This window comes from Caldalkalibacillus thermarum, assembly GCF_014644735.1.
Lineage (GTDB): Bacteria > Bacillota > Bacilli > Caldalkalibacillales > Caldalkalibacillaceae > Caldalkalibacillus > Caldalkalibacillus thermarum.
In genome coordinates this window covers 1-48,662 of sequence record NZ_BMKZ01000023.1, presented here as the reverse complement: position 1 = coordinate 48,662, position 48,662 = coordinate 1, and the positions used below count along the sequence as shown (strand labels likewise).

46 protein-coding genes, 1 tRNA gene and 1 riboswitch are annotated in these 48,662 nt (G+C 50.7%); of the genes, 12 read left to right on the top strand and 35 right to left on the bottom strand.

The features are described 5' to 3' along the window. Both IEW48_RS10315 and IEW48_RS10310 read right to left on the bottom strand, forming a co-directional pair. On the bottom strand, positions 1 to 891 hold an 891-nt coding region (locus IEW48_RS10315), incomplete at its 3' end, for an IS1634 family transposase (RefSeq protein WP_188623682.1). A 317-nt stretch (positions 892 to 1,208) separates the two neighbouring features. Then, a complete protein-coding gene (locus IEW48_RS10310; RefSeq protein WP_188623681.1) occupies positions 1,209 to 1,697 on the bottom strand; it encodes a PH domain-containing protein in 489 nt (162 codons plus the stop codon). 254 nt (positions 1,698 to 1,951) lie between these two features. Between IEW48_RS10310 and IEW48_RS10305 the strand changes: the two genes are divergently transcribed. From IEW48_RS10305 to IEW48_RS10295, 3 genes are read left to right on the top strand one after another with little or no spacing between them, the layout of a single operon-like run. Next, positions 1,952 to 3,040 carry a GerAB/ArcD/ProY family transporter gene (locus IEW48_RS10305; protein ID WP_188623680.1) on the top strand — a complete coding sequence of 363 codons (1,089 nt, stop codon included), beginning with the start codon at positions 1,952 to 1,954 and terminating at the stop codon, positions 3,038 to 3,040. Beyond that, complete coding sequence (locus tag IEW48_RS10300; protein WP_188623679.1) at positions 3,040 to 4,557, top strand: spore germination protein; 1,518 nt, start codon at positions 3,040 to 3,042, stop codon at positions 4,555 to 4,557. Before IEW48_RS10305 ends, IEW48_RS10300 begins: the two co-directional genes overlap by 1 nt. Further along, on the top strand, positions 4,554 to 5,750 hold the full coding sequence (locus IEW48_RS10295; protein ID WP_188623678.1) for a Ger(x)C family spore germination protein: 1,197 nt from the start codon (positions 4,554 to 4,556) through the stop codon (positions 5,748 to 5,750). Before IEW48_RS10300 ends, IEW48_RS10295 begins: the two co-directional genes overlap by 4 nt. A gap of 8 nt (positions 5,751 to 5,758) precedes the next feature. Here IEW48_RS10295 and eno read toward each other — a convergent pair whose 3' ends face one another. The 9 genes from eno to IEW48_RS10250 form a co-directional block, all read right to left on the bottom strand. Continuing rightward, entirely contained in the window at positions 5,759 to 7,045 is a 1,287-nt protein-coding gene (gene eno / locus IEW48_RS10290) for a phosphopyruvate hydratase (protein WP_188623677.1), read from the bottom strand. A gap of 113 nt (positions 7,046 to 7,158) precedes the next feature. Then, positions 7,159 to 8,697, bottom strand: a complete 1,539-nt coding sequence (gpmI, locus tag IEW48_RS10285; protein WP_188623676.1) for a 2,3-bisphosphoglycerate-independent phosphoglycerate mutase — start codon at positions 8,695 to 8,697, stop codon at positions 7,159 to 7,161. Positions 8,698 to 8,701: 4 nt separating this feature from the next. Then, positions 8,702 to 9,451 (bottom strand): triose-phosphate isomerase, encoded by a 750-nt coding sequence (tpiA, locus tag IEW48_RS10280; RefSeq protein WP_188623675.1) that lies wholly within the window; start codon positions 9,449 to 9,451, stop codon positions 8,702 to 8,704. A gap of 26 nt (positions 9,452 to 9,477) precedes the next feature. Next, positions 9,478 to 10,659: a phosphoglycerate kinase gene (locus IEW48_RS10275; protein WP_188623674.1), complete on the bottom strand. Its 1,182-nt coding sequence runs from the start codon at positions 10,657 to 10,659 to the stop codon at positions 9,478 to 9,480. 90 nt (positions 10,660 to 10,749) lie between these two features. Then, the gene (locus tag IEW48_RS10270) at positions 10,750 to 11,757 is read right to left on the bottom strand and encodes an ArsJ-associated glyceraldehyde-3-phosphate dehydrogenase (protein ID WP_188623673.1); all 1,008 of its coding nucleotides are present in this window, start codon (positions 11,755 to 11,757) and stop codon (positions 10,750 to 10,752) included. Between the two features lie 82 nt (positions 11,758 to 11,839). Beyond that, on the bottom strand, positions 11,840 to 12,862 hold the full coding sequence (locus tag IEW48_RS10265; RefSeq protein ID WP_042684321.1) for a sugar-binding transcriptional regulator: 1,023 nt from the start codon (positions 12,860 to 12,862) through the stop codon (positions 11,840 to 11,842). A gap of 236 nt (positions 12,863 to 13,098) precedes the next feature. Beyond that, the gene (locus tag IEW48_RS10260) at positions 13,099 to 13,701 is read right to left on the bottom strand and encodes a hypothetical protein (RefSeq protein ID WP_007503216.1); all 603 of its coding nucleotides are present in this window, start codon (positions 13,699 to 13,701) and stop codon (positions 13,099 to 13,101) included. A 175-nt stretch (positions 13,702 to 13,876) separates the two neighbouring features. Next, a complete protein-coding gene (gene rpoN / locus IEW48_RS10255) occupies positions 13,877 to 15,235 on the bottom strand; it encodes an RNA polymerase factor sigma-54 (RefSeq protein ID WP_188623672.1) in 1,359 nt (452 codons plus the stop codon). A gap of 262 nt (positions 15,236 to 15,497) precedes the next feature. Further along, a tRNA-Arg gene (locus IEW48_RS10250) sits at positions 15,498 to 15,576 on the bottom strand. Between the two features lie 187 nt (positions 15,577 to 15,763). Between IEW48_RS10250 and IEW48_RS10245 the strand changes: the two genes are divergently transcribed. Next, positions 15,764 to 15,913 (top strand): hypothetical protein, encoded by a 150-nt coding sequence (locus tag IEW48_RS10245; protein ID WP_007502097.1) that lies wholly within the window; start codon positions 15,764 to 15,766, stop codon positions 15,911 to 15,913. A gap of 56 nt (positions 15,914 to 15,969) precedes the next feature. On the opposite strand, the gene IEW48_RS10240 is transcribed toward IEW48_RS10245, so the two are convergent. Continuing rightward, positions 15,970 to 17,751 (bottom strand): phospho-sugar mutase, encoded by a 1,782-nt coding sequence (locus IEW48_RS10240; RefSeq protein ID WP_188623671.1) that lies wholly within the window; start codon positions 17,749 to 17,751, stop codon positions 15,970 to 15,972. 208 nt (positions 17,752 to 17,959) lie between these two features. Here IEW48_RS10240 and clpP point away from each other — a divergent pair, with 208 nt between their 5' ends. Further along, positions 17,960 to 18,550: an ATP-dependent Clp endopeptidase proteolytic subunit ClpP gene (gene clpP, locus IEW48_RS10235; RefSeq protein WP_007502498.1), complete on the top strand. Its 591-nt coding sequence runs from the start codon at positions 17,960 to 17,962 to the stop codon at positions 18,548 to 18,550. Positions 18,551 to 18,760: 210 nt separating this feature from the next. Here clpP and IEW48_RS10230 read toward each other — a convergent pair whose 3' ends face one another. The 7 genes from IEW48_RS10230 to IEW48_RS10200 form a co-directional block, all read right to left on the bottom strand. Continuing rightward, positions 18,761 to 19,018 carry an HPr family phosphocarrier protein gene (locus IEW48_RS10230; protein WP_007502500.1) on the bottom strand — a complete coding sequence of 86 codons (258 nt, stop codon included), beginning with the start codon at positions 19,016 to 19,018 and terminating at the stop codon, positions 18,761 to 18,763. Positions 19,019 to 19,067: 49 nt separating this feature from the next. Then, positions 19,068 to 20,006: a DNA-binding protein WhiA gene (gene whiA / locus IEW48_RS10225; RefSeq protein WP_007502502.1), complete on the bottom strand. Its 939-nt coding sequence runs from the start codon at positions 20,004 to 20,006 to the stop codon at positions 19,068 to 19,070. A gap of 6 nt (positions 20,007 to 20,012) precedes the next feature. Further along, positions 20,013 to 20,990 carry a gluconeogenesis morphogenetic factor MgfK gene (gene mgfK, locus IEW48_RS10220; protein ID WP_188623670.1) on the bottom strand — a complete coding sequence of 326 codons (978 nt, stop codon included), beginning with the start codon at positions 20,988 to 20,990 and terminating at the stop codon, positions 20,013 to 20,015. Positions 20,991 to 21,002: 12 nt separating this feature from the next. Continuing rightward, positions 21,003 to 21,869: an RNase adapter RapZ gene (gene rapZ, locus IEW48_RS10215; RefSeq protein ID WP_188623669.1), complete on the bottom strand. Its 867-nt coding sequence runs from the start codon at positions 21,867 to 21,869 to the stop codon at positions 21,003 to 21,005. A 12-nt stretch (positions 21,870 to 21,881) separates the two neighbouring features. Continuing rightward, complete coding sequence (locus IEW48_RS10210) at positions 21,882 to 22,340, bottom strand: NUDIX domain-containing protein (RefSeq protein WP_188623668.1); 459 nt, start codon at positions 22,338 to 22,340, stop codon at positions 21,882 to 21,884. A gap of 257 nt (positions 22,341 to 22,597) precedes the next feature. Continuing rightward, positions 22,598 to 23,551: a thioredoxin-disulfide reductase gene (gene trxB, locus IEW48_RS10205; protein WP_188623667.1), complete on the bottom strand. Its 954-nt coding sequence runs from the start codon at positions 23,549 to 23,551 to the stop codon at positions 22,598 to 22,600. Between the two features lie 71 nt (positions 23,552 to 23,622). Further along, positions 23,623 to 25,284 carry a tetratricopeptide repeat protein gene (locus IEW48_RS10200; protein WP_188623666.1) on the bottom strand — a complete coding sequence of 554 codons (1,662 nt, stop codon included), beginning with the start codon at positions 25,282 to 25,284 and terminating at the stop codon, positions 23,623 to 23,625. A 106-nt stretch (positions 25,285 to 25,390) separates the two neighbouring features. Between IEW48_RS10200 and IEW48_RS10195 the strand changes: the two genes are divergently transcribed. The 4 genes from IEW48_RS10195 (at position 25,391) to IEW48_RS10180 (ending at position 28,086) form a co-directional block, all read left to right on the top strand. Further along, a complete protein-coding gene (locus IEW48_RS10195; RefSeq protein ID WP_188623665.1) occupies positions 25,391 to 25,900 on the top strand; it encodes a CHASE3 domain-containing protein in 510 nt (169 codons plus the stop codon). Positions 25,901 to 25,941: 41 nt separating this feature from the next. Beyond that, the gene (locus tag IEW48_RS10190) at positions 25,942 to 26,217 is read left to right on the top strand and encodes a hypothetical protein (RefSeq protein WP_188623664.1); all 276 of its coding nucleotides are present in this window, start codon (positions 25,942 to 25,944) and stop codon (positions 26,215 to 26,217) included. A 70-nt stretch (positions 26,218 to 26,287) separates the two neighbouring features. Further along, a complete protein-coding gene (locus IEW48_RS10185; protein WP_188623663.1) occupies positions 26,288 to 26,929 on the top strand; it encodes a copper resistance CopC family protein in 642 nt (213 codons plus the stop codon). Then, complete coding sequence (locus IEW48_RS10180; protein ID WP_188623662.1) at positions 26,926 to 28,086, top strand: CopD family protein; 1,161 nt, start codon at positions 26,926 to 26,928, stop codon at positions 28,084 to 28,086. Before IEW48_RS10185 ends, IEW48_RS10180 begins: the two co-directional genes overlap by 4 nt. A gap of 118 nt (positions 28,087 to 28,204) precedes the next feature. Here the strand turns inward: IEW48_RS10180 and hisIE are convergent, their stop codons facing one another. From hisIE to IEW48_RS10115, 13 genes are all read right to left on the bottom strand, one after another. Next, entirely contained in the window at positions 28,205 to 28,894 is a 690-nt protein-coding gene (hisIE, locus tag IEW48_RS10175) for a bifunctional phosphoribosyl-AMP cyclohydrolase/phosphoribosyl-ATP diphosphatase HisIE (RefSeq protein WP_188623661.1), read from the bottom strand. Further along, positions 28,879 to 29,649 (bottom strand): imidazole glycerol phosphate synthase subunit HisF, encoded by a 771-nt coding sequence (gene hisF / locus IEW48_RS10170; RefSeq protein WP_042685158.1) that lies wholly within the window; start codon positions 29,647 to 29,649, stop codon positions 28,879 to 28,881. The genes hisIE and hisF overlap by 16 nt, the downstream gene beginning before the upstream one ends. A gap of 57 nt (positions 29,650 to 29,706) precedes the next feature. After that, positions 29,707 to 30,492 (bottom strand): 1-(5-phosphoribosyl)-5-[(5-phosphoribosylamino)methylideneamino]imidazole-4-carboxamide isomerase, encoded by a 786-nt coding sequence (gene hisA, locus IEW48_RS10165; protein ID WP_188623660.1) that lies wholly within the window; start codon positions 30,490 to 30,492, stop codon positions 29,707 to 29,709. Continuing rightward, positions 30,489 to 31,127 (bottom strand): imidazole glycerol phosphate synthase subunit HisH, encoded by a 639-nt coding sequence (hisH, locus tag IEW48_RS10160; protein WP_007504539.1) that lies wholly within the window; start codon positions 31,125 to 31,127, stop codon positions 30,489 to 30,491. Before hisH ends, hisA begins: the two co-directional genes overlap by 4 nt. Before the next feature lies 1 nt (position 31,128). Continuing rightward, complete coding sequence (gene hisB, locus IEW48_RS10155; protein WP_188623659.1) at positions 31,129 to 31,731, bottom strand: imidazoleglycerol-phosphate dehydratase HisB; 603 nt, start codon at positions 31,729 to 31,731, stop codon at positions 31,129 to 31,131. Then, the gene (gene hisD / locus IEW48_RS10150) at positions 31,728 to 33,008 is read right to left on the bottom strand and encodes a histidinol dehydrogenase (protein ID WP_188623658.1); all 1,281 of its coding nucleotides are present in this window, start codon (positions 33,006 to 33,008) and stop codon (positions 31,728 to 31,730) included. The genes hisB and hisD overlap by 4 nt, the downstream gene beginning before the upstream one ends. Beyond that, positions 33,005 to 33,643 (bottom strand): ATP phosphoribosyltransferase, encoded by a 639-nt coding sequence (hisG, locus tag IEW48_RS10145; RefSeq protein WP_188623657.1) that lies wholly within the window; start codon positions 33,641 to 33,643, stop codon positions 33,005 to 33,007. Before hisG ends, hisD begins: the two co-directional genes overlap by 4 nt. Beyond that, a complete protein-coding gene (locus IEW48_RS10140; RefSeq protein WP_188623656.1) occupies positions 33,640 to 34,818 on the bottom strand; it encodes an ATP phosphoribosyltransferase regulatory subunit in 1,179 nt (392 codons plus the stop codon). Before IEW48_RS10140 ends, hisG begins: the two co-directional genes overlap by 4 nt. Before the next feature lie 176 nt (positions 34,819 to 34,994). After that, the gene (locus tag IEW48_RS10135) at positions 34,995 to 35,510 is read right to left on the bottom strand and encodes an acyltransferase (RefSeq protein ID WP_188623655.1); all 516 of its coding nucleotides are present in this window, start codon (positions 35,508 to 35,510) and stop codon (positions 34,995 to 34,997) included. 44 nt (positions 35,511 to 35,554) lie between these two features. Continuing rightward, positions 35,555 to 36,526 (bottom strand): nucleoside recognition domain-containing protein, encoded by a 972-nt coding sequence (locus IEW48_RS10130; RefSeq protein WP_188623654.1) that lies wholly within the window; start codon positions 36,524 to 36,526, stop codon positions 35,555 to 35,557. 63 nt (positions 36,527 to 36,589) lie between these two features. Next, positions 36,590 to 37,513 (bottom strand): prolipoprotein diacylglyceryl transferase, encoded by a 924-nt coding sequence (gene lgt, locus IEW48_RS10125; protein WP_188623653.1) that lies wholly within the window; start codon positions 37,511 to 37,513, stop codon positions 36,590 to 36,592. Positions 37,514 to 37,542: 29 nt separating this feature from the next. Beyond that, positions 37,543 to 38,484, bottom strand: a complete 942-nt coding sequence (hprK, locus tag IEW48_RS10120) for an HPr(Ser) kinase/phosphatase (protein WP_188623652.1) — start codon at positions 38,482 to 38,484, stop codon at positions 37,543 to 37,545. A gap of 237 nt (positions 38,485 to 38,721) precedes the next feature. Further along, positions 38,722 to 39,078: a phage holin family protein gene (locus IEW48_RS10115; RefSeq protein ID WP_229704012.1), complete on the bottom strand. Its 357-nt coding sequence runs from the start codon at positions 39,076 to 39,078 to the stop codon at positions 38,722 to 38,724. A gap of 185 nt (positions 39,079 to 39,263) precedes the next feature. On the opposite strand from IEW48_RS10115, the gene motA reads away from it, so the two are divergent. From motA to IEW48_RS10100, 3 genes are all read left to right on the top strand, one after another. Next, the gene (gene motA / locus IEW48_RS10110) at positions 39,264 to 40,064 is read left to right on the top strand and encodes a flagellar motor stator protein MotA (protein ID WP_188623651.1); all 801 of its coding nucleotides are present in this window, start codon (positions 39,264 to 39,266) and stop codon (positions 40,062 to 40,064) included. Then, a complete protein-coding gene (motB, locus tag IEW48_RS10105) occupies positions 40,057 to 40,815 on the top strand; it encodes a flagellar motor protein MotB (protein WP_188623650.1) in 759 nt (252 codons plus the stop codon). The genes motA and motB overlap by 8 nt, the downstream gene beginning before the upstream one ends. 120 nt (positions 40,816 to 40,935) lie before the next feature. Next, complete coding sequence (locus tag IEW48_RS10100; RefSeq protein ID WP_188623649.1) at positions 40,936 to 41,151, top strand: hypothetical protein; 216 nt, start codon at positions 40,936 to 40,938, stop codon at positions 41,149 to 41,151. A gap of 24 nt (positions 41,152 to 41,175) precedes the next feature. On the opposite strand, the gene thiC is transcribed toward IEW48_RS10100, so the two are convergent. The 3 genes from thiC to uvrB form a co-directional block, all read right to left on the bottom strand. Further along, a complete protein-coding gene (thiC, locus tag IEW48_RS10095) occupies positions 41,176 to 42,948 on the bottom strand; it encodes a phosphomethylpyrimidine synthase ThiC (RefSeq protein ID WP_188623648.1) in 1,773 nt (590 codons plus the stop codon). Positions 42,949 to 43,139: 191 nt separating this feature from the next. After that, a riboswitch (TPP riboswitch) is annotated at positions 43,140 to 43,253 on the bottom strand. A 123-nt stretch (positions 43,254 to 43,376) separates the two neighbouring features. Then, entirely contained in the window at positions 43,377 to 46,238 is a 2,862-nt protein-coding gene (uvrA, locus tag IEW48_RS10090; RefSeq protein ID WP_188623647.1) for an excinuclease ABC subunit UvrA, read from the bottom strand. A 5-nt stretch (positions 46,239 to 46,243) separates the two neighbouring features. Further along, a complete protein-coding gene (uvrB, locus tag IEW48_RS10085; protein WP_007504554.1) occupies positions 46,244 to 48,229 on the bottom strand; it encodes an excinuclease ABC subunit UvrB in 1,986 nt (661 codons plus the stop codon). Positions 48,230 to 48,662 lie beyond the last annotated feature (433 nt).

Genomic DNA, 48,662 nt, shown 5'->3' with positions numbered 1-48,662 from the left:
CTCCCGAACCTGTTGGTACCTGCCTCTCGTGCTCATCGCTTCTGAGGTGGCCGCTTTACCGGAACGCATCTTCTCTCCAACGATATAGTGCCCGCCCGCGCGTTGCAACATACGCAAGTTCTCCTCGTACGAGAAACCGCGGTCCATGACACTGATGACACGGCCCAGTTTCCATCCGATCAGGTCCTTTTTCACCTGCTCAATCACGGTCATGTCCATCGTGTTCCCTGGCCAAACCCAACAGCGGATGGGGATCCCTGTCCGCGTCACGGCAAGGCCGATGACCACCTGCAACAGATCCGGCCGTTTATCTTTTGAAAACCCTTGTTTCCGAAACGTATCTTCTTCCGGGGCTTCGGACGGATCCACTTCAAAGTAAGAGGAAGTGGTATCAAAGTACAGCAGATCGACCTCCAGATTCAACAGGTCGGAAACAGCCCCATAGACTTGATACTCCAACTCAGACTGAACAGCCAACAGTTCGTCCATCGCTCGATAGAGCTGATGGCTCGCCACTTGGGACAGCCCGGGAATGTAGACGTCTTCCCGAACCCAATCTTCCATGGCTAATTTGCTGGAGGGGGCCAGGGCGCGATTGGCCACCATGGCAAAGATCAGCCGTTCGATATCCAGCTGGTGATGGCGAGAAGCAAACAGTTGCTGAAGAATCCGATCCATCCCTAATTTGCGCCAGAGCTGATCCAGCATCCAAACGCCGCCCAAGCGCTTGCAGGACTGGAACAAAAATTCGGCTGCTTCTCCAATCGCTTCACGGGCTTCAAACGCTTGTTCGGGAGAAAGGAATCGCGAAATGCTTNCATTGTGAGCAAGTTGGAGATAAGCAGTGACTGATCCATCTTTGTTTTTCCGAGTGACTCGACGTATGTACATGCCTATATTGTATATTATAAATAGCTAATTGTAAAGTAAAAATTTAACAAACGTGTGCCTATGAAAATCTCGCCGTTTTTCTGGATAGTCACCCGAATCTGCCGTGATTTAAAAGCATTTTGTAAATTTTGTTTGCCCAAAATAGGCTCTAAACTGTCGAACTTGGGTCGAAAGTAACGGTACAATTTCTGAGTCCTTTAAGGTCTTTGTCTCCCCAGGTTATCCTCATTTCCAGGTCATATTCCGGGAGCTTTATACGTTTATATTCCTGTACGCTATACCCGTTTTCGGCGGGACCTGTAATTTTTCCTCTCCTCTTAGCCAACTTGCAGTTGGGCACGCAAGGTCTTGTACCACTCATCCAGCTGTTCTTCATCTCCATTAAGCATGATCCGCCGCTTTTCCGTTTCAATATATAACACCGGAGACGGTTCACCACGGACAATCAAACGCACCGCACCATACCCTTCAATCAGGAAATCTCCCTTCAACAACCCGCGCGCGGCAACGCCATTGGTCTTCATTTGAACGGGCGGCAGACGATCTAAGCGTTCCACTTGTTCAACTTCTTCCAAAGGTATGGTGACACCATATATCCCTGAAATGTGCAGTTCTTTTTGGTCAATACTAATCGTATGGGGCTGAAATGACCAGACCAGCAACCCAATCATCCCGATCAATATTACAGCGCTGATGCTCCCTGTCAGCCAATAACCTCTCTTCTTCTTATGCTCCACCTCATAGCGCTGAATATAAACCATGCCGCCTAAGGCATGTAAAGTGAGAACCGAAAATCCTGCTTCCATCACCCACGGGATCCTGAACAGACTTAAGACAAAAGTTATCACTTCCACCTGATTCCTGTGAGACAAATGATACCAACGTCCGTGGGGCAAACTCAACTTTTATCAATGACGAAAAAAAATACATAATCAATAGCCGAGCGGATATGCTATAACAAAGACGCAGTGTATATCATTGCCAATGCAGCTTGCAGCCTTCAACTCTGCCAGCTCTGCCCAAAACCGGTGCTCAAACACCAGAGTAAAGGATGATCAACATGGTGCAACGGGATGAAAAAATTAATGTGTTTCATATTGTGCTGCTGTTTGTCACCTCAATCGGACTGTTTAATCACGTGATGATCATTCCATCGCTCTTAAGTGCCGCCGGACGGGATGCCTGGATGTCTGTGCTGTTTAGCTTTGCTTGTTTTAGTCTGTGGCTGTTTGTCATTTTGGCGATTAACCGTCACACCGGCCAACAGCATCTCCACGAGTGGCTGCGCCAACAAGCGGGCGCCGTCCCGGCCGCCATCATCATCTTCATCATTGGCCTGATGCTGTTTACCATGGCCGCCGTGACGATCAAGGACATGATCAACTGGTCCAACATCACCTACCTGACCAACACGCCGCCACTTGTGCTGACGGTGCTGTACATCGGACTGTGTGTACTGTTGGCGTCCACCGGGCTTACGACCATTGTCTTGGTCAACAACATTCTGCTGCCCGTTGTGGTTTTGCTCGGTTTTTTCGTCATGTCAGGCAATTTTCCCAACAAAGATTACAGCCTGTTGTTTCCTGTGTTTGAACACGGCTACCGTCCCGTTTTAAACGGCATGATCTACTCCGGAGCCGGACTGGCAGAAGTGTTTTTACTCGTTCTGTTGCAACACCGGATCAAAGGTCGGATCCGCTACTGGCCCTTTCTGGTGCTGGGCCTGATTTTAACCGGTCTCTGTCTGGGACCCTTAATGGGCAGTCTGGCCGCTTTTGGTCCCCTTGAGTCTCAATCATTGCGTTTTCCCGCCTTTGAACAATGGGCGCTGCTCTCCCTGGGCCGTATTGTGGAGCATGTTGATTTCTTTGCCATTTATCAATGGTTCAGCGGCGTATTGATCCGCGTCTCTTTGCTCTTTTATCTGATCATTGACCTGACCCAGCTGTCAGACAGAAAAAAAAGGAGATGGGTGTTGTTGACCCTGGCTGGAGTGATGGCCGTTGTCAATCATTGGCCGGTCAGCGACATGCAGTATGTCCAACTGCTGCAGAGGACCTATCTCCCTGTGAGCTTATTGGCCATGCTCGGTTTGTCCGTATTTCTGACTGCACTGGCCCTGCTGAAACGAAGGAGGGTGTTAACCTGATGAATATCCGCCGCTGGTGGCGCAGCAAACCAATATCCCAGCCTAGACAAAAGCCCCGGCCAACCGGAGCAGAACAAGCCATAGCACGGGAGACCTTGCTGTCCGCTTTTCAACACTGTCACGATGTGCACAGAGAAACGTTCCGGCTGGGCGGGGATCCCCCGGTGGAAGGGCTGTTGCTCTATGCCCGCGGCATGGTGGATCTGAAACGGCTGAACGATGAGGTTTGGCCCCAATTGAACCGTCTTGTGTCGGCATCAGCCAGAAACCGTTTTGATCCTGCACTTTTGTTGCGCCATTGGCCCTACACCACGTTGACCCCGCTTTCAAACATGGAGGAGGTGGTGGACAAGCTGTTTATGGGCCAGCTTATTCTTCATTTTGATGCAACCCGGTTCACCTTGGCCGTTGACATTGCCCAGCGGCCCCAGCGGCAGCCCGAAGATACAACAACGGAAATTTCAATCCGCGGTCCGCGCGACGGCCTGATTGAAGATTTGGATGTCAATGTGGCCCTGATCCGCAAGCGCCTGCGCACGGCCATTCTTCATCATGAACAGTATGTCCTGGGCCAGCGCAGCAAGACACGGGTAGCGCTGTTATATATGGCGGACATTGTGCCTCCTGCGGTCATTCAGCAAATCAAAGCACGGCTGGAGCAGATTCAGGTGGATGGCCTGTTTTCTTCCAATCAACTGGAAGAGTTGTTGACGGACAGCCCCTATCGGCTGTTCCCCCTGTTTCACTATTCAGGACGTCCTGATTTTGTGGCGGACGCCTTGGTCCGCGGGCGCTTTGCCCTGCTGATGGACGGGGTGCCCACCGCGCTGATTGCCCCGGCCCAGCTCTTGTTGATTATGAAGAATGCCGAAGATGCGGAATATGCCTGGGCTTACAATTCCATGGAACGATTGTTGCGCCTGGCGGCCATGTCCATCGCCGTCTTTTTGCCCGGCTTTTGGGTCGCCCTGACCACTTACCATCAGGATCAGTTGCCCTTAATTCTGCTGGGCAATATCGCCCAGGCCAGGGAAGGGGTACCACTTCCCTCCCCTTTGGAGGCACTGGTGCTGACCTTTTTGTTTGAACTGTTCCGGGAAGCGGGTTTACGCCTGCCCTTAGCCATTGGCCAGGTACTGGCCGTAGTTGGTGGCATTATTATCGGGGATGCCGCCATTCGCGCCGGCCTGACAAATCCTTCACTGGTGGTGATTATCGCCAGCTCTGCCGTGGCCACGTTCACCCTGTCCAATCAGTCACTGGCCGGTACGGTCAGTATTTTGCGCTACTTCAACCTCATCTTCTCAGCACTCTTGGGCATGTTCGGCTTTTTGGGATCAGCCTTCCTGATCCTGATCTATGTTTGCCACCTGCGCTCCTTTGGCATTCCATATATGGCACCCTTGGCTCCTGTCCGCTGGCCAGATTTCATTCAAGCGGCGATCCATCCCTCCCCCCAAAAACTGAAGCACCGGCCGGATCTGCTTGATCCTGGGGACCCGGACCGAAAGCGGTGAATGCTGTGTCGCATCCGGCAGGTGCTGCCCGTATCAGGGCATTGTCCGTCCTGCTCGCGCTGGTGCTGCTGGGGGGATGCTGGGATGCCAAGGAGATGGAGTACATGCAGTATGCACTGGTGATGGGCATCGATGTGGATGAACAAGACGGCCGGACAGTGGTCTATGTGGAGAATATCAACTTTGCCTCCATGCCCATTCCGGAAGGGGGGCAACGCACAGCCAAAGAAGCGGAGCAAAAAGTGATCATGGGCAAAGGCAGCACGGTGACCAGCGCCTTTCATGATTTGTATACCTATGCCCAACGGCGGATCTACTGGGGTCATTTGTCGGCCATTATTTTCAGCGAACGGGCTTTGCAACAAAACCTGTACGCCGATGTGCTCGAAGTATTGGGGCGTTATAACGAGGTGCGGCGCACGGTATATGTTTATGTGACTAAAGAACCGCTGGGGGAGATCATGACCACGCCGCCGGCTTTGCCTTTCAGCACCATTTTTGGACTGTTGTCTGATCCGGATGCCATCTATGAACAAAGCGCCCGGGTGAGTCCCATCCGGCTGCACCGCTTTATCTCCCATTTTAATGAGCCCGGCAAGGCCGTCATCATCCCTTATATCGGCACGGTCAAAAACCGCTGGACCGATGATCAGGGCACATTTACCACCCTGCTCCTAAATGGCATCGGCATCCTGCAGGACAAGCAGTTTAAGGGATTTCTGCTGGAGGAAGACATTGTGGGCATCCGCTGGCTGCAGCCTTCCACCGTGCGCGCTCCCCTCAACATCCGCAAGGGGGACACCATTGTGGCCACCCTGATCATTATGCGGCCAAAAGTCCGGGTCCAGCCAGAGGTGAAGGGAGAGCAAATCCGCTTCAAGGTCAAAGTGACCGCACAGGGACAAGTGTTGGAAATGAAGCAAGACCTGGGCCTGGAGGAAGTGAACCGTTTGGCTGCCCAGGCCATAGAGAGCCAGATCGAAACCACTTATGCCAAGGGCCTCGAACTGGACGCCGATCTCTTGGATCTTGCTTATCATGTGTACCGCCAGGATCCCCAACTGTGGAAACGTCTGGCCAAAGAAGGCCGGTTAACCGTCAACCCAAACTCGGTTCAGGTGCAAGCGGAAGTGAACATTAAACAGAGCGGGGCCAACCGTTTTCACAAAATCCTGCATCCCCGACCGGACTGAGGAGCCGCTTAACGCTGCAAATTGTAAAAGGCAGCTTTACCGGCATAATGGCCGGTGATATCCAGCTCATCGGCAATGCGCAAGAGCTGGTTGTATTTGGCCACACGGTCAGTGCGGGACGGAGCCCCGGTTTTGATTTGGCCGGCATTGGTAGCTACAGCAATGTCAGCGATGGTGGTGTCTTCCGTTTCACCAGAGCGGTGGGAAATGACAGCTGTATAACCGGCCCGCTTGGCCATTTCAACTGCCTCAAAAGTTTCCGTCAGCGTGCCGATCTGGTTCACTTTAACCAGAATGGAGTTGCCTGTATTGTTGTCAATGCCGCGCTTCAAGCGCTCGGTGTTAGTGACAAACAGGTCGTCTCCCACCAACTGTACTTTGTCGCCAATCGCAGCCGTCAGCTTGGCCCAGGATTCCCAATCATCTTCGGCCAGTCCGTCCTCAATGGAGATGATGGGATACTTGTCCACTAACTCCTTGTAGAAGCTGATCATTTCATCGGCGGTGTAGGAGACCCCTTCCCCGGCCAGCTCATATTTGCCGTCTTTGTAGATCTCTGTAGAGGCCACATCAAGAGCCAGGTACACATCTTCACCGGGGCGGTAACCGGCTTTTTCAATGGCGGCAATAATGGTTTGGATGGCTTCTTCGTTGGACTTCAGGTTAGGCGCAAAGCCGCCCTCGTCGCCCACAGCAGTGTTTAAGCCTTTATCCTGCAACACTTTCTTCAGATTGTGGAAAATCTCCGTGCCCATGCGCAGGGCTTCAGCAAAGTTTTCAGCGCCAACGGGCATAATCATGAACTCCTGGAAGTCCACGTTGTTGTCAGCATGTTTACCGCCGTTTAGAATGTTCATCATCGGCACCGGCAAGGTTTTGGCATTGAAGCCGCCCAAGTACTGGTACAAGGGCAGGCCAACCTCATTGGCAGCAGCATGGGCCACAGCCATGGATACACCCAGAATGGCATTCGCGCCCAGCTTGCCTTTGTTGGGGGTGCCGTCCAGTTCAATCATCAAGCGGTCAATGGCCACTTGGTTGGTGGCATCCATGCCGATCAGTTTAGGGGCGATCACTTCATTCACATTTTCAACGGCTTTTAAGACACCTTTGCCCAGGTAACGGCCTTTGTCATTGTCGCGCAGCTCGACGGCTTCATGGGCACCGGTGGAAGCACCGGAAGGCACAATGGCCCGTCCGAAAGCACCAGACTCAAGATACACTTCCACTTCAACCGTTGGATTGCCGCGGGAATCCAACACTTGACGGGCGTATATTTCACTGATCAGGGACATGTTGGTCATCTCCTTCATATGTTTTTTCTAGACAGAAAGCATCTCATGTTTGGTCAGGATACTTAACAGATAAATCAGTTTACTTTTCTAGCACACCGTTTGTCCAACGGTTTTTATTTTTTTATTAAGGTCCGGCCAGTCATTTCCTTGGGCTGGTCCAAGTTCAACAGATCCAGCACGGTGGGGGCAATATCGGCTAAAATGCCGTCATCCCTCAACTGCAATCCTGCTTTGGTGATAATAAACGGCACCGGGTTGGTGGTATGAGCCGTATGAGGGTTATCATTTGCATCCAGGATCATGTCTGCGTTACCATGGTCTGCTGTGATTACGGCAATACCGCCTTTGGCCAGCACAGCATCCACCACTTTGCCCAAACATTCATCCACCGCTTCGACGGCTTTAATGGTCGGCTCCAGTTTGCCGGAATGGCCCACCATATCCGGGTTGGCAAAGTTGAGGATGATCACGTCATGTTCATCGGAGTTGATCTCAGCTAAAACGGCATCGGTCACTTCATAGGCGCTCATTTCCGGCTTGAGGTCATAGGTGGCCACTTTGGGTGAGTCAATCAACACCCGTTTTTCTCCGTCAAATTTCTGTTCCCGGCCGCCGCTGAAGAAGAAGGTGACGTGCGGATATTTTTCCGTTTCGGCGATGCGCAGTTGTTTCAAACCGTTTTGGGTGAGCACTTCACCCAAAGTGTTATCCAAATTAACCGGGCGGTAAGCCACATAACCGTCCACCGTTTCACTGAAATGGGTTAAGCAGACATAGAACAAATCCTTGGGAAACTTCTCCCCCCGGTCAAAGCCGCGGAAGTCCTTGTTGGTAAACGCCTGGGAAATCTGAATGGCCCGGTCAGGTCTGAAGTTGAAGAAAATCACGGCGTCTTCCGAGCGGATCTGGCCCACCGGCTGATCCTGGTCATCCACGATCACAGTTGGCTCCACAAACTCATCATAGATACTTTTTTCATAGGATTCCACAATGGCTTGAATGGGATCCCGGTAGCGGGGCCCTTCCCCGTATACCATGGCCCGGTACGCTTTCTCCGTCCGGTCCCAGCGCCGGTCGCGGTCCATGGCATAATAACGGCCCTGAATGGTGGCCAGCTGGCCAACCCCCAGCTCATCCATCTTGGCCAGCAGCTGTTCAATGTACCCCTTGGCACTGTCAGGAGCCACGTCCCGGCCATCCAAAAAGGCATGGACATACACCTTGTCCACTTGTTCTTTCTTGGCCAGTTCCAACAGGGCAAACAGGTGCTCAATATGGCTGTGCACGCCCCCGTCAGACACCAAGCCGTACAAATGCAGGGCCGTTCCCTTCTCTTTCACATGGCGCATCGCTTGCAGGAAAACGTCATTTTCAAAAAAGTCGCCTTCCTTGATGGCCTTGTTCACCCGGGTTAAATCCTGATACACAATCCGCCCGGCTCCAATGTTTAAATGCCCCACTTCTGAATTGCCCATCTGCCCTTCAGGCAACCCCACGGCTTCACCCGAAGCTTTCAGTGTGGTGTGGGGATAGCTCTCCCAGTAGCGGTCAAAATTGGGCGTGTGAGCCTGGGCAATGGCATTGCCGTGAGTCTCTTCCCTGAGGGCAAAACCGTCCAGAATGATTAAGGCGACTGGTTTGGGTCTTGTCATGTTGCTATCCCTCCAATAAAGCTAAGAAGGCATCGGGTTTCAAACTGGCGCCGCCAACCAATGCCCCGTCAATATCAGCTTGTTGCATAAATTGGCCGATGTTGTCCGGCTTGACGCTTCCGCCGTATTGGATGCGAATCGCATCGGCGACGTCCGGGGAGAATTGTTCAGCCACGACCTGGCGGATATAGGCGATCACATCGCCTGCTTCTTCAGCCGTCGGGGTTTGGCCCGTACCAATGGCCCATACAGGTTCATAAGCAATGACCGAACGTTTGACCTGTTCAGCTGTCAAATTGTTGAGCGCTTTGATCACCTGGCTGCGAACCACTTCTTTCGTTTGTCCCTCTTCCCGCTCTTCATAGGTTTCACCCACACAAATGATGGGAATCAGACCGTGCTTGTGGGCTGCGTGGGTTTTCAGATTGACGCTTTCGCACGTTTCGTTAAAGTACTGGCGGCGTTCTGAATGCCCCAGAATCACATACTGAACGCCCAGCTCCTTTAACATCACCGGGCTGATTTCTCCGGTAAAGGCGCCCTGTTCTTCAAAATGCATGTTTTGGGCGCCAATACCCACCGGTTTGCCTTTGGCCCATTCGACCAGTGCAGGCAAAGTGACAAACGGCGCGCAAATAACAGCTTCCACCTGTTCAGGATCAGGAAGCTTGTCTTCGATGGCCCGGGCAAAGGCCAGAGCTTCAGCGACTGTTTTATGCATTTTCCAGTTGCCGGCAATAATCGGCTTGCGCATGGTTTCCCTCCTTGCTCATCTCGTCCTTAACGGTCCTCCAAAGCAGCGACACCCGGCAATATTTTACCTTCCATAAACTCCAGAGAGGCCCCTCCTCCAGTGGAGATATGGGTCATCGCCTCAGCCATTCCGGCTTGTTCAATGGCCGCTGCAGAATCTCCTCCGCCAATGATGGTGGTCCCTTGGCAATCGGCCAGTGCAGTGGCAATAGCGTTGGTTCCATGGGCAAAGGGTTCCATTTCAAACACGCCCATCGGCCCGTTCCAGATCACCAGGTTGGACTCCAAAATGATGTTGCGGTAACGTTCTCTGGTTTGCGGTCCGATATCCAACGCTTCCCAGTCGTCCGGAATGCTGTCAATCGCCACCACTTGGGTGTTGGCATCTTCGGCAAAACGGTCAGCCACCACGCAATCGACGGGCATCAGGAAGTTGACGTTGTTGGCTTTCGCTTTTTCAATCAGTGATTTGGCCAGTTCAATTTTATCTTCTTCCAGCAGGGATTTCCCGACTGAATAGCCCTGTGCTCTGATAAACGTATATGCCAGGCCCCCGCCAATCAAGAGATTGTCCACTTTGGTCAGCAGGTTTTCGATGACGCCTATTTTATCTTTCACCTTGGCCCCGCCGATAATAGCCGTAAACGGACGCTCCGGTTTTTCCAAAGCACTGCCTAAGATATCCAGCTCTTTTTCCAGCAGAAAACCGGCTACGGCTGGCAGGTGGTGAGCCACGCCTTCCGTGGAAGCATGGGCGCGGTGAGCAGCCCCAAAGGCATCATTGACGTAGACATCGGCTAATTTAGCCAGCTGCTTGGCAAACTCGGGATCGTTCTTTTCCTCGCCCGGGTAAAAGCGCACATTTTCCAGAAGCAGCACTTCGCCCGGCTCGAGTTTGGCAATTTGCTGTTCGACCTCTGGTCCGATGGCCTCGTCTGCTTTATAAACCTCTTTGCCTAACAGATCGGCCAAACGTTTGGCCACAGGGTCCAGACGCAGTTCCTCTTTCACTTGCCCTTTGGGCCGTCCCAGATGGGAAGCCAGAATAACAATGGCCCCCTGCTCAAGCAGGTACTTGATGGTGGGCAAGGCAGCCCTGATGCGGGTATCATCGGTGATCCTCTCCCCGTCCAAGGGCACGTTAAAGTCAACGCGGCAGAGAACGCGCTTGCCTTTCACCTCAATATCTCGCACACTTTTTTTGGCCATGATGTACCCTCCTTACACCGCACAGCATTATGTATGCGAAAGAGGAGAACGGTCATTCTCCTCTTTGCTGTTCAAGACACACTATCCAAATTATAGACCTTTACCAGCAATGTATTCAACTAAATCCACCACACGGTTGGAGTAGCCCCATTCATTGTCGTACCAGGCCACCACTTTGACCATGTTGTCTTCAATCACCATGGTAGACAAGGCATCGATTGTGGAGGAATGGGGATCCCCGTTATAGTCGGAAGACACCAGCGGCTCTTCAGAATAAGCCATAATGCCTTTTAACGGCCCCTCAGCCGCCTGCTTCAAGGTGGCGTTTACCTCTTCAGCAGTCACGTTCTTCTCCAGTTCTGCTACCAGATCAACTACGGACACGTTAGCCGTGGGCACGCGCATGGCAAAGCCGTTCAGCTTGCCTTTCAATTCAGGCAAGACCAGGGCTACAGCTTTAGCTGCACCGGTGGTCGTGGGGATAATATTTTGGGCAGCAGCGCGGGCACGCCGGTAGTCCTTATGCGGCAAGTCCAGGATTTGCTGGTCATTGGTGTAGGCGTGCACGGTGGTCATCATGCCGCGGCGCACGCCATAGGTTTCATGCAGAACCTTGATCACCGGAGCCAGACAGTTGGTAGTGCAGGAAGCGTTGGAAATCACGTGATGCTTGGCGGGATCATACTTCTCTTCGTTAACGCCCATCACCACATCAAAATCAGCGTCCTTGGACGGCGCAGAGATAATCACTTTTTTGGCTCCTGCTTGCAGGTGCTTGGAAGCGTCCGCTTTGGCCGTAAAACGTCCTGTACTTTCCACAACCACTTCTACGCCGAGCTCGTCCCAGGGAAGATTGGCCGGATCGCGTTCAGACAAGACTTTAATGGTTTTTCCGTTGACAATCAACGCATCTTCAGTATGCTCCACTTCCGCATTTAAACGCCCGTGTACGCTGTCATACTTCAACAGGTGAGCCAGCATTTTGGCGTCTGTCAGATCATTGACAGCCACCACTTCCACATTGGGATTGTTCAGTGCCGCGCGGAAAACATTGCGGCCGATACGCCCAAAACCGTTAATACCTACTTTTGTTGCCATGATGATTCCTCCTCTAACCAAATTATTTTCATTTGTGGTTTGTGAAATTTATATAAAAATGCCCATTTAACTAAAGTGGTGATTAGATATACTGAAGCATTTGCCGTGCTGCCCCCTCATCGGTAATAAGGCAATCATGCACGCCATGCTTAAGGAAGGCCAGAATGGCCTCTGCTTTATCTTCCCCGCCGGCAACGGCAATAATATGGTCAGCCTGTTTGATATCTTCCAGCCTTAAGCCGACGGTTTGAATCTTATAAACGATGTTGCCGTCCCGGTCAAAATAATAACCAAACGCTTCGGCTACAGCCTGGCGTTCTTTCAGTTTGGCCAACATTTGAGGGCTTGCTTTGCGCCTGGTAGCCATAGTGTTAGCCTCTCCAATACCGTGAACAACGATGCGGGCTGAGCGGATAATTCTGATGAGCTCCTTAATCTGCTCGTCTTCCAAAAGAGAGGCATAAGCTTCTTTGCTTAGCTGATCAGGCACATGCAAGAGACGGTACTGCCCGCCTGAGCGGGAGGCCATTTCTGAGCAAATGGTGTTAGCCTGATACTCCACTTTTTCACCCAGTCCCCCTCTGGCAGGCACGTACAACAACGTGCGCAACACCGGATGAGGGGTCATCGCTTGGGCCACAGCCTCCATGGTCGTGCCTCCGGCAACAGAAACAACAGAGTTAGGCTCAGCCCACTGTTTCAATTGCTGCACCGCTGACCGGCCCAAATCATTTTTCACCCACGGCTGGGTCAAACTATTACCAGCCACAACGATAACCTTGTTCAAACCAAGTTGTTTTTCCAGCTGGTGCTCAAGCTGATTAAGGCCAAACCATTCCCGGATCACGTCTTCCATCTCTCGGACGACATAGCTGCCCTCTTCTGTCATGTTCATGCCTACCGAAGAAAAAGTAAGCAGCCCCTGTTCCTTAAGAAAGTCCGTTTCCCGCCGCACGACCCGCTCGGTTAAACCGACCATTTGGGATAAGGTGCGACGGCCAATCGGCTGCAGGGAATGGATCACTTTAAGGATGCGATGGCGCCTTTTGAGTACTTCCAATAGATCAGGCACCAGCTTTTGTTGCAACTCTAACCATTTTTTCAGGGTTGAATCACCCCTCATACATCCGGGACATTTTATGCCCCTGTGTGACATATTTTGTCCCAATCAAGGCAAAAAAATTTATTCTAAGTTCATTATAGCAAGATATGGATTAATTGCAAGCCTATTGTGCCATATAAAAAAGATTAAAATGGACGATTAAAACCCAGCTGGCCAATGGGTTCAGGCTGCTGGGTTATATAATGAATCCCATTTCTTATTCTTGTCAGCCACTGTGATTACTTGTATCCTGATTCATACCACACGAGTTCATCCAATATGATCTCCATCCGGGTTTCAAAACCATCTCCATACTCAGGCGGATAATGATAAATCAAAGCAAACACGCGCTGGTTGTACTCAAAGATGGATACCTTGCCCGTCAGATTATCTTTGGAAAGCCTAAACTCCTGTGCTGAGAATCCAAACCGCCTTGCCTGTGAAGGCTCTACTGTAAACCCCTTCTCCGCCAGCTGGCCTTGGATAAATTCTGCCATTTCCTCCACCGATTCAATCTCATCCCGTGTCAATATCTCCAGTTTGGCCTTGTACATCTTGTGCCCGCCCGGCTTAAAATAGGCTAGCATGGCCTTCCATTTGTTTTCAGCGGCCATATCCTGCGGAAGATAGGTGTAAAAACCCAGCTGTTTGGCTTCATGGAGATAAAGGGTCATCTCCTCTTTTATGCCTTCGATCTCTATCGTGACCGTTTTAGATGGGGGTAAGCCTTGCTGGGCGGCAGCCAGCTGACCTTTCAGTACAACCCCAGTGGGAGAAGCCATCCCCAAACAAACAAGGCTTAACAAGCCTATCACCAGTCTCTTGATTTTTAAATGTCTCATTGGTCTGTCCTCCTGTTAAAAACTCTGGTTTGATTCGCTTACACGATTTAAATTTATTATGGGCAAGTCTAAACTGAATATGTATATCCCGCTTCCGTTTACGGCCACAGCTCTTAATAAACTCCCAACCATTAATAAAAACTGACATCCCGTCAAGGGGACATCAGTTTTGATGCTACACTTCTTTACGCCGGCTGGAAGAGAGAATACCCAGTTCATCCCGGTATTTGGCCACGGTCCGCCGGGCAATGGAAATTCCTTTGGCTTGCAGATGCTGGGCGATTTTTTGATCAGATAATGGCTTGCGTTTATTCTCAGCCGCAATGAGTTGTTTGATCATCTCCTTAATTTGGGCATCCGAGGTTAATTCCCCATTCTGCTTGGCAACCCCTTGGGTAAAAAAGAACTTCAATTCATATAACCCCCGCGGGGTTTGCATATACTTTTGATTCGTTGCCCTGGAAATAGTTGATTCATGCATCCCCAGTTCCTGAGCCACTTCCTTGAGCGTCAAGGGTTTTAACCCTGCCTCCCCTTGGTCAAAAAACGCTTTTTGCCGTTCGACAATGACCTGGGTGACATGCAGTATGGTTTTCTTTCGCTGCTCGATGCCCCGTTTCAGCCATTCATATTCCTTTACTTTTTGTTCCAAAAACTTTTTGGCTTGCCTGTTTTCAGCTAACATCAAGGCATACTCCCGGTTAAAATGGATGCGGGGCAACACGCTGTCATTCACCTGAAACACAAATCGTCCGTCAGGCAAACACTCCACAAAAACATCAGGCACGATATATTTGGGTTTCTGGGATAAAAAGACGCTGCCCGGCTTGGGGGAGAACGATTTAATCCACTCTACCCGCTGCTTAATCTCCTCCACGGTGGTGTTGAACTTCCTGGCCAACCGGGAATACCGTTTGGCGGCTATATCGGCCAAATGATTTTTGATCAGCGCCTGGCACAACTGATCTCCGTGATACGGGCTGTGACGGAGCTGAATGAGCAGGCACTCTTCCAAGTTACGGGCACCGACACCATAAGGTTCCAGCTGTTGCAACAAAACCAAACAGTTGTCCCATGTTTCCCGGGAGCAGTTGGCAACGGAAGCTATTCGTTCATAGTCCGCATCAAGGTAGCCATTTTCATCAAGATTCCCCACCATGAAGATGAGCACTTGCTTCTCTTCTTCTGATAATTGCAAATAATGAATCTGTTCTAGGACGTACTGCTGTAAAGTGATTTCTTTTTCAGCATAGTAATCGATGGGGTTCACATATTCATCGTTAGCGGCCGCGTATTCTGTAGAGTAATCTCCCTCTTCCTCCTCCCACTTGCGCGGGGGTTTATCAGGCCGAATCAAACTTTTGACGAGATCAGGCTCTTCAATTTCAAGCAAAGGGTTTTTTTGGGCTTGCTCCTGCAAATAAGGAATCAGGTCCAACGCAGGATACTGAAGGAGCGTGATTGCCTGCCTCAATTCAGGTGTCATGGCTAGTTTCAATTGTTGTTCCTGAACCAAGCGAAAGCCCACGTCCATGGTCTGATCCCCCCATACGATTCTCTTCCTAAATCCTATTGTACTATAAATCAAATAAAACGCTTACACCTATTTTAAGGCAATCCACTCCTGTCTTATGCCTGTTTTTTCATATTATTCGGATTTTACTGTATAAAAATACAGAAAAAAATAACCTCCTGTCCGCCCAGTGGCTGCAGGAGGTGGATGATCTTAAATAAATACTATGTAAGAGACTTGGAATGGATGCCGTTCAGATAAGTGAACATGGTGTAAGTGAACATGGTGCACCCGGAGGGACTCGAACCCCCGCAAGACGTGGCTCCGGAGGCCACCGCTCTATCCAGCTGAGCTACGGGTGCACGATTTCAAGATAAGCATGCTCTAGCGCTTCGTTTGACAGGCAACACTAATTATACGCTAGATTTGATGGTTTGGCAAGTGTCTATTTTTGGGACTTTTTAACCGAAGATAAAGAACGGTGATAAAAACAAGTTTAGGAATACACACTAAAAGTGTGCCGGCTACAGGGAAAGGAAGTGAAGTTTGATGGAACACCGTCAGTATCCTCCTGCTGACCTGCCGCCCCAGCTTTTAGAGAAATTGAAGGCCTTTGAAGAAGAGATGCGGCAACAAACTGGGGAAAACATCGTCCTCATTGCTTATGAGGAGCAAGTGCAAACGGAAGAGGTGAAGTAAACCGCCCGGGCTAAGACGGGCGGTTTTGAGCGCCGTTCACCCCATCAGACGAGCAATTAAAGGGATACCAGTTCCTTCAGCGCCTTTTTTACAGCTTGCAGTTTGCTTTCCGCTTCGTCAAGGGATTCTCCTTTAACCCCGATGTACAGCTTTAACTTTGGCTCCGTTCCTGATGGGCGGACACACACCCATGTCTCATCCTGCAGGATAAATTTAAGCACGTTGGAAGCGGGAAGATGAAGCGGTTCCTGTTTGTCCTGAACCAGGTCATGGCGCACTTGGGTCTGATAATCCTCAAACACTGCCACCGGCTGGCCGGCCAATGTATGGGGAGGATGTTCACGGAGCATGGCCATTGTTTGTTTGATCTGCTGCAGTCCTTCCCGTCCTTTTAATGTTACCGAGATCAGATCTTCACGATAATAGCCGTATTGTTCATACAGGTCAAGCAACGCCTCATACAAAGTCAAGCCTCTGGCTTTATAGTACGCTCCCATCTCTGCGGCCAAGAGCACAGCCTGAACCGCATCTTTGTCCCGCACTTCATCCCCGATCAGATAGCCGTAGCTTTCTTCATAGCCAAACAGAAACTGCCGGTCACCAGCTGCTTTAAACTGTTTGATTTTTTCACCAATAAATTTAAAGCCTGTCAGCGTGTCAATGGTCTCCAAGCCAAAGTCACGGCCAATGACCCGCCCCAGCTCGGAGGTGACGATGGTTTTGCAGATGGTATGATTGGGCGCCAGCGTGCCCTGGGCCTGTTTTTGGGTCAAAATATAGTACAACAAGAGGGCGCCGGTCTGGTTGCCGGTCAACACGCGGTAGACCCCCTGGTCATCGCGGACTACGAGGCCCATGCGGTCGGCATCAGGATCGGTGCCCATAATCAGATCGGCATCCACCGCCCGGGCTTTCTCAATGGCCAGTGTAAAAGCTTCATGCTCCTCCGGATTGGGCGAAGCCACGGTGGAGAAGTCAGGATCAGGCGTCACTTGCTCTTCCACCATATACACCTGTCTAAAGCCGGCTTCCCTCAACACAGCCTGCACCGGTTTGGTTGCCGCGCCGTGCAGTGGCGTAAACACAATCTTAAATTGGTCGCCCATCTGTTTAATGATCTCCGGCCGAAGAGAAAGGGAAGTCACATAGCGTACATACTCCCTGTCAATTTGTTCGTCCAGATAGACCAAGAGTCCCTGGTCTATCGCCTCCTCTTGCCTCAGGACCTCAATGGACAGTTCATCCTCCACCCGGCCGATCTCACGCATAAGCTGTTCTGCATCCTGCACATTCAGCTGGGCCCCGTCCGGCCCGTAAACCTTATAGCCATTATATTCAGGAGGATTATGGCTGGCTGTGATCATAATCCCCGCATCAGCCTGCAAACGGCGTACAGCAAAGGACAGCTGGGGAGTGGGGGCCAAGGCAGGAAAAAGGTAGGCTTTGATCCCTTGGCGGGCCAGTGTCAAGGCCGCTTCTAAGGCAAAGCGGTCCGACTGATGGCGGCAATCGTAGGCGATCACCACCTGCAGATCATCTTTGTTCTGTTTGGACGGCGACATGTTATTGCTCTGTTCTGGATTTAAATCCCCTCGTTTTCGGTTATGTAAATAGTGTGCCAATCCTAAAGTGGCCTTACGAATGGTATAGATGTTCATGCGGTTGGTTCCGGCGCCAATTTCACCGCGCATCCCTCCTGTGCCGAAGGACAAGTGGGTATAAAAACGCTCGGTGATTTCAGCAGGCTGGTCCTTGATGGCTTCGAGTTCCTTCCGCAGGGCGGGATCTAGACCAGGAGCATTGATCCAGCGCTGATAGCGTTCCTGTTCCAGGTTCATTGGGCTGTCATCCTTTCTATGGGTGATATCCACCTTCTATGGGTGCTATCCACTAAGCAAATTTTTTTAGTGATGAATTACGCCTTTTGCTTGATTTGGTCACAGCCAAAACCTAAAAGATGAGTTTTTTATTTGACCTTTTTTGACCTTTTATAGTATGATAATAGCGTAACACATGATCAACAGACTGAAAAGGAGGCTTTCATCCATGCCACTCATCCCCACAGTGATTGAACAAACCAATCGCGGTGAACGCGCCTACGATATTTATTCGCGCTTGTTAAAGGACCGGATTATTTTCTTGGGGACACCTATCGATGACCAGGTGGCCAATGCTGTTGTCGCCCAGTTGTTGTTTCTGGCTGCGGAAGATCCAGAAAAAGACATTTCCCTGTACATTAACAGCCCGGGAGGTTCCATCACAGCCGGAATGGCCATTTACGATACCATGCAATACATTAAGCCAAAAGTGAGCACCATCTGTATCGGATTGGCTGCTTCCATGGGAGCATTCCTCCTGGCGGCCGGTGAAAAAGGCAAGCGTTTTGCCCTGCCCAACTCAGAAGTGATGATTCACCAGCCATTGGGAGGCACACAGGGGCAAGCCTCAGATATTGAGATTCATGCTAAACGCATTTTAAAAATGCGGGATAGACTGAACAAAATCTTGGCCGAGCGGACCGGGCAACCTCTGGAGCGCATTGAACGGGATACAGACCGTGATCACTTCATGTCTGCTGAAGAAGCGAAAGCCTATGGTCTGATCGACGAAGTGATTACCCGCACCCCAGAAAAATAGGTCCAGCAGCGAAGACGGCCAAGCGCCAGTGCCATCCATCTATTATAAAATAGTAATCTGTTCTCCATCATATTCTGTTTCACTTATGTTACATCATAAAAATGTTGTACACAAAAAGAGTGATGGCTTTAAACAGCTATCACTCTTTTTATTTATTGCGCTGGCTCAAGCTGTGGGGCACCACCGGGGTTCTTACTTGTTTGCTTTTAGTTACTCTTCCTTGGAAACAAAGCGGGTCAGGGCCGCAATCGCTTCCTCTGCGTCATGTCCTTCAGCTGAAAGGGTAATGTTGGTGCCTTTGGCAACGGCTAAGCTCATAATGCCCATAATGCTTTTGGCATTCACTTTCTTGTTGTCTTTTTCTACATAAATGTCAGCAGCATAACGATTCGCCTCTTGCACAAACAGTGCGGCCGGGCGGGCTTGCAATCCCGTTTTTAATTTCACCTCTACCGTTTGGTGAATCATGAACCTTCCTCCCTCATTTGTCATTCTATACCATGCATATTTTTAATTATTATACCCTGCCTGATCTTAATTTTGAAGCGATTTCTTCCAGCTTGCGCAGGCGGTGATTGATCCCGGACTTGGATACCTTGCCGCTGGGCAGAAGCTCGCCCAGTTCCTTCAGGTTGACATCGGGGTGTTCTAGGCGAACCAGGGCGATTTCTTTCAGCTTGTCAGGTAAGTTATCCAAGCCAATCTTTTCATCAATCAGCTGAATGTTCTCAATCTGGCGCATGGCTGCCGCCACGGTTTTATTCAGATTGGCCGTCTCACAGTTGACCAACCGGTTAACGGAATTGCGCATATCCTTAACAATACGGGCATCCTCAAACTGGAACAAAGCTTGATGGGCACCGATAATGTTAAGAAATTCGGTGATCTTTTCCCCCTCTTTTAAATACATCACAAATCCCTTTTTCCGCTCGATCAGTTTGGGATATAGCTTAAAGTGGCGGCACAAGTCGACTAAGGCCTGGCCGTGTTCCTCATAACTTGTAAAGATCTCCAGATGATAGGAGGAGGATTCAGGATGATTGACAGAGCCCCCAGCCATAAACGCCCCCCTTAGGTAGGAGCGTTTGCAGCACGTTTTTTGCACCAAGGCAGGGGAGATGGTGCGCTTCATTTCAAAACTGGGGGAAATAATCTCTAATGCTTCCAAGATGTCTCTGGCCCCGGCGGTTAAGCGGACAATATAAACGTTGTTCTTTTTCAAACGCATCTTTTTGCGCACCAACAGCTCAGGTGAAACTTGGAACAGTTTTTTCAAAGCGCTGTAAATGCGCCGGGCAATGGCTGCGTTTTCAGTGCTCACATCCACCAGCACCCGTCCGGCGGAGAGGGAAAGGGAGCCGTTCATCCGGATCAGCGCGGCCAGTTCCGCCTTTAGGCAACAGTCTTTTACTTCTAAACTGGTTAATTCCTTTTTGGTTAACGACGCAAAAGACATGACGGTTCACCTCTTTCGGGAGCTCCCATGTAAGCAACGGAGAACGATCTCTGTAACTTTCTGGGCATCATGCCTTAAATAATCATTGACCATAAACAGGCAATCTTCAATAACCTCAATGTTGAACGCATCCAGGCTTCCCGGCTGGTACACAACGGGGTAAGCTTGTTCTTGCTCATACTTTTTGAGAACAGCAGGCGGTATATGGCCGACATTGACCACCACTTTATGAAAAATGGGCTGACCGATATGTTCATAAATAGCGCTGATGTGATCTTCCACTGTGTATCCGTCTGTTTCCCCAGGCTGGGTCATCACATTGCAAATATAGATCACTTGGGCTTGGCTGTTTTTAATGCCCTCCTGGATACCGGGCACCAAGAGATTGGGTAAGACACTGGTATACAAACTCCCTGGCCCAATTACAATCAGGTCGGCCTGTTCCACCGCTTCAACTGCTTCCGGCAGCGCTTCAATATCCTCGGGAATCAGTGACAGGCGGGCAATTTTTTTCTTTGCTTTCGGTATATTGGACTCTCCAATCACCACGGTTCCATCCGCCATTTCTGCCCGCAGGCGGATGCTTTGGTTGGCCGCCGGCAGCACGGTTCCCCTGACAGCAAAAACGCGGCTTAAGGTTTTAACGGCGGTGACAAAATCACCCGTAATCTCCTGCATGGCGGCAATAATCAGATTACCCAAGCTATGTCCGGCCAGGTGGTTGCCGTTTTTAAACCGGTGTTGAAAAATTTGCTGTAAGAGCGGCTCCCGCTCGGCGAGAGCCACCAGCACATTGCGTATGTCCCCGGGAGGCGGCATCTTCATTTCTTCCCGCAAAATCCCCGAGCTTCCCCCGTCATCAGCGACGGTGACGATCGCGGTTAAATCAATATCCGCTTTCTTTAACCCGCGCAAGATTGTAGACAGCCCGGTTCCTCCTCCGATGGCCACCACCCTTTTCTTTTGTCCCTTTGCTCGATTCATGGCACACCTCGTTTAAGATTTGTCAATATCCCGGTGGGTCACCTGGATGTGGTAATCACCGGCAAAATGGTCACGAATATGCTCAGCCAGTGCGACTGAACGGTGCTTCCCTCCGGTGCAGCCGATGGCGATGACCAGCTGGCTTTTCCCTTCCCGCTGGTAGTGGGGGAGCAAAAAAGAAAGTAACTCTATTAATTTATGCATAAATTCTTGTGTTTCGTTCCATTTCAGAACGTAATGAGACACTTCCTCGTCCAGCCCGGTCTTGGCGCGCATCTCCTCAATGTAATGGGGATTGGGCAGGAAGCGGACATCAAAAACCAAGTCGGCATCGATCGGAATGCCGTATTTGAAACCAAAGGACATCACATTCACCGTGAAGGCATGGCTGCCCTTGGAGAAGCGCTGCACAATTTTTTTACGCAATTGAGCCGGTTTTAAAGCGGAAGTATCTATAATTTGCTGGGCACGCCCTTTCAGTTCCTTCAACAGCTCCCGCTCCTGCTTGATCCCTTCCAGCGGCAACCCGTCAGGGGCAAGGGGGTGCCGGCGCCGCGTCTCCTTGTAGCGTTTGACCAGCACCTCATCACTGGCATCCAGGAACAAAATTTGATATTTAAAATGATCGTTAATCTCCATCTGGTCCAGAGCCTGAAGCAAATCATCAAAAAATTCGCGCCCCCTGAGGTCCATGACCAGTGCCACGTGATTCATCGTGGAAGCTGACTGTCCAATCAGTTCCAGAAACTTAGGCAGCAACACCGGCGGCAAGTTATCGACACAAAAGTAGCCTAGGTCTTCCAAGGCCTGAACCGCTACCGTTTTTCCTGCCCCGGACATCCCTGTAATAATAATTAATTCGATTGTTTTGGGCTGCATTTTGCCTGCCTCCTACTCATAGGAAATCAACGTATAGTCAGGGGTGTAACGAAACTTCAGAATCAGCAGTCCGCTCTCTCGTTGTTCTAAAATGTGCTCAAAATAAACTTGATCCCCCTTCGCTTTAGGCAAACGGGCTACTTCATGACGAGGCTGCCAAGCGAGCCGGCCCTCGGGAGAGTGTTTAAGCGCTTCGCCCTTATACTGATCACAGACAAAGGTAAACATCATCCATTCATCTACACGCTGTCCGTCCTCTTCAATGAGAATGGTAAACACACCTTTTAAAACAGGATCGATCAAGGTAATCCCTGTTTCTTCTTTAAACTCGCGAATAACTGCTTCGCGGATGGTTTCTCCGCTTTCCATTTTCCCGCCTGGCGCAACCCACCATCCGCGGCGGGGTTTTTGCAACAGAAGGACTTCGTCTCTCTCTCGGTCAATTAAGATACAATTGGTCACGCGTTGCACCCATGTGTCACTCCTATGTATAGTGTACCATATTAAAGCATATCACCAATGGCCCCAAAAGCCAACGATAGAGGCAAAATGTCGAGACAAAAAAAGATGGCACAGGGTGGACCTGTGCCTGGAAAGGAGAATCTATATTAAAAGGGGGTCATTACGTTACTTAGTATATCCCCCTTTTATTACATCTATATTACAAACAGGTAAAAAATCTGTTACAGTTTTAGTCAGGTTTTCCCCGCCCTTTTTCCTGCCTGGCTTCAGGCCCGGTTAGCCGCTTTCAAGCGCTCATTCAGCTCTTCCACATAATGCTGGGCACTCATAGCGGCAATGGAACCGTCGCCGGTGGCAGTGACAATTTGGCGCAGCGTCTTTTCTCTCACATCACCGGCGGCAAATATGCCGTCTACCTTGGTTCTCATCTGTTCATCCGTCACAATATAGCCGTCTTCATTAAGAATGCCTAAATCTTTGACCACATCGGTAATGGGATCCATGCCGATATAAATGAACACCCCGTCACAAGGAAACTCCCGCTCTTCCCCAGTCTGGGTATGTTTCAGGCGCACAGCGGACACTTTATCTTCGCCCAGGATTTCTTCCACTGTATGGTTCCAGATAAAATCAATTTTATCATTATCAAAAGCGCGTTGCTGCAAAATAGGCTGGGCTCTCAGTTTATCCCGCCGGTGTACGATCGTGACTTTACGGGCGAATTTAGTCAGAAAATGCCCTTCCTCAACAGCAGAATCACCGCCGCCTACAACCACCAGCTCCTTGTCTTTAAAAAAGGCTCCGTCACACACGGCACACCAGGAAACGCCGCGGCCAGTCAGGCGGTCTTCACCAGGAACCCCCAGTTTGCGGTACTGGGTTCCCGTCGCCACAATCACTGCTTTGGCCTGGTAGGTTTTGTCCCCTACAATCACTTTCTTGTACGGATCCCCGTCTTCTATGCGCGTCACATGGCCATATTCATATTTAGCCCCAAACTTCTGCGCATGTTCAAACATTTTCATGGACAATTCCGGCCCCAAAATATGATCGTATCCCGGATAATTTTCTATATCCTCCGTATTGGCCATCTGGCCTCCTGGCTGGCCCCGCTCTAAAAGCAGGGTGCTCATGTTAGCACGGGACGTGTAGACAGCAGCGGTCATACCTGCTGGTCCGGCTCCGACGATAATCACATCATAAAGCTGTTCCTCACTCATAGCATCAACACTCCTCTGTCTGGTTGTTGGCGTTTGCCGCTAGCTGAGCGCTTCGTAACCCTAATATTAGCTTAATCTTTTTTGCTGACTATGTCTAAAGAAATGCTCTCTTGCAACACTTCCACATTGCGGGACAGGGCGGAAACCGAAACTCCGTATTTATGTGCCATCTCTTTTTTCAAACAGCGATGATTGTTCATGGACATAACCACATACTCCACCGCCGCCGCCCAGGCTTCCGGCTTCCTGATCACTGGCAGGCGGGGATAGCTGAGCCGCAAAAAGTGCATCCAGACCAAATAAGCCTCTTGTAAATACCGCTCATTGCCCAGGCAGGCCATATGCTCATCGAGACAGTCGATCACTTTACACCAGTGGCCTATCCAGTGTATGGCTTCTGTTTCCTCCTCTTCAATGGCCACGCCCATTTGGCGCAACACAAACAAAGCCAGCGCTTTAAGGTATTCGGTCTCTTGAGGATCTTGCAGCAAAGCTTTTAGCGCTTTTTCCACTTCCTGGTCAGCGAACAAAGGAAGCGATTGGATGACCTGAATTTTTGTTTTCACATCCCCATGTTTCAAAGCCCAAAAAATAGACGAGCGAATCACGGGGTCGTTCATGACTGATTGGGGCAGACGGCCGTTAGCAAACCATTTATTTTTCCGCCACTGCTCAGCATAAGGCAACTGGTAATGATAAGGCAGCCTCCGCCCGTTGTGTTTTACTTCAGGACGTTTCAGCAACTCCAAATAATAGTCGGCCACTTCCCCCTGGGGATCCAATTTTTGAACCTTTTTCCAAGCCGCCTCGGCCGTCTCCCAGCGCTTGGTGTTGAAAGCAGCCACAGCCAGATAGTGATATAAAATCACCTCATCCTGCAAGCCCCGGCGGGAAAGAATGGTAAACAGCTCATAAGCCCGCTCATCTTCACCTAGAATCCCTAACGTTGTGGCCAGCTTGTAATGGTGGTCAGGATGAATGGGCAGCACCTTTTTTAGGCCGTTAATGATGGTTTGAGCCCGTTCATGTTCATCCTGATGGGTTAAAAAAACGGCTAAATTGCAGAGGGCATGCAGATTGCAAGGTTCCTCTTCTAAAATGTTGTCAATCACAGCCAGTGCTTTGTCCCATTTGCCCAGATAATAGTAGGACAGGGCCAGATTATTGCGGGCGGCAAGAAAAGAGGGGTAAGTCTCCACCATCTCTTCCAAAATTTTTGCCGCTTCCACAAACCTTCCCTGCTCCAAACAGAGGCGTGCCTGTTCATGCTGCTCAATCATCCGGTATTCTTCATCCAACTCTTTTGGTGCCCTTTCCAGCTCAAAGCAAATGTAGTCCAACAATTCTTCCGCTTCCTCGCTGTAGACACCATCCGGATCCTGTTTAAGATACTTGAGCACATAATGCTCCGCCTGTTCCATCTCCCCCATATGGGCAAAATTGTTGGCCAAGTAATAGTAGCACTCATGTATGTCTTTATCCACTTCATTAATCACTTTGAACAGCCAGTGGTTGCTTTGTTCATACTGTTCCAGTTCCGCATAAACTGCCGCAAGGTGAATCATGTACTTGGGTTGATGGGGATCACATTGGACACAACGTTGAAAATACTTTAACGCGCGCTGAAAATTGGAACGATTCATGTGACGCAAGCCGCGTTCAAAGAAGAAATCAGCGTCAAACGGTACAGCAATGATGTTGTTCTGCTTGTGAGTCTGATTGGTTTTTGACATAGTATCCCCCAAATACAAAACTGTTTGCTAAAAGTATAGCATAAATGATTTCCTTTTAATAGTTCAAGAGGCCCTTATCCCGATATAAGCCTCGTAAAAAAGGGGTTTGTTTCAATCCATTAAAGCAAAATTGTACTTTTCGTTCAGCATCGCAATTGTGGTCATGATACTGTTAGCCGTGAGCGCCTTTTATTTTTTAAACCGAACCCAGGCAGAAATCGAACAGATCCTGGACCATGATTTTCACTTGATCACCAACGCCCTCACGCTGGAAAAACTGTTGGTAGACATCGAAACAGGGGAACGGGGTTACCTTCTGACTGGCAACGAAAGCTATTTAGAACCTTACGAAAACGCTGCACAGACCATCGATCACATCTTCGAGCGGCTCCAGGCTGATGTCAGTGACCATCCGGAACAGATGAAACAACTGGAACAGATCAATCATCTTGTTCAAGTCTGGCTGGAGTGGGCTGTTCGTCCTCATATTGAAGCAAGGCAAGGACGCAGTCTGGAACAGGCCTTAAACCGCATCAACCTGGACAGCGGCCGCCAGTACATGGACCAGATCCGCCAGGAATTAGCCGCCTTTATACAGACCAAGGTGGCGATCTGACCAAACGCATTGAAGTGAACACAAATGACGAAATCGGAATTTTGGCTCAACATACCAACCAGCTTTTGGAAGGGATCGGCAACATGGTGCGTGATGTGGCTTCCGCCGCAGAAACGGTTTCGGCCAGCAGCCAGCAATTGTTGGCCTCAACCGAGGAAACAACAAAAACGATCCAGTCCATTGCCCGAACCAACGGTGAGATCGCTGAGGGAGCCGAAAAAACCACAGCCCAAATGGAAAATTCACTTAACCAGATGCGTGCTCTCAATCAGTCCAGCCAGAACGCCAGTGCCAATGCAGACCAGGTTAAAAGTTAACAAATTGATTTGTTTAGTCGGATTTGCTACAGTTAAGGTATACTGATTCACTTATGAAGGAGTGCACATGATGTTTAAAGATGTTCCCAGTAAACGATGCAGCCTGAACAGCTGCTTACGGTTGGCCCTGATGCTGACCCTGTGCGGATGTTTACTCAGCTTTGGATTTTCTGTCAACGCTCATACCCTTTTAAAAAGTTCGGCTCCCGCCGATGGAGAAACAGTGAGAGAAAGCATAGAATCCATTGTCTTAACTTTTGACTCCCAGGTTCAAGACGTCATTAAGCTGGAGCTGATGACGGAAGCTAATCACACGATCCATATAGACGAGCTACAGCATGAAGGCAGAGAAGTGACGGCCTTCTTGTCTTCCCCCTTGGATAACGGCCGCTACACGGTTAACTGGGAAATTGTCAGTGAGGACGGCCACATCACTAACGGTTCTTTTAGCTTTTCGGTCGAGGCTGAGCTGGCAGGGGCCCCTGAAGACGGGACTGCTCTAGACGAGCCTGACACAACTGAGACAAATGAAGCAATCGAAGCACCTGGAGCAGATGAACCCGTTGCTCCGGATGAGGAAGCCCCTCAGGAAAATCAAGCGTTACCCACGGAAACAGCTGAAGAAGACACGCTTCTTCCCTGGCTGGGACTGATACTGGTGGTCATTGTCATCGCCGGACTGGCCTATGTGCTGTGGAGGAAACGCTCATGACGGTCATCATCAGCAAAGGGGTCTTTTACCTTTGCTTAGCCACTTTAATGGGATATACACTACTTAGCCTGATTCCCTCAGCACGGAAGCCGGCCATCCACGTTCCGCGCTGGGTTATAGGCACATCCATCCCTTTGCTGGCCTTAACCTTATTAATTCCCATTGTTTCCTTAGCCCGCTATGTGGCTCAAGAAACGGGCGGACCGTTCTGGCCCATTTTGCACAACATCCTGTTTTCCTTTGAAATGGGCAAGGCCTGGCTGGTAATTCTGCTGCTTTTAGGCGGGCTGGCTTCACTTTATTTTTCAAGGTTGATGGAGCAGCACAAGCTCCTGCGCTACATGGCTTTCTTGCTGATGCTTGGCGTGGTTTTTGTCCAGGGCTGGGCCAGTCATCCTTCGTCAGTCGAGGGCATGCTGGGCTTTCTGGCCCAATCCTTTCATGTTCTGGCAATCAGCCTGTGGATCGGAACCCTGTTTATAGTGGTCTGGTTTACGCCCAGAGACACTCAGTGGCTTCCGTTTCTCGCTTGGTTTACACCGCTGGCGGTCAGCTGTGTGCTGATCATCATCATCACCGGTGTCACCATGATGTCCTTTATTACACCCTATTTCACTCAATCCCTTATCCTGCCCTATGGCCAGATGCTCTTGATCAAACATGTTCTTATTGTTCCTGTGTTGTTGTTTGGCCTAATCAACGGCTTTCTCTTGCGCCGCCGGCTGAATACCACTCCCTCCCTTGGGCCGCAGCGCTGGCTAAGGGCTGAAAGCGGGCTGGCCCTCGGTGTTTTTGCCGTGACGGCTTACCTGACCGAGCAAGCGCCACCACACGAAGAGGTTGCCCGGACATTTCAGTTTACCGGTGCGTCTCCCTTATTCGGTTGGTTTCACCAAGATGCCATAGATCCTGGTCAAATCTCAGTGATGTTTAGCTGGTGGTCCCTCTTCTTTGTAACCGTTGCCCTGATTTTTGCAGTGAGTACGGTGTTGGGACTGCGTCTGAAATCTGTGGCCATGTCTCTGGCCAGCGGATTGTTGGTTGCCCTTAGTTTATATTTGGCTGTAATGATGACTGTCCACATCGAACCGTCTGCTGATTTTGAAACTAATACGCCGAATGAATACATTGAATTTGGCGGATCGTTTTGCCACTGACAGTGGTTTAATCATATGCGCTTGGAAAGCAATGGTTCTGCCCTCGTTATTTCCTCCCTGAATACTGTTTTAAGTGACAAAAAAAGCGCTGGTGGTTTCCACCAACGCCAGGTTGCTTTTACTTTCCATGCCGTGCTTTTAAAACCTCCAGCACCCGGTCCAAGCCAAGCTGCTGTTCCCGTAACAGGACCAACAGATGATAGAATAAATCTGCCATTTCGTTGCGCAGCTCTTCCGAATTCCTGTTTTTGGCAGCGATGATCACTTCACTGGCCTCTTCCCCTACTTTTTTCAGGATTTTATCCAGCCCTTTTTCAAACAGATACGTAGTATAAGCACCCTCTGGACGCTCGGCATCCCGCTGGGCAATCGTTTCAATCAGCCGGGTCAGAATGGTATAATCCAGCTTGTCCGGTTGCTGGTCACCCTGCACCTTGTTGGATGACAGGGAGGTTTCGGGCTGCCCTGATAGGAAACCATCCCCTTCCAGCCCAACCTGGTCAAAACAGGAATAGGTTCCCCGGTGGCAGGCAGGGCCTGCCGGTTCCACCATAATTAGGAGCGTATCCTGATCACAGTCAACATACAGCTCTTTCACTTTTTGTTTGTGGCCTGATGTCGCTCCCTTATGCCACAGTTCCTGCCGGGAACGGCTCCAAAACCATGTTTCCCCGGTGGCGATGGTTCGCTCCAAGGCTTCCCGGTTCATATAGGCCATCATCAAAACCGTTTTGCTCTGGGCATCTTGCACGATGGCCGGAATAAGGCCCTGCTCATTAAATCTAAGCTCATCTAGATTAACGGCCATCTCACCTCAACCCCTTTTTGCTGTAATGCTTCTTTCACCTCGGCGATCGTCGTCTCCTTAAAGTGAAAAATAGACGCTGCAAGGGCCGCATCTGCTTTTCCTTCACGGAACACCGGGTAAAAATGATCCTTGGAACCGGCTCCACCTGAAGCAATGACAGGAATGCCCACTTGCTCGGAAATATGTCTGGTCAGGGCGATGTTAAACCCCGTTTTTTCACCGTCAGCATCCATGCTGGTCAACAGAATCTCTCCGGCGCCAAGCTGTTCCGCTTCCTTGGCCCAGTCCAAGGCCGTTTTGTCCACCCGGTTACGGCCGCCGTGGGTATACACATACCAATCGCCGGCCTCTTCATCCCACTTGGCATCAATCGCCACCACAATGCATTGCGAACCAAAAAAATCGGCCCCTTGCTTAATCAAGGACGGGTTGTTCAAAGCAGCCGTATTGACAGAAACCTTATCCGCCCCCGCCCGGAGAATGCGTTTCATATCTTCCAGGCTGTTGATGCCGCCACCCACAGTAAAAGGAATAGAGATCGTAGCTGCCGTTTTCTCTACCACATCCACCATGGTTTGGCGTCCTTCATGGGAAGCGGAAATATCCAGAAAAACCAGTTCATCGGCCCCTTCCTGATCGTAAAAACGGGCCAGCTCCACAGGATCCCCCGCATCCCGCAATCCTTTAAACTGCACCCCTTTCACCACCCGGCCGTCCTTAACGTCCAAACAAGGGATGATCCGCTTCGTTAACATGTACCCTCCCCCTTTGCCTTCCAGCATCTTCTCCTGCTCCATCTGTCAGCCAAATGTTTATGCTCCTCTGACGGCTTGCAACGCTTCTTGAAGCGTGAAAACCCCCTGATACAAGGCCTTGCCAATAATCGCGCCAGCCACACCATGTTCAGCTTGCGCCTCTAGAGTGCGCAAATCATCGAGGCTAGAGATGCCTCCGGAGGCAATCACTTCTGCCCCGGACGTCCGGGCTAAACGGACAGTCGCTTCCACATTGGGGCCGGATAAGGTGCCGTCCTTGCTGATATCGGTAAAAATAAAGGTTTGAGCGCCTTGGTCAACCAGGCGCAGGGCCACTTCTTCTGCTTTAGTGGCGGACGATTCCAGCCATCCTTCGGTGGCCACATATCCATCCCGGGCATCAAGGCCAATGACAATCCGTTTGCCAAAAGCAGCCAGAGCTTCATACACAAACTGGGGGTTTTTAATGGCCGACGTGCCCAGAATCACGCGCTGGATGCCGCCCTTTAAGTACATCTCCACCTGGGCCATGGAACGGATTCCGCCACCCACTTGCACCGTCACATTGTGGGAGCGGGCGATATCCAAAATGAGGTCCTGGTTGCGTGGCTCACCAGCCTTCGCCCCGTCCAAATCGACCACATGCAGCCACTCGGCCCCCTGTTCCACCCACTTGGCGGCCATCTCCAGGGGAGAACCGTACACCGTCTCCTGATGATAATCCCCTTTTAAGAGGCGCACACATTGACCACCGCGGATATCAATGGCCGGGTATAAGGTAAACTTCTGTGGAACCGGTGAGTGGATGGGCTGTAAGGTGTCTGCTGAGAGATTATTGTTCATCCTGCTTTCACCCCTGTGCACAAGCGGCAAAAATTGACGAGGAGCGCCATCCCTGTCGGCCCGCTTTTTTCTGGATGAAACTGCGTGCCCAGCACATTGGCCCGGCCCACAATGGCCGGCACCCGCTCAAAGTAGAGCGCCGAAGCGATGAGATCCTCTTCCGCCAGCTCCGTCACATAATAGGAGTGGACAAAATAGGTATAACCGCCCTTCACACCCTCCAAGACCGGATGATCCGGCTGATGCAGCTTTAAGCGGTTCCAGCCCATATGCGGCACCTTATACCGTTCGCCTTGTGCCGTTTTTCCTGGAAAGCGGCAGACACGCCCCTTCAACAAAGACAGGCCCTTATGGATGCCGCCTTCTTCACTCTCTTCAAACAACAGCTGCATCCCTAAACAGATGCCCAGCAAGGGCTTCCCTTCCTGTACCAGATGACAAATGGCAGAGTCCAATCCCAACCGCTGAAGTTCTTTCATGGCATCAGGAAAAGCCCCCACACCCGGTAAGATCAGGCCGTCCGCTTGCTGGAGATCTTCCTTGTCACTGGTCACCTTATAGTCATAGCCGATCCGTTCCAAAGCTTTCGACACACTGTGCAAATTGCCCATTCCATAGTCGATAACGGCCAGCATGTTACAGCATTCCTTTCGTCGAAGGGATTCCTTTGACCCGCGGATCCAGGCGGGTCGCCTCGTCCAAAGCCCGTCCCAGCGCTTTGAAAATGGCTTCGATCATATGATGGGTATTAGAACCGTAGTGCAAGATGACATGGAGATTCATGCGCGCTTCCAGAGCCAGTTTCCACAAAAACTCATGCACCAGTTCGGTATCAAAGCGGCCCACCTGGGCCTGGGGAAACTGGGCCCTGAATTCCAGATGGGGACGGTTGCTTAAATCAATGGCCACTTGGGCCAGGGACTCATCCATGGGCACAAGCGCCTGGCCATAGCGTTTGATGCCCTGCTTGTCTCCTAATGCTTCCTTCAGCGCCTGCCCCAGGCAAATGCCCACGTCCTCCACCGTATGATGGGCGTCTATTTCAATGTCTCCCTTAGCCTTCACCTCCAGGTCAAACAAACCATGCTTGGCAAACAGGTCCAGCATGTGATCCATGAAAGGGACACCGGTCTGGATGTTGCTCATCCCTTCCCCATCAATGGTGAAGGAGAGGGTAATATCCGTCTCAGTAGTGGTGCGTCTGAGTGAAGCTTGCCGTTGTTGGGATCCTGAACTCATTTACCTTCCTCTCCTTCCCGGCGATAGTCAATGGCCCTGGCATGGGCATCCAGCCCCTCATACTGAGCCAGGCGGATCACATGGTCTTGATCGCGCCTGAAGGCGTGTTCGCTATAGTGAATCAGGCTGCTTTTCTTCACAAAATCATCCACGCTGAGCGGGGAAGAAAAGCGGGCCGTGCCGTTGGTGGGCAAAACGTGGTTGGGGCCGGCAAAATAATCCCCAACCGGTTCGGAACTGTAAGTCCCCAGAAAAATGGCACCGGCATGCTTAATCTTGCCCAAGAGCGCATAAGGCTCCTTCACCATCAACTGCAAATGCTCTGGAGCCAGGGCATTGACCACGTCAACAGCCTCATCCAAATCCTTTGTAACGTAGATGGCCCCCTGTCCTTCCATTGCCGCACGGGCGATCTCAGCCCGGGGCAGCGTTTCCAGCTGTCTGTTTACCTCATCCTGCACCGCCTGGGCCAAACGGCGGGACGGAGTCACGCAGATGGCACAGGCCAGGGGATCATGCTCCGCTTGGGATAAAAGATCGGCCGCCACATAGACGGGATTCTGTTCTTCGTCAGCCAACACCAGAATATCGCTGGGGCCGGCCAGCATATCAATGCCGGTGATGCCAAACACTTCCCGTTTGGCCAGGGCCACATAGATATTGCCCGGCCCGACGATCTTATCTACAGGCGCAATGGATTCCGTGCCATAAGCAAGGGCGGCAATGGCCTGAGCTCCTCCCACTTTGTACACCTTCTCAATTCCCAACAGGTCAGCTGCTACCAGCACACCTGAAGATACTTTTCCCTCACTGGAGGGCGGGGTGGTGATCACAATCTCTTTCACACCAGCCACTTGGGCGGGAATGACGGTCATCAACACGGAAGAGGGGTAGGCAGCTGTTCCTCCAGGGACATAAGCCCCCACACGTTCCAAGGGGCGGATCAATTGCCCGAGTACAGTGCCATCTTCCTGTGTCAACATCCAGGAAGAACGCCTTTGTTGTTCATGGAAACGGCGGATGTTGGCGATCGCTGCCTCAAGGGAGGCGATGACATCCTTCTCCACTTCCCGGTAGGCCTCTTCAAATTCTTGCCGGGTCACTTCCAGCTGATCGAGGCGGGCACCGTCAAATCTTTCCGTGAGGCGGAATAAAGCTTCATCTCCCTCTTGTTTCACCTGCCTGATAATGTCCACTACCGCCTGCCGCTGTTGTTCGGTGCCCGTGTCAATGCTGCGGCGCAGTCTGTTCACATCAAAGCGGTCGATGATTTTCATCGCACTCCTTCTCCCTTCACAACCCGTTCCAGACGTCTGATCAATTCTTCAATCTGGGCATTCTTCATCCGGTAGCTAACCCGGTTGGCAATCAACCGGGAAGTGATATCCATCATTTTTTCCAGCTCCACCAGCCCATTCTCTCTGAGTGTCCGCCCTGTTGAGACAATATCCACAATCCGGTCAGCCAGGCCGACAATGGGAGCCAGCTCAATGGAACCATTCAATTTAATCACTTCTACTTGCTGCCCCTTCTCCCGAAAGTACTGGCTGGCCAGACGGGGATACTTGGTGGCCACCTTAGGATACATCACCGGCTGCCAATCAGGCAGGGCGGCAATAGCCAGATGGCAATGACTAATGTTTAAATCCAGCAGTTCATACACATCCCGCTCTTCTTCCAAAAGCACATCTTTGCCCACAACCCCCACATCGGCCGTTCCGTACTCCACATAAGTGGGGACATCGGACGGTTTGGCCAGAATAAAGGACATGTTGGCCTCTTTAGCCTCCACGATCAATTTGCGGGAATCGTCTAAGTCCCGGGGTAAGGGATATCCCGCCTGGCGAAATAATTCTACCGCCTCTTCCAAGATCCGTCCTTTGGGCATGGCAATACGCAGCATCCCGGTCATACCGCCCCACCTCCCTGTTCCAGGCGGACCCACTCATCAAAGCGTCTGGCAGCCTCCTTAAGCTCTCCACTGTCCTCCGCCAAACGGTGCAGGGTAACCTGTTCCCCTTTTTGCCGGCGCTCACGGGCCAGGTGCACCGCTTGCTCCCGCTCGCGGGAAGTATAGGTGATCAGCACCCGCCGGGGTTGTGCCGGAAGAGAAAGACGGCTCGTCTCGATGATCCGGTCCACCTTTAGGGTAAAACCGGTTGCCGGTGCGGGACGGCCAAACTGGCCCACCAGGTGGTCATAGCGGCCGCCGCTGCCCAACGGAAAACCGAGCCCGCTGGCATAGATTTCAAAGAACACACCTGTATAGTAGGCCCTGTGGCTCAGCAGGCTTAAGTCAAACAGAAGATGACTGGTGACGCCGTATAGTTCCAGGCAAGTCCACAGCTCCTCCAGTTCATGGAAGGCCTGTTTCACCTTTGTTCCGCTGACCGCTTCTTTCGCCTGCTGGAGTTGTATCATATCTCCCCGCCAGTACAGCAGAGAAAGGAGCAAGGCTTTTTCCCCATCCGTAAACGGCCCCTTCTCCACCTGTGTGCGGTAACCCACATAATCTTTTTGATGGAGACAGGCCCTGAGCGTTTTGGCCCGTGCTTCGTCCATCACTTCGGCAAATAAAGCATTCAACAAACCAATATGGCCGATAGCCAGTTTAAAGGAGGGGATCTCCACCGCTTGTACCGCTTCAATGGCCAAGGCGATGACCTCCGCATCAGCATCCGGCGCCTCTTCCCCGATCAGTTCAATGCCCACCTCGGGAAATTCGGCATTCCGCCCTGCTTCCTTCTCCTGCGCCCGATAGACATGCCCCTGGTAAGACAGGCGGATAGGAAAAGGTTCTTCTTTTAAAATAGAGGACACGACCCGGGCAATAGGCGCCGTGAAATCAGGGCGCAGGACTAAGGTTCGCCCCGAGCGGTCCAGGAGTTTAAACATCTTTTTCTCAATCGTGGGACTGACCCCACCCACTGTATCAAAGTATTCTAACGTCGGGGTTTCAATTTGGGCATATCCCCAACGTTCAAAGACGCGCTGAATGGTTTGGACCACTTGCTGTTTTTGCTTGACCAGATCAGGCAATACATCGCGCATACCCAGCGGTTTCTCAAAGACAAAAGGTTTCGACACCTTGATCACTCCAACTTAACAAGTTCCGCTTTCGAAGCACTTTAACTTGGTAGCAAACTAAAGTATTGGGGTATATGTGTTTGAGTCTATCACGCCTTTGCCGTCCGGTCAATAGGTTAATTCTTTCCTCGACAATCTTGGCGTTCATCTTGTCAACAGCGGGGCGGACCGAACATTTAACCCTGCTGGCCAGAGTCAGCCTGCCTCTGTTGCGCAGGCTCTGTGATCTGTAAAGGATTGCCCCTGGCAAACGCACCCGGCGGGACGTCTTTATGTACCACGCTTCCTGCTGCCACCACCGCCCCGTCTCCGATCGTGACACCGGGCAGAATGGTGGTGTTGGCTCCAATCATCACATTGGAACCGATGCGCACCTCGCCCAAACGATACTCGTTGATTAAATATTCATGGGTCAGGATCGTGGTGTTGTAGCCAATAATGGTATTGTTGCCCACCCTGATTTTTTCCGGAAACATGACATCCACCATCACCATTAAAGCAAAGGCTGTCTGTTTTCCCACCTTCATGTTTAAAAAAGTGCGGTACAACCAGTTTTTGACCGGAATCAACGGACAGTAGCGGGCCAGCTGAATAATGATAAAGTTTTTGACCACTTTCCAGAAAGAGACCGTTTTATACAGTTGCCACAACGAATTGGGCCCCTTAACCGGGTAGCGTTCTGTTTGACGCATAATGTGTCCCTCCGAAGGTTCCATCCAGATCAAAAAGAATCGTTTTATACGTCATGTTGCACCTCGTTTTCAGTACGGTATGCCAGTTGTTTATTCCGCTCCAGGCGGTTCCAGATGAAAGCAATGAGCATGGTCAGCAGGATAGCAATCACCAGCCGGGCCACCAACAGCGGCCAGACGGGAATCCCCAGGGGAACAAAGATCAGGGTGTCCTCAATCACGGCGTGACAGGCAACTAAAAAGATAAACAAGAGATACATATCCTTTTTAGAAATATTTTCTTCCTTAAATTGCTGAATAATCACGCCGGCACCAAAAGCCAGACCAAAAACTAAACCGGCGCCCAATGTGACGGATGTGTTGGGGGACAACCCTAACAACTTGGTTAACGGGCGCATCCACACATTGAACCGCTCTAGCACATTGACCGCTTTCAGCCACTCGATCATGATCATCAGCGGAATCACCACTGCCGCCAGTTGCAGCACGCCGATGCCGGCTGTCTGCAAACCCGCCCAGACCACCGCCCCCCAGCCGGTTAATTCAGCTTCTGCTTGGGCAGGTATAAAGCCATACCGCGCGGGCTGGTCCCCTCCCTGCCAGATCAGGTGAATCAGAAAGGCGGAGACAAAAGCCAGGCCCAGGCGGACCGCAACAGCCACTGTCATGCTGACGCCCACTTTCTTGGCCACCGCTGATTCAATGAGCAAATTGTGGGAAAACGACATCATCACAGCCAAAATGAACACTTCTTTGACCGTTAAATCAAGGGTTAAAATGGCCCCAATCCCGGCATACAAATTGAGCAAATTGGCCAGAACAAAGGGAATGGACGCTTCGCCGGGCAAACCGATCCAGCTCATCACCGGCGTGCACCAGCGGACCACCCAGTCGATCACCGGGGTATAGGATAAAACCGTCACGATCAGCGTGACGGGAAAAATCACTTTGCCCAAAATCCATGTTGTCTCTAAACCCACTCGCAAACCTTGCTTCAGGGTGTGTAGCCTGTTCATCCCATCACCTGCGTTCTAGATTCACTTTCACTTCTCTTCGCCAACCTGCTCCGTTTAGGTTGTTTATCTTTTTTTTCTTTTCCCTTTGCGCTTGGAACCCTTCTTTTCCTGCACCGTTTGCGCTGCCACCGGTGTCCAATATGAATTTTTAGCCCAGCCCAGCTGCCGGCGCAAAATCATCACCGCCACAGCCACAATAATCAAGGTGATGCTCATCACCTGGGCCGCCCGCAAAAATTCAGTGAGCATTAAACTGTCCGTCCGCAGCCCTTCAATAAAGAACCGGCCTGTTGAGTACCAGATCAAATAGCTGAGAAACAGTTCGCCCTGGCGGATATTCAGGCGGCGAATGCCGATCAGCACCACAAAGCCGAGCAAATTCCAGAGAGACTCATATAAAAACGTGGGATGATGGTAATAAAAACCGGGGTCCAGCCCTCCGCCGGGCGCAGGGTTGTAGATGTACATTTGATTGATAATAAACTCGGGTAAATATAAACTTTCCAGGAACTCACGGGAAACGACCCCGCCGTGGGCTTCCTGGTTCATAAAGTTCCCCCAGCGGCCGATCGCTTGCCCCAAAATAAAGCTGGGAGCCACAATATCCATCAATTTCCAAAAAGAGATGTTGCGCTTGCGGGAAAACCAGATAGCGACCAGCACGGCGCCGATCAGGGCGCCATGGATGGCCAGCCCGCCCTTCCAAATGGCAATAATATCAGCCGGGTTTTCCCGGTAGTAATCCCATTGGAAAATAACATAGTAAGTTCTGGCCCCAATCACGGCCACAGGAAGACCATAAACCATTAAATCCAGGAATGTATCAGGAACAATGCCGTGCCGCTTGCCCTCTTTGATGGCCCACAGCAGGCCCAATAAGGCTCCGAAGCCAATGATCACGCCATACCAGTGCACCGAGAGCGGCCCCAACTGAAAGGCGACAGGGTCCAACGGCTGAATCGCTTCTGCTGCAAAATGCTCACTCACGTTTAATCCAACTCCTTTACTTGCACTCCCTACAGATCATCATGTTTGTCGTCATGCTCTTCAATGGCGGCCGTCAAACGGTGGGCAAAATGTTCAGCGGCGTTAAAGCCCATACGTTTCAAGCGGAAGTTCATGGCCGCCACCTCCACAATGACAGCCAGGTTTCGCCCCGGACGCACCGGGATAGTAATCTGGGGAACATATGTGTCAATAATTTTGATTTTCTGCTCATCCAGCCCCAAACGGTCATAGGGTTTGGTGTTATCCCAGTTTTCCAAGTGGCAGACCATGGAGATTTTTTTATAATTACGCACAGCCCCCGCCCCAAATAACGTCATGACATTAATAATGCCCACACCTCGGATTTCCAGAAGATGGCGGATGAGTTTGGGTGCCGTACCAACCAGCTCATTTTCCTCCGGCTGGCGGATTTCCACCACATCATCAGCCACCAGGCGGTGTCCCCGTTTCACAAGTTCCAGAGCTGTTTCACTTTTACCGATGCCGCTTTGACCGGTAATCAGCACCCCTACGCCGTAAACATCAACCAAAACCCCATGCATGGCCGTTTGGGGTGCAAGCTCAGTCTCCAGAAAATGGGTTAATTTGCTCATCAGCTGTGTGGTGGTCATCTGACTGCGCAATACGGGCATCTTTTTTTCCTTTGAAGCTTTTAACAGTTCCGGAGGGGCATCCATCCCCCTGGAGATGCACACGCAAGGCGTCTTTTCATGACAAAGTTTCAGCATGCGCACTTCTTTTTCCTGGGGATGCAACCGTTCAAAGAATGATAATTCCGTTCTGCCCAAAATTTGAATCCGGTCAGCTGGATAATAGGTAAAGTACCCTGCCATCTCCAGTCCGGGCCGGGACAAGTCACTGGTTGTAATCAACCGGTCCAGGTATTCCTTGCCCGAAAGAACTTCCAACTGGAACTTATCCACAATTTTTTTGACTTTTAACTGGCCCATCTTCTAAACCCCTTTGCTTGCAACCTGTAACCGTACACTTTTTTATTTTACCATAATCTGTTCACAAGAGAGAAAGCAGAAAGAAGATGCCAATGACCGGTCACATATGTGTTGGGAAAAGCTGATGGATATAGAGCATGGGCCATCCATCTAAACTAAAAGATAAATAAAAGAGCGTGTCCCCCACGGGTCACACGCTTTCTTCCAGCCGATGTCTGCCACGGCTCTTGCCCCGCCTTACTTCCAACGCTTAAGAATTAAGGTATGAATCAAGTAATTTAAGATGCTGATCAAGATTCCGATGAAAAAGGCGGCCCAAAATCCGCTGATAGTAAATCCATCCACCAGATACGCGGTCAAGAGCAGGGTTAAAGCATTGATCACCAACAAAAACAAACCGAGACTTAAGATCGTGATCGGCAGAGTCAAAAAAACAAGAACAGGCCGGATCACGGCATTGATAATAGAGAGAATGAGAGCGGCTAACAACGCCACTTTCATATCACGGATAAAAAAATAGTCACTAAAGTAGCCTGAAATCACCATGAGCACGACCCATGTGCTCAGCACACTCATTATCCAGCGCGTCAACATCACTTATACACCTGCATTTCACTGATATTTCATTCATTAGCTATCATTGTAACATGTTAACGGTTCAAGCGGAATGACAAAAAGGCCATCATGCCAGGAAAGTTAAAGTAACATTAAACTCTCTACTCTGGTTTGCCGATATAATGATTAGGAACAATTTTTAAAGACAAAGGGATGACGAGGCAATGGATAAAACATCATTTCTAGGCATTATCATTGGTATTGCTGCAGTCCTATTAGGGATGATGGCCAAAGGAACGAACCTTGGGGTTCTAATCAACTCGGCTGCTATTATTATTATTTTCGTAGGCACGGTTGCTTCAATTACCATCGCTTTCCCTTCCAGCGAATTGAAGCGGATCCCTGCCCTGTTTCGCATTATTTTTAGCCAGCAGAAACTGCCCACTGTTCAGGAGCTGATTCCCCAGTTTAAGGATTGGGCCAATATTGCCCGGCGCGAAGGCCTGCTGGCCCTCGAAGACCATGTGGAAACAGTAGAGGATCCCTTCCTAAAATACGGCATGAAAATGGTGATCGACGGTCAATCACCCGAATTTATCCGCCAAATGATGGAAGAAGATTTGGAGGCCATGGCGGAGCGCCATGCGGCAGGTGCCCAAATTTTTTCCCAAGCCGGCACTTATGCCCCAACACTTGGGGTCCTTGGTGCGGTTATAGGCTTAATTGCCGCCCTGGGTGATTTAAATGATATTGAACGTTTAGGGCCTGCCATAGCAGCTGCCTTCGTGGCCACACTACTAGGTATTTTTACCGGTTATGTGCTCTGGCATCCCATGGCTAACAAGCTGAAGCGTAAGTCCCAACAGGAGCTGCAAATTAAACAGGTCATGATTGAAGGCATTTTGGCTATTCAAGAGGGAGTTTCGCCCCGTGTGATCGAAGACAAACTGCTGGCCTATGTTCCAACTAAACAGCGCCTGGTGAATGACACCGCCGTGCAAGAAGGGGAAGAGCTGGATGCGTAGATATAAAAAGCGCACTGATGAGGAGCATATAAACGAAACATGGTTAATCCCCTATGCGGATATGCTGACCTTGCTGTTAGCCCTGTTTATTATCCTCTATGCTTCCAGCACGCTGGATGCACAAAAACTGGAGCGCATTATTCAAACCTTTACCACAGCGTTTCAAGGGGGACAACCCGTGCTGCAATCTCCAGCCGTAACACCTGATGAAACAACGGAAGGAACAAACGATGAACAAGATGAAGAGGAAAGCCCTCAAGAAGAGCCAGGATCAGGCTTTAGAGAGAGGGAAATGGAGGAGTTGCGCCGTCTTCAGGAACGGATCAACACCTATATCAAGCAGCGTAACCTGCAACTGAGTCTTAAAACGGAGCTGACCGAAGCAGGGCTGATCATCACGATCCTGGACCATGCCCTTTTTGATTCGGGCAGCGCCGTCGTCAAACCGGATGCGGTCAAGCTGGCCCGGGAAATTTCTAATTTGCTGGTCTCAGATCCTCCCCGGCATATCGAGGTTTCCGGACACACCGATAATGTGCCCATTCACAACAGCCACTTCCGCTCCAACTGGGACCTCAGTGCCATGCGGGCCATTAATTTTCTAAAGATTATCCTGGAAAATGAGAACTTATCCCCTGAATACTTCAGTGTGCGCGGGTACGGCGAGTACAAACCAGTGGCCACGAACGACACAGCGGAAGGGCGCCAGCAAAACAGGCGGGTGGAAGTGCTGATTTTACCTAACTACTAGGCCTGCTGAGATAAAATGTTCATTTAGTTTTTCTTGGATAATTTGTCCCCACTCGTCATAGATATGGAACAAGCACTGATGACTTACCCAAATTCAACGATGGCGAAAGAGGGACTTTTTATGGAGTTGTTTGCATGGCTGCCCTCCCTTATTTTGTTCGGGGGATGCATCTACGTCATTTATCTGTTGTTGATGAAGGTGGTGCTTGTCCGCCGAATGGATTGCCAGGTTTGCTTATATTCTTTTAACTCTCCCTTGGGCAAGGTGAAGGTGGTTTGCCCTCATTGCGGTGCCCAATATATTATCCGCAAAGACAAAACTGTAAAGGGGCCTTAAGCGGCCCCTTCATTTGCCACACGGTTATTTGTAAAGCTGGCTGCCCTCCTTCTTAAATTCCTCCGCTTTTTCTTTTAAGCCTTTTTGAACGGCTGCTTCTATCTCCAAACCTTTTGTTTGGGCATATTCTCGGAGTTCGTGAGTGATTTTCATACTGCAAAACTTGGGGCCGCACATGGAACAGAAATGGGCGGTCTTGGCCCCTTCGGCGGGAAGGGTTTCATCATGATAGGCCCTGGCCCGTTCCGGATCAAGAGACAAGTTAAACTGGTCATTCCACCGAAATTCAAAACGTGCCTTCGACAGTGCATCATCCCTTTTGCGGGCATTGGGATGGCCTTTGGCCAAGTCAGCGGCATGAGCTGCAATTTTATAAGCGATGACCCCTTCACGCACATCATGCTTATTAGGCAAACCAAGGTGCTCTTTAGGGGTGACATAACACAGCATTGACGTTCCATGCCAGCCGATGACGGCTGCACCGATCGCAGAGGTAATATGATCGTAACCGGGAGCAATGTCGGTGGTCAGCGGACCTAAAGTATAGAATGGTGCTTCATGGCAGATCTCCATCTGTTTGTCCACATTTTCTTTCAGCAAATGCAGGGGCACATGGCCCGGACCTTCCACCATCACCTGGACATCATATTCCCAGGCTATTTTGGTTAACTCACCCAACGTTTCCAATTCGGCAAACTGGGCTTCATCGTTGGCATCCGCAATAGATCCGGGACGCAGTCCATCACCTAAAGAAACGGCGATATCATACTGATTCAGGATCTGACAGATCTCTTCAAAATGGGTATACAAAAAGTTTTCTTCGTGATGGGCCAGACACCACGCAGCCATAATGGAACCGCCCCGGGAAACGATGCCGGTCACTCTGCCCGCTGTTAATGGAATATATCTTAACAATACACCGGCATGGATCGTAAAATAATCTACCCCCTGTTCAGCCTGTTCAATCAGCGTATCCCGGTATATCTCCCATGTCAGATCTTCTGGCTTGCCGTTTACTTTTTCCAACGCTTGATAGATGGGTACTGTACCCACAGGAACAGGTGAATTGCGGATAATCCACTCCCGGGTCGTATGTATGTCTTTCCCGGTAGATAAATCCATAATCGTGTCTGCTCCCCAACGGATCGCCCAGGTCATTTTTTCCACTTCTTCAGCGACAGAGGAGGTGACGGACGAGTTGCCAATATTGGCGTTTACTTTAACATGAAAATGGCGGCCAATGATCATGGGTTCACTCTCAGGATGATTAATATTGACTGGAATAATCGCCCGGCCACGGGCAACTTCATCCCGGACAAATTCTGGAGAAACCCCTTCACGCAAGGCCACAAACTCCATTTCTGGCGTTATGATTCCCTGCCGGGCATAATAGCGTTGTGTAACCACTTTCCCTTTCTTGGCCCTGAGCGGTTTTCTGGCCGAACTTTGCGGAAGGTCACTGAACGGCCTGCCTTCACTCGAACGATATCCATTATCTTCAGGCTTTACTTTCCGGCCTTCGTATTCTTCCACGTCCCCTCTCTCCAAAATCCATTTTCTCCGCAGTGGAGGAAGCCCTTTCCTGAAATCGACTTGCTGTTCTGGATCCGTATAAGGCCCGCTTGTATCATACACTCTGAGAGGAGGATTTTTTTCTTCTCCCTCCGGCTTCAGTGTCGGTGATTGTTCAATTTCGCGCATAGGTACTTTAATATCTGGTCTGGAGCCTTGCACATACACTTTACGACTGCCCGGAGATGATGGAATCGAAACTTGTGGTTGAACATCATTCCCCATAAATAAAACCTCCTTAATTTAATGTGGTAAAGGAGGACATGATCCGGGTCAGTGAAGCTGAGCTACAGCACATAAGTTAATGGCAGCCATCGTTTAAAGCGCTTTGCAGCAAACTTAAAAGCCAGATCCTGGATATGGACCTGGCTTTCATGCGGCCGGATTGGCACAGGCAGCCAACACTGCCAACGTACTGTACCCGTTGTTTACTTCCCCACGCTGGTATTACCCAGATCAGGTCCAAAGGGTTAAGGAACTTCATCGCGTTCCTTTCTCAGCCTGGCTCACAGGCACCCCCAGTAATACTATTAGATTTTACACAAGTTAATATATCATAAAAAGTGTGGCAATTCAACCTGTTAAATATCCGTGTGATACCTAATCAGGCATCACACGGATAAACGGTGACAGCGGTTTATGGAACTTTATAGTCATACCTTGACGGTTTCTTGCTGTTTCATGCGCCGACGGTCCCGTTCCAAAATGGGCCCCAGATACTGGCCGGTATAAGAACGCTTGACCTGGCAGATTTCTTCCGGGGTGCCTGTGGCGACAATCTCACCGCCTCCGTCCCCTCCCTCAGGTCCAAGGTCAATTATATAATCGGCCACTTTGATCACATCCAGATGGTGCTCGATGACCAGCACCGTGTCCCCATTGTCCACCAGCCGCTTCAGCACTTCCAACAGGCGGCGGATGTCCTCGATGTGCAAACCTGTGGTCGGCTCATCCAGAATGTACAGGGTGCGCCCGGTGCTGCGGCGGTGCAGTTCGGAAGCCAGCTTCACCCGCTGGGCTTCCCCTCCGGACAACGTGGTGGCCGGCTGGCCCAGGCGCATATAGCCCAAGCCGACATCTTGCAAGGTTTGCAGCTTGCGCTTGATGCGGGGGATGTTCTGGAAAAAGTCAAGGGCTTCTTCCACGGTCATGTTCAGCACATCGGCAATCGTTTTCCCCTTATAGGTGACCTCCAGGGTTTCCCGGTTATAGCGTTTGCCCTTGCACACTTCACAAGGCACATACACATCGGGTAAAAAGTGCATCTCAATCTTAATGATCCCGTCTCCCCGGCATGCTTCACAGCGCCCACCTTTGACATTGAAGCTGAAACGGCCCTTTTTGTAGCCTCTCATCTTTGCTTCCGTGGTCTGGGCAAATACTTCCCGGATATCATCAAACACGCCTGTGTAGGTGGCCGGATTGGACCGGGGGGTCCGCCCAATGGGTGACTGGTCAATATTGACCACTTTATCCAGATGTTCCGTGCCTTTGATCTCCTCATGTTCTCCGGGTTTGACTTTGGAGCGGTAGTATTGCCGCATGAGCGCCTTGAGCAAAATTTCATTCACCAGTGTGCTTTTGCCTGATCCAGAAACCCCGGTGACACACGTGAACACGCCCAAGGGGATTTTGACGTTTACATTTTTCAGGTTGTTTTCCCGGGCCCCGATAATCTCCAGCCATTTGCCATTGGGCTGGCGCCGCTGGGCTGGGAGGGGAATAAATTTTTTCCCGCTGAGATATTGTCCGGTAAGGGAGTTGGGATTATTCATCACCTCTTCCGGCGTGCCCTGGGCCACCACCCGTCCCCCATGGGCACCAGCACCCGGACCAATATCGATTAAATGATCGGCCGCCAGCATAGTATCCTCATCGTGCTCCACGACCAGCAAAGTATTGCCCAAATCACGCATCTGTTCCAAGGTGCGGATCAAGCGGTCATTGTCCCGCTGGTGCAAACCGATGGAAGGTTCATCCAGCACATAGAGGACCCCCGTCAGCTTCGATCCAATCTGGGTGGCCAGGCGGATACGCTGAGCCTCTCCTCCGCTTAAGGTGCCGGCCGAGCGGTTCAGGGTTAAATAATCAAGGCCCACATCAATCAGGAATCCCAGCCGCTCCTCAATCTCGCGCAAAATGAGCTGGGCAATCTTTTGTTCTTTCTCCGTCAAGGTCAAAGATGCAAAAAACTGCTTGGCTTCTGCCACGGAGAGGCGTGTCACATAATCAATGTTTTTGCCATTGATGGTGACGGCCAACGCCTCGGGCCGCAGGCGGGCTCCCTGGCACTTGGGACAAGCCTTGTGGCTCATGTAGGCTTCAAGCTGTTCGCGGACATAGTCTGACCCTGTCTCCTTGTAACGGCGCTCCACATGAGGAATGACACCTTCAAAGGGGACATGTTGTTCCCGGATCTGGCCCAATTCATTCTCATAGCGGAAGTAGAAACGTTCTCCTTTGCTGCCGTACAGCAGCAAGTCTTGTTGACCTTGGGGCAGCTCCCCAAAGGGGGTATCACGGTCAATGCCAAAATGGTCACAGACGCAGGCTAACAGCTGTTCGTAATAGGGGGAACTTGAGCCTTCCCAAGGGGCAAGCGCCCCTTCGTTAATGGACAGGTTGGGATCAGGAATGACCAGGTCCGGATCTACTTCCAGGCGGCTGCCCAGGCCGTCACAGTAGGGGCAAGCCCCATAAGGACTGTTAAATGAAAACAGCCGCGGCGCCAATTCCTCGATGCTGAAGCCGCATTCGGGACAAGCCAGGTTAGAGCTGAACAGCAACTCTTCCTGACCGATCACATCAACCAGCACCTTGCCATCGGCAATGTCCAGCGCCGTTTCAATGGAGTCGGCCAAACGGGAGGTGATGCCATCCTTGAGGATAATGCGGTCCACGACAACTTCAATGGTATGCTTTTTGTTTTTCTCCAGTTTGATCTCTTCGGCCAGATCACGCACCTCGCCGTCAATTCTGACCCGCACAAAGCCTTGCTTGGCAATCTGTTCCAGCAACTTGGCATGTTCACCCTTGCGCCCGCGAACCACCGGAGCCAATATTTGCAGCTTGGTCCGCTCGGGATACTCCAGGATGCGGTCCACCATCTGCTCCACCGTCTGGGAAGTAATTTCAATCCCGTGGGTGGGACAGTGGGGGCGCCCGATGCGGGCAAACAGCAGGCGGAGATAATCATAAATTTCTGTCACTGTTCCTACTGTGGAACGGGGGTTCTTGCTGGTCGTTTTCTGATCAATGGAAATGGCCGGGGACAAACCTTCAATGGCATCCACATCCGGCTTATCCATTTGTCCCAAAAATTGGCGGGCATAGGCGGAGAGGGATTCCACATAACGCCGCTGCCCCTCCGCATAAATCGTATCAAAGGCCAAGGACGATTTGCCCGATCCGGACAATCCGGTCAACACCACAAACTGGTTGCGGGGAATCGTCACATCAATATTTTTCAAGTTGTGCACCCGGGCTCCTTTGACAGAGATGAATCGGTTGCTCATGCTCATCATCCTTCCAGTTCCGCTTTCAATTCCAAGATGAGATCGCGCAACTCCGCTGCCCGTTCAAAATTTAACTCCTTGGCAGCTGCTTTCATTTCTTTTTCCAGCTTCTTGATCAAATCTTCCTTCTCTTTGCGCGACAGTTTGTCTACATCGGGTGTGGCACGGTACGCTTCTTTATCTTCGATCACCTTGGTGGCTTCGATCACATCGTAGACCGGTTTGACAATGGTTTTGGGGGTGATGCCGTGCTTTTCATTATAAGCTTGCTGGATTTGGCGGCGCCGCTTGGTCTCTTCTATCGCCGCCCGCATCGACTCGGTCACGTGATCAGCATACATAATGACATGACCATTGGCATTGCGGGCAGCACGGCCAATGGTCTGGATCAGGGAACGTTCCGAACGGAGGAAGCCTTCTTTATCGGCATCCAAAATGGCCACGAGAGACACTTCCGGGATATCCAGCCCCTCTCTCAACAAGTTAATGCCGACCAGGACATCAAACACTCCCAAACGCAGTTCCCGGATAATGTGCATGCGCTCCAAGGTCTTTATCTCCGAGTGCAGATAACGCACCTTGATGCCGATCTCTTTCAGGTAGTCGGTTAAGTCTTCCGCCATTTTCTTGGTCAAGGTAGTGACCAGCACCCGCTCATTCTTTTTGACCCGCTCCTGAATCTCCCCGACCAGATCGTCAATCTGTCCCTTGATCGGACGCACATCAATGGTGGGATCAAGCAGGCCGGTGGGACGGATGATCTGTTCCACCACTTGGGGCGTATGCTCCAGTTCATAGGGACCAGGTGTCGCGGACACATACAGCACCTGGTTGATACGCTGTTCAAACTCCTCAAAGCGCAAGGGACGGTTGTCAGCAGCTGATGGCAAGCGGAAGCCGTGTTCAATCAGCACCTTTTTGCGGGCGTAGTCACCGTTGAACATCCCTCTGATCTGGGGAATGGTCACATGGGATTCATCAATGACGATCAGGAAATCATCGGGGAAATAATCGAGCAAGGTATAAGGCGGCGCCCCTGCCGGACGGCCGGTCAGGTGTCTGGAATAGTTTTCGATTCCAGAGCAAAAGCCCATTTCAGACAGCATTTCCAGATCGTAGCGGGTGCGCTGCTCCAAGCGCTGGGCTTCTAATAATTTTCCTTGCCCCCTCAATTCTTGCAAACGCTCTTCCAGCTCAGCCTCAATGCTTTTAATGGCCCGCTTCATCTTCTCCTCGCGGGTGACATAGTGGGAAGCAGGAAAAATCGCCACATGCTGCCGTTCGCCTACCAGTTCACCAGTTAAGACATCTATTTCCGTGATGCGCTCAATCTCGTCACCAAAAAATTCCACCCGGATCGCCTGTTCATCCCGTGAAGCCGGGAAAATTTCCAGCACATCCCCGCGCACCCGGAATGTACCGCGGTGAAAGTTGACATCGTTGCGCACATACTGGATATCCACCAGCTTGCGCAACACTTCGTCCCGGTCTTTTTCCATGCCTACCCGGAGGGAAAGCACCAAATCACGGTACTCTTCCGGCGAACCTAAACCGTAGATGCAGGACACACTGGAGACAATAATCACATCGCGCCGCTCCAACAGGGCACTGGTGGCCGAGTGGCGCAATTTGTCTATTTCATCGTTGATGCTGGCATCCTTTTCAATATACGTATCAGTATGAGGAATATAAGCCTCAGGCTGGTAGTAATCATAATAACTGACAAAGTATTCAACAGCATTATGGGGAAAAAACTCTTTCAATTCGCTGTGCAGCTGGGCAGCCAGGGTTTTATTGTGGGCGATGACCAGCGTGGGCTTGTTCACCTTGCTGATCACCTGGGCCACGGTAAATGTTTTCCCTGTTCCCGTTGCTCCCAGCAGCGTTTGATGTTTTTGGCCAGCCTGAATGCTTTCCACTAATTTGGCAATGGCTTGGGGTTGGTCACCCTGGGGTTCGTACTTTGATACCAATTGAAAACGGCCTTCCACTTGTCCCATCTCCTTATGTCAAGAGATCATTTTTTAGTTAGCCGTACCATATCTAATGATAAAATTATAGCATACTACACAACTGTGGTGACAACAAAAAGCGAATATATGTTCTTTGAGGGTGGATCAATGCACAGCACCACTTTGATCTTCGCTCACCGGGGAGCCAGGGGGGTTATCCGGGCCCGATAAAGCAAAAACGATTCGGCAAGCTTTAACCCGGCCTTGAATGGTGTAAGGCAGCAGCAAGGTGGGCCAGTAAACACACAAAAAACGAGTCGACATTTCCAAGGAAAATCTTTTTTTACTCAACTTTCGCAGACAGAAACACCGAGTAAACCCTTGATATAATTGGGCAGACTCGACAAAAACTGATCGAAAAGCTCTTGAAACTTCTCTTCCGTAAGAACTAGAACTTCCCGTACCGCAGATT

Bases quoted from the DNA above. Each gene is read 5' to 3' on its own strand.
- IEW48_RS10310 (WP_188623681.1), bottom strand. From the start codon at position 1,697: ATGGAAGCAGGATTTTCGGTTCTCACTTTACATGCCTTAGGCGGCATG.
- thiC (WP_188623648.1), bottom strand. From the start codon at position 42,948: ATGGGGAATGATGTTCAACCACAAGTTTCGATTCCATCATCTCCGGGC.
- hprK (WP_188623652.1), bottom strand. From the start codon at position 38,484: ATGGGCCAGTTAAAAGTCAAAAAAATTGTGGATAAGTTCCAGTTGGAA.
- IEW48_RS10275 (WP_188623674.1), bottom strand. From the start codon at position 10,659: ATGGCCAAAAAAAGTGTGCGAGATATTGAGGTGAAAGGCAAGCGCGTT.
- hisD (WP_188623658.1), bottom strand. From the start codon at position 33,008: ATGAAAATCATCGACCGCTTTGATGTGAACAGACTGCGCCGCAGCATT.
- hisH (WP_007504539.1), bottom strand. From the start codon at position 31,127: ATGCTGGCCGTTATCGACTATGGAATGGGCAATTTGCACAGTGTGTCG.
- trxB (WP_188623667.1), bottom strand. From the start codon at position 23,551: ATGAGTGAGGAACAGCTTTATGATGTGATTATCGTCGGAGCCGGACCA.
- IEW48_RS10260 (WP_007503216.1), bottom strand. From the start codon at position 13,701: ATGAGACATTTAAAAATCAAGAGACTGGTGATAGGCTTGTTAAGCCTT.
- rapZ (WP_188623669.1), bottom strand. From the start codon at position 21,869: ATGCAGCCCAAAACAATCGAATTAATTATTATTACAGGGATGTCCGGG.
- uvrA (WP_188623647.1), bottom strand. From the start codon at position 46,238: ATGAGCAACCGATTCATCTCTGTCAAAGGAGCCCGGGTGCACAACTTG.
- motB (WP_188623650.1), top strand. From the start codon at position 40,057: ATGCGTAGATATAAAAAGCGCACTGATGAGGAGCATATAAACGAAACA.
- hisA (WP_188623660.1), bottom strand. From the start codon at position 30,492: ATGAACAATAATCTCTCAGCAGACACCTTACAGCCCATCCACTCACCG.
- IEW48_RS10270 (WP_188623673.1), bottom strand. From the start codon at position 11,757: ATGGCAACAAAAGTAGGTATTAACGGTTTTGGGCGTATCGGCCGCAAT.
- gpmI (WP_188623676.1), bottom strand. From the start codon at position 8,697: ATGACAAGACCCAAACCAGTCGCCTTAATCATTCTGGACGGTTTTGCC.
- IEW48_RS10135 (WP_188623655.1), bottom strand. From the start codon at position 35,510: ATGCGTCAAACAGAACGCTACCCGGTTAAGGGGCCCAATTCGTTGTGG.
- clpP (WP_007502498.1), top strand. From the start codon at position 17,960: ATGCCACTCATCCCCACAGTGATTGAACAAACCAATCGCGGTGAACGC.
- hisB (WP_188623659.1), bottom strand. From the start codon at position 31,731: ATGAGTTCAGGATCCCAACAACGGCAAGCTTCACTCAGACGCACCACT.
- IEW48_RS10240 (WP_188623671.1), bottom strand. From the start codon at position 17,751: ATGAACCTGGAACAGGAACGCTATCAGCGCTGGATCAATGCTCCTGGT.
- IEW48_RS10230 (WP_007502500.1), bottom strand. From the start codon at position 19,018: ATGATTCACCAAACGGTAGAGGTGAAATTAAAAACGGGATTGCAAGCC.
- IEW48_RS10115 (WP_229704012.1), bottom strand. From the start codon at position 39,078: ATGTTGACGCGCTGGATAATGAGTGTGCTGAGCACATGGGTCGTGCTC.
- IEW48_RS10185 (WP_188623663.1), top strand. From the start codon at position 26,288: ATGTTTAAAGATGTTCCCAGTAAACGATGCAGCCTGAACAGCTGCTTA.
- IEW48_RS10300 (WP_188623679.1), top strand. From the start codon at position 3,040: ATGAATATCCGCCGCTGGTGGCGCAGCAAACCAATATCCCAGCCTAGA.
- mgfK (WP_188623670.1), bottom strand. From the start codon at position 20,990: ATGAATCGAGCAAAGGGACAAAAGAAAAGGGTGGTGGCCATCGGAGGA.
- IEW48_RS10180 (WP_188623662.1), top strand. From the start codon at position 26,926: ATGACGGTCATCATCAGCAAAGGGGTCTTTTACCTTTGCTTAGCCACT.
- IEW48_RS10245 (WP_007502097.1), top strand. From the start codon at position 15,764: ATGGAACACCGTCAGTATCCTCCTGCTGACCTGCCGCCCCAGCTTTTA.
- hisIE (WP_188623661.1), bottom strand. From the start codon at position 28,894: ATGGCCGTTAATCTAGATGAGCTTAGATTTAATGAGCAGGGCCTTATT.
- IEW48_RS10100 (WP_188623649.1), top strand. From the start codon at position 40,936: ATGGAGTTGTTTGCATGGCTGCCCTCCCTTATTTTGTTCGGGGGATGC.
- eno (WP_188623677.1), bottom strand. From the start codon at position 7,045: ATGTCCCTGATCAGTGAAATATACGCCCGTCAAGTGTTGGATTCCCGC.
- rpoN (WP_188623672.1), bottom strand. From the start codon at position 15,235: ATGGACGTGGGCTTTCGCTTGGTTCAGGAACAACAATTGAAACTAGCC.
- tpiA (WP_188623675.1), bottom strand. From the start codon at position 9,451: ATGCGCAAGCCGATTATTGCCGGCAACTGGAAAATGCATAAAACAGTC.
- motA (WP_188623651.1), top strand. From the start codon at position 39,264: ATGGATAAAACATCATTTCTAGGCATTATCATTGGTATTGCTGCAGTC.
- hisG (WP_188623657.1), bottom strand. From the start codon at position 33,643: ATGACCGGGATGCTGCGTATTGCCATGCCCAAAGGACGGATCTTGGAA.
- IEW48_RS10305 (WP_188623680.1), top strand. From the start codon at position 1,952: ATGGTGCAACGGGATGAAAAAATTAATGTGTTTCATATTGTGCTGCTG.
- hisF (WP_042685158.1), bottom strand. From the start codon at position 29,649: ATGTTAACGAAGCGGATCATCCCTTGTTTGGACGTTAAGGACGGCCGG.
- IEW48_RS10130 (WP_188623654.1), bottom strand. From the start codon at position 36,526: ATGAACAGGCTACACACCCTGAAGCAAGGTTTGCGAGTGGGTTTAGAG.
- whiA (WP_007502502.1), bottom strand. From the start codon at position 20,006: ATGTCTTTTGCGTCGTTAACCAAAAAGGAATTAACCAGTTTAGAAGTA.
- IEW48_RS10200 (WP_188623666.1), bottom strand. From the start codon at position 25,284: ATGTCAAAAACCAATCAGACTCACAAGCAGAACAACATCATTGCTGTA.